The organism is Nonomuraea sp. NPDC049709, assembly GCF_040674815.1.
GTDB lineage: Bacteria > Actinomycetota > Actinomycetes > Streptosporangiales > Streptosporangiaceae > Nonomuraea.
In genome coordinates, this window is the sequence record NZ_JBFANM010000037.1 from 57,210 (window position 1) to 112,931 (window position 55,722).

55 protein-coding genes (2 of these 55 running past the window's edge) are annotated in these 55,722 nt (G+C 72.2%); 26 read left to right on the forward strand and 29 right to left on the reverse strand.

What is annotated here, in order from left to right; translation table 11 throughout:
* Together hrpA and AB0J69_RS32975 are read right to left on the reverse strand one after the other, a co-directional pair.
* Window positions 1-1,561 carry the 5' end (the start) of an ATP-dependent RNA helicase HrpA gene (gene hrpA / locus AB0J69_RS32970; RefSeq protein WP_364125272.1) on the reverse strand. The gene continues 2,312 nt to the left of window position 1, outside the view, so 1,561 of the gene's 3,873 nt are visible here — the first part of the coding sequence; its start codon is at window positions 1,559-1,561; its stop codon lies off the left edge, out of view.
* 113 nt (window positions 1,562-1,674) lie between these two features.
* Window positions 1,675-1,845: a hypothetical protein gene (locus AB0J69_RS32975; protein ID WP_364125274.1), complete on the reverse strand. Its 171-nt coding sequence runs from the start codon at window positions 1,843-1,845 to the stop codon at window positions 1,675-1,677.
* A gap of 59 nt (window positions 1,846-1,904) precedes the next feature.
* Between AB0J69_RS32975 and AB0J69_RS32980 the strand changes: the two genes are divergently transcribed.
* Window positions 1,905-2,348, forward strand: a complete 444-nt coding sequence (locus tag AB0J69_RS32980) for a MarR family transcriptional regulator (RefSeq protein WP_364125277.1) — start codon at window positions 1,905-1,907, stop codon at window positions 2,346-2,348.
* Window positions 2,349-2,377: 29 nt separating this feature from the next.
* Here the strand turns inward: AB0J69_RS32980 and ppgK are convergent, their stop codons facing one another.
* Entirely contained in the window at window positions 2,378-3,100 is a 723-nt protein-coding gene (gene ppgK / locus AB0J69_RS32985) for a polyphosphate--glucose phosphotransferase (protein ID WP_364125280.1), read from the reverse strand.
* A 228-nt stretch (window positions 3,101-3,328) separates the two neighbouring features.
* Here ppgK and AB0J69_RS32990 point away from each other — a divergent pair, with 228 nt between their 5' ends.
* A complete protein-coding gene (locus AB0J69_RS32990; protein WP_364125282.1) occupies window positions 3,329-4,369 on the forward strand; it encodes a TIGR03118 family protein in 1,041 nt (346 codons plus the stop codon).
* Window positions 4,370-4,510: 141 nt separating this feature from the next.
* On the opposite strand, the gene AB0J69_RS32995 is transcribed toward AB0J69_RS32990, so the two are convergent.
* The gene (locus tag AB0J69_RS32995; RefSeq protein WP_364125285.1) at window positions 4,511-5,089 is read right to left on the reverse strand and encodes an HAD-IA family hydrolase; all 579 of its coding nucleotides are present in this window, start codon (window positions 5,087-5,089) and stop codon (window positions 4,511-4,513) included.
* A gap of 109 nt (window positions 5,090-5,198) precedes the next feature.
* On the opposite strand from AB0J69_RS32995, the gene AB0J69_RS33000 reads away from it, so the two are divergent.
* Entirely contained in the window at window positions 5,199-6,017 is an 819-nt protein-coding gene (locus AB0J69_RS33000; protein WP_364125288.1) for a DUF4253 domain-containing protein, read from the forward strand.
* Window positions 6,018-6,093: 76 nt separating this feature from the next.
* Here AB0J69_RS33000 and AB0J69_RS33005 read toward each other — a convergent pair whose 3' ends face one another.
* Together AB0J69_RS33005 and AB0J69_RS33010 are read right to left on the reverse strand one after the other, a co-directional pair.
* A complete protein-coding gene (locus AB0J69_RS33005; protein ID WP_364125290.1) occupies window positions 6,094-6,888 on the reverse strand; it encodes an SAM-dependent methyltransferase in 795 nt (264 codons plus the stop codon).
* A 225-nt stretch (window positions 6,889-7,113) separates the two neighbouring features.
* Complete coding sequence (locus tag AB0J69_RS33010) at window positions 7,114-8,370, reverse strand: Scr1 family TA system antitoxin-like transcriptional regulator (protein WP_364125293.1); 1,257 nt, start codon at window positions 8,368-8,370, stop codon at window positions 7,114-7,116.
* Window positions 8,371-8,593: 223 nt separating this feature from the next.
* Between AB0J69_RS33010 and AB0J69_RS33015 the strand changes: the two genes are divergently transcribed.
* From AB0J69_RS33015 to AB0J69_RS33045, 7 genes are read left to right on the forward strand one after another with little or no spacing between them, the layout of a single operon-like run.
* Window positions 8,594-9,316, forward strand: coding sequence for a hypothetical protein (locus tag AB0J69_RS33015; RefSeq protein ID WP_364125295.1), 723 nt, complete (start codon window positions 8,594-8,596; stop codon window positions 9,314-9,316).
* Complete coding sequence (locus AB0J69_RS33020; protein ID WP_364125298.1) at window positions 9,313-9,951, forward strand: hypothetical protein; 639 nt, start codon at window positions 9,313-9,315, stop codon at window positions 9,949-9,951. Before AB0J69_RS33015 ends, AB0J69_RS33020 begins: the two co-directional genes overlap by 4 nt.
* The gene (locus tag AB0J69_RS33025) at window positions 9,948-10,262 is read left to right on the forward strand and encodes a hypothetical protein (protein ID WP_364125301.1); all 315 of its coding nucleotides are present in this window, start codon (window positions 9,948-9,950) and stop codon (window positions 10,260-10,262) included. Before AB0J69_RS33020 ends, AB0J69_RS33025 begins: the two co-directional genes overlap by 4 nt.
* A gap of 12 nt (window positions 10,263-10,274) precedes the next feature.
* Window positions 10,275-10,505: a hypothetical protein gene (locus AB0J69_RS33030; protein WP_364125303.1), complete on the forward strand. Its 231-nt coding sequence runs from the start codon at window positions 10,275-10,277 to the stop codon at window positions 10,503-10,505.
* A 55-nt stretch (window positions 10,506-10,560) separates the two neighbouring features.
* Window positions 10,561-11,298, forward strand: coding sequence for a hypothetical protein (locus tag AB0J69_RS33035; RefSeq protein ID WP_364125306.1), 738 nt, complete (start codon window positions 10,561-10,563; stop codon window positions 11,296-11,298).
* Complete coding sequence (locus tag AB0J69_RS33040; protein WP_364125309.1) at window positions 11,295-12,485, forward strand: FAD-dependent oxidoreductase; 1,191 nt, start codon at window positions 11,295-11,297, stop codon at window positions 12,483-12,485. The genes AB0J69_RS33035 and AB0J69_RS33040 overlap by 4 nt, the downstream gene beginning before the upstream one ends.
* Before the next feature lie 45 nt (window positions 12,486-12,530).
* Window positions 12,531-14,285 carry a hypothetical protein gene (locus AB0J69_RS33045; RefSeq protein ID WP_364125311.1) on the forward strand — a complete coding sequence of 585 codons (1,755 nt, stop codon included), beginning with the start codon at window positions 12,531-12,533 and terminating at the stop codon, window positions 14,283-14,285.
* A 28-nt stretch (window positions 14,286-14,313) separates the two neighbouring features.
* Here AB0J69_RS33045 and AB0J69_RS33050 read toward each other — a convergent pair whose 3' ends face one another.
* The gene (locus tag AB0J69_RS33050) at window positions 14,314-16,236 is read right to left on the reverse strand and encodes a Xaa-Pro dipeptidyl-peptidase (RefSeq protein ID WP_364125314.1); all 1,923 of its coding nucleotides are present in this window, start codon (window positions 16,234-16,236) and stop codon (window positions 14,314-14,316) included.
* Window positions 16,237-16,310: 74 nt separating this feature from the next.
* On the opposite strand from AB0J69_RS33050, the gene AB0J69_RS33055 reads away from it, so the two are divergent.
* The 5 genes from AB0J69_RS33055 to AB0J69_RS33075 all read left to right on the forward strand — a co-directional run bounded on the left by AB0J69_RS33055 (window position 16,311) and on the right by AB0J69_RS33075 (window position 25,213).
* Window positions 16,311-17,519, forward strand: a complete 1,209-nt coding sequence (locus AB0J69_RS33055; protein ID WP_364125316.1) for an ADP-ribosylglycohydrolase family protein — start codon at window positions 16,311-16,313, stop codon at window positions 17,517-17,519.
* Between the two features lie 84 nt (window positions 17,520-17,603).
* Window positions 17,604-18,263, forward strand: coding sequence for a FadR/GntR family transcriptional regulator (locus AB0J69_RS33060; protein WP_364125319.1), 660 nt, complete (start codon window positions 17,604-17,606; stop codon window positions 18,261-18,263).
* A gap of 255 nt (window positions 18,264-18,518) precedes the next feature.
* Window positions 18,519-23,357 (forward strand): hypothetical protein, encoded by a 4,839-nt coding sequence (locus AB0J69_RS33065; protein WP_364125322.1) that lies wholly within the window; start codon window positions 18,519-18,521, stop codon window positions 23,355-23,357.
* A 129-nt stretch (window positions 23,358-23,486) separates the two neighbouring features.
* Window positions 23,487-24,395 (forward strand): DNA-processing protein DprA, encoded by a 909-nt coding sequence (locus tag AB0J69_RS33070; RefSeq protein ID WP_364125325.1) that lies wholly within the window; start codon window positions 23,487-23,489, stop codon window positions 24,393-24,395.
* A 173-nt stretch (window positions 24,396-24,568) separates the two neighbouring features.
* Entirely contained in the window at window positions 24,569-25,213 is a 645-nt protein-coding gene (locus AB0J69_RS33075) for a hypothetical protein (RefSeq protein WP_364125327.1), read from the forward strand.
* Window positions 25,214-25,217: 4 nt separating this feature from the next.
* Here AB0J69_RS33075 and AB0J69_RS33080 read toward each other — a convergent pair whose 3' ends face one another.
* From AB0J69_RS33080 to AB0J69_RS33120, 9 genes are all read right to left on the reverse strand, one after another.
* Window positions 25,218-26,534 carry an NADH-quinone oxidoreductase subunit N gene (locus tag AB0J69_RS33080; RefSeq protein ID WP_364125330.1) on the reverse strand — a complete coding sequence of 439 codons (1,317 nt, stop codon included), beginning with the start codon at window positions 26,532-26,534 and terminating at the stop codon, window positions 25,218-25,220.
* The gene (locus tag AB0J69_RS33085; protein WP_364125333.1) at window positions 26,531-27,997 is read right to left on the reverse strand and encodes an NADH-quinone oxidoreductase subunit M; all 1,467 of its coding nucleotides are present in this window, start codon (window positions 27,995-27,997) and stop codon (window positions 26,531-26,533) included. Before AB0J69_RS33085 ends, AB0J69_RS33080 begins: the two co-directional genes overlap by 4 nt.
* The gene (locus tag AB0J69_RS33090) at window positions 27,994-29,877 is read right to left on the reverse strand and encodes a proton-conducting transporter membrane subunit (RefSeq protein WP_364125336.1); all 1,884 of its coding nucleotides are present in this window, start codon (window positions 29,875-29,877) and stop codon (window positions 27,994-27,996) included. The genes AB0J69_RS33085 and AB0J69_RS33090 overlap by 4 nt, the downstream gene beginning before the upstream one ends.
* Window positions 29,874-30,179, reverse strand: a complete 306-nt coding sequence (gene nuoK / locus AB0J69_RS33095) for an NADH-quinone oxidoreductase subunit NuoK (protein WP_364125339.1) — start codon at window positions 30,177-30,179, stop codon at window positions 29,874-29,876. Before nuoK ends, AB0J69_RS33090 begins: the two co-directional genes overlap by 4 nt.
* Entirely contained in the window at window positions 30,176-30,673 is a 498-nt protein-coding gene (locus tag AB0J69_RS33100; protein WP_364125342.1) for an NADH-quinone oxidoreductase subunit J, read from the reverse strand. The genes nuoK and AB0J69_RS33100 overlap by 4 nt, the downstream gene beginning before the upstream one ends.
* A complete protein-coding gene (locus AB0J69_RS33105; protein WP_364125345.1) occupies window positions 30,670-31,638 on the reverse strand; it encodes an NADH-quinone oxidoreductase subunit H in 969 nt (322 codons plus the stop codon). The genes AB0J69_RS33100 and AB0J69_RS33105 overlap by 4 nt, the downstream gene beginning before the upstream one ends.
* 44 nt (window positions 31,639-31,682) lie before the next feature.
* Complete coding sequence (locus AB0J69_RS33110; RefSeq protein WP_364125348.1) at window positions 31,683-32,900, reverse strand: hypothetical protein; 1,218 nt, start codon at window positions 32,898-32,900, stop codon at window positions 31,683-31,685.
* On the reverse strand, window positions 32,897-33,235 hold the full coding sequence (locus AB0J69_RS33115) for an NADH-quinone oxidoreductase subunit A (protein ID WP_364125351.1): 339 nt from the start codon (window positions 33,233-33,235) through the stop codon (window positions 32,897-32,899). Before AB0J69_RS33115 ends, AB0J69_RS33110 begins: the two co-directional genes overlap by 4 nt.
* Window positions 33,236-33,333: 98 nt before the next feature.
* Entirely contained in the window at window positions 33,334-34,080 is a 747-nt protein-coding gene (locus tag AB0J69_RS33120) for a hypothetical protein (protein WP_364125354.1), read from the reverse strand.
* A gap of 152 nt (window positions 34,081-34,232) precedes the next feature.
* Here AB0J69_RS33120 and AB0J69_RS33125 point away from each other — a divergent pair, with 152 nt between their 5' ends.
* Window positions 34,233-34,478, forward strand: a complete 246-nt coding sequence (locus AB0J69_RS33125) for a hypothetical protein (protein WP_364125357.1) — start codon at window positions 34,233-34,235, stop codon at window positions 34,476-34,478.
* Between the two features lie 204 nt (window positions 34,479-34,682).
* Here the strand turns inward: AB0J69_RS33125 and AB0J69_RS33130 are convergent, their stop codons facing one another.
* From AB0J69_RS33130 to AB0J69_RS33155, 6 genes are all read right to left on the reverse strand, one after another.
* Window positions 34,683-35,252, reverse strand: coding sequence for a nuclear transport factor 2 family protein (locus AB0J69_RS33130; RefSeq protein WP_364125359.1), 570 nt, complete (start codon window positions 35,250-35,252; stop codon window positions 34,683-34,685).
* A 435-nt stretch (window positions 35,253-35,687) separates the two neighbouring features.
* Complete coding sequence (gene nirD, locus AB0J69_RS33135) at window positions 35,688-36,035, reverse strand: nitrite reductase small subunit NirD (protein WP_364125362.1); 348 nt, start codon at window positions 36,033-36,035, stop codon at window positions 35,688-35,690.
* Complete coding sequence (gene nirB / locus AB0J69_RS33140; protein WP_364125365.1) at window positions 36,032-38,461, reverse strand: nitrite reductase large subunit NirB; 2,430 nt, start codon at window positions 38,459-38,461, stop codon at window positions 36,032-36,034. The genes nirD and nirB overlap by 4 nt, the downstream gene beginning before the upstream one ends.
* Complete coding sequence (locus AB0J69_RS33145) at window positions 38,458-39,852, reverse strand: FAD-dependent oxidoreductase (RefSeq protein ID WP_364125367.1); 1,395 nt, start codon at window positions 39,850-39,852, stop codon at window positions 38,458-38,460. The genes nirB and AB0J69_RS33145 overlap by 4 nt, the downstream gene beginning before the upstream one ends.
* Window positions 39,849-41,915 carry a molybdopterin-dependent oxidoreductase gene (locus AB0J69_RS33150; RefSeq protein ID WP_364125369.1) on the reverse strand — a complete coding sequence of 689 codons (2,067 nt, stop codon included), beginning with the start codon at window positions 41,913-41,915 and terminating at the stop codon, window positions 39,849-39,851. Before AB0J69_RS33150 ends, AB0J69_RS33145 begins: the two co-directional genes overlap by 4 nt.
* Entirely contained in the window at window positions 41,902-43,212 is a 1,311-nt protein-coding gene (locus tag AB0J69_RS33155) for an MFS transporter (RefSeq protein ID WP_364125372.1), read from the reverse strand. Before AB0J69_RS33155 ends, AB0J69_RS33150 begins: the two co-directional genes overlap by 14 nt.
* A 203-nt stretch (window positions 43,213-43,415) precedes the next feature.
* On the opposite strand from AB0J69_RS33155, the gene AB0J69_RS33160 reads away from it, so the two are divergent.
* Window positions 43,416-43,706: a hypothetical protein gene (locus AB0J69_RS33160; RefSeq protein WP_364125375.1), complete on the forward strand. Its 291-nt coding sequence runs from the start codon at window positions 43,416-43,418 to the stop codon at window positions 43,704-43,706.
* Between the two features lie 57 nt (window positions 43,707-43,763).
* Here AB0J69_RS33160 and AB0J69_RS33165 read toward each other — a convergent pair whose 3' ends face one another.
* Window positions 43,764-44,240: a GNAT family N-acetyltransferase gene (locus AB0J69_RS33165; RefSeq protein ID WP_364125378.1), complete on the reverse strand. Its 477-nt coding sequence runs from the start codon at window positions 44,238-44,240 to the stop codon at window positions 43,764-43,766.
* 118 nt (window positions 44,241-44,358) lie between these two features.
* Between AB0J69_RS33165 and AB0J69_RS33170 the strand changes: the two genes are divergently transcribed.
* The 3 genes from AB0J69_RS33170 (at window position 44,359) to AB0J69_RS33180 (ending at window position 47,780) form a co-directional block, all read left to right on the forward strand.
* On the forward strand, window positions 44,359-46,281 hold the full coding sequence (locus AB0J69_RS33170) for a hypothetical protein (protein ID WP_364125381.1): 1,923 nt from the start codon (window positions 44,359-44,361) through the stop codon (window positions 46,279-46,281).
* 96 nt (window positions 46,282-46,377) lie between these two features.
* Window positions 46,378-46,761 (forward strand): winged helix-turn-helix domain-containing protein, encoded by a 384-nt coding sequence (locus AB0J69_RS33175; RefSeq protein ID WP_364125384.1) that lies wholly within the window; start codon window positions 46,378-46,380, stop codon window positions 46,759-46,761.
* Window positions 46,725-47,780, forward strand: a complete 1,056-nt coding sequence (locus AB0J69_RS33180; RefSeq protein WP_364125386.1) for a hypothetical protein — start codon at window positions 46,725-46,727, stop codon at window positions 47,778-47,780. Before AB0J69_RS33175 ends, AB0J69_RS33180 begins: the two co-directional genes overlap by 37 nt.
* 180 nt (window positions 47,781-47,960) lie before the next feature.
* Here AB0J69_RS33180 and AB0J69_RS33185 read toward each other — a convergent pair whose 3' ends face one another.
* Complete coding sequence (locus tag AB0J69_RS33185) at window positions 47,961-48,272, reverse strand: hypothetical protein (protein ID WP_364125389.1); 312 nt, start codon at window positions 48,270-48,272, stop codon at window positions 47,961-47,963.
* A 215-nt stretch (window positions 48,273-48,487) separates the two neighbouring features.
* Between AB0J69_RS33185 and AB0J69_RS33190 the strand changes: the two genes are divergently transcribed.
* Both AB0J69_RS33190 and AB0J69_RS33195 read left to right on the forward strand, forming a co-directional pair.
* On the forward strand, window positions 48,488-49,465 hold the full coding sequence (locus AB0J69_RS33190; RefSeq protein WP_364125392.1) for an aldo/keto reductase: 978 nt from the start codon (window positions 48,488-48,490) through the stop codon (window positions 49,463-49,465).
* A 78-nt stretch (window positions 49,466-49,543) separates the two neighbouring features.
* Window positions 49,544-49,855, forward strand: a complete 312-nt coding sequence (locus AB0J69_RS33195; protein WP_364125394.1) for a hypothetical protein — start codon at window positions 49,544-49,546, stop codon at window positions 49,853-49,855.
* A gap of 52 nt (window positions 49,856-49,907) precedes the next feature.
* Here AB0J69_RS33195 and AB0J69_RS33200 read toward each other — a convergent pair whose 3' ends face one another.
* Window positions 49,908-50,072, reverse strand: coding sequence for a hypothetical protein (locus AB0J69_RS33200; protein WP_364125397.1), 165 nt, complete (start codon window positions 50,070-50,072; stop codon window positions 49,908-49,910).
* A 225-nt stretch (window positions 50,073-50,297) separates the two neighbouring features.
* Here AB0J69_RS33200 and AB0J69_RS33205 point away from each other — a divergent pair, with 225 nt between their 5' ends.
* Window positions 50,298-50,498 carry a hypothetical protein gene (locus AB0J69_RS33205; protein ID WP_364125400.1) on the forward strand — a complete coding sequence of 67 codons (201 nt, stop codon included), beginning with the start codon at window positions 50,298-50,300 and terminating at the stop codon, window positions 50,496-50,498.
* Here the strand turns inward: AB0J69_RS33205 and AB0J69_RS33210 are convergent.
* Window positions 50,488-50,826 carry a hypothetical protein gene (locus AB0J69_RS33210; RefSeq protein WP_364125403.1) on the reverse strand — a complete coding sequence of 113 codons (339 nt, stop codon included), beginning with the start codon at window positions 50,824-50,826 and terminating at the stop codon, window positions 50,488-50,490. The genes AB0J69_RS33205 and AB0J69_RS33210 overlap by 11 nt on opposite strands.
* A 287-nt stretch (window positions 50,827-51,113) precedes the next feature.
* Here AB0J69_RS33210 and AB0J69_RS33215 point away from each other — a divergent pair, with 287 nt between their 5' ends.
* The gene (locus AB0J69_RS33215; protein ID WP_364125406.1) at window positions 51,114-52,274 is read left to right on the forward strand and encodes a hypothetical protein; all 1,161 of its coding nucleotides are present in this window, start codon (window positions 51,114-51,116) and stop codon (window positions 52,272-52,274) included.
* 358 nt (window positions 52,275-52,632) lie between these two features.
* Here the strand turns inward: AB0J69_RS33215 and AB0J69_RS33220 are convergent, their stop codons facing one another.
* Window positions 52,633-53,004: a DUF5997 family protein gene (locus tag AB0J69_RS33220; protein WP_364125409.1), complete on the reverse strand. Its 372-nt coding sequence runs from the start codon at window positions 53,002-53,004 to the stop codon at window positions 52,633-52,635.
* A gap of 54 nt (window positions 53,005-53,058) precedes the next feature.
* Between AB0J69_RS33220 and AB0J69_RS33225 the strand changes: the two genes are divergently transcribed.
* Both AB0J69_RS33225 and AB0J69_RS33230 read left to right on the forward strand, forming a co-directional pair.
* Window positions 53,059-53,814 (forward strand): LysR family substrate-binding domain-containing protein, encoded by a 756-nt coding sequence (locus AB0J69_RS33225; protein WP_364125412.1) that lies wholly within the window; start codon window positions 53,059-53,061, stop codon window positions 53,812-53,814.
* Between the two features lie 78 nt (window positions 53,815-53,892).
* Window positions 53,893-54,561, forward strand: a complete 669-nt coding sequence (locus tag AB0J69_RS33230; RefSeq protein WP_364125415.1) for a 1,4-alpha-glucan branching protein — start codon at window positions 53,893-53,895, stop codon at window positions 54,559-54,561.
* Between the two features lie 5 nt (window positions 54,562-54,566).
* Here the strand turns inward: AB0J69_RS33230 and AB0J69_RS33235 are convergent, their stop codons facing one another.
* Both AB0J69_RS33235 and AB0J69_RS33240 read right to left on the reverse strand, forming a co-directional pair.
* Window positions 54,567-54,797, reverse strand: a complete 231-nt coding sequence (locus AB0J69_RS33235) for a hypothetical protein (RefSeq protein ID WP_364125418.1) — start codon at window positions 54,795-54,797, stop codon at window positions 54,567-54,569.
* Window positions 54,794-55,722, reverse strand: the 3' portion of a protein-coding gene (locus AB0J69_RS33240; protein ID WP_364125421.1) for a TetR/AcrR family transcriptional regulator C-terminal domain-containing protein. It continues 40 nt past the right edge of the window; only the last 929 of its 969 coding nucleotides appear in the window; the start codon falls outside the window, past its right edge — the gene reads right to left on this strand; its stop codon occupies window positions 54,794-54,796. Before AB0J69_RS33240 ends, AB0J69_RS33235 begins: the two co-directional genes overlap by 4 nt.

Genomic DNA, 55,722 nt, shown 5'->3' on the forward strand with positions numbered 1-55,722 from the left:
GGTCCTGGATGGACAGGGCGGCGGCGATGACCATGACCTCGCGCAGGCAGCCGTTCTTCTCGGCCTCGAGCACCATGCGGCCCAGGCGGGGGTCCACGGGCAGCTGCGCCAGCTTGCGGCCGACGCCGGTGAGCTTGCCCTGGGCGTCGAACGCGCCCAGCTCGTGCAGCAGGTTGACGCCGTCCTTGACCTGGCGGCGGTCCGGCGGCTCGACGAACGGGAATGCCTCGATGTCGCCCAGCCCGATCGAGGTCATCTGGAGGATGACGGAGGCCAGGTTGGTGCGCAGGATCTCGGGGTCGGTGAACTCCGGCCGGTTGAGGAAGTCCTCTTCCTCGTAGAGCCGGATGCAGATGCCGTCGGACGTGCGCCCGGAGCGGCCCTTGCGCTGGTTGGCGCTGGCCTGCGAGATGGCCTCGATCGGCAGGCGCTGCACCTTGGTGCGGTGGCTGTAGCGGGAGATGCGGGCGAACCCGGGGTCGACGACGTATTTGATGCCGGGGACCGTGAGCGAGGTCTCCGCGACGTTGGTGGCCAGCACGATGCGGCGGCCGGTGTGGCGCTGGAAGACGCGGTGCTGCTCGGCGGCGCTCAGGCGGGCGTAGAGCGGGAGGATCTCGGTGTTGCGGAACTCGGCCTTGGCCAGGGCGTCGGCGGCGTCGCGGATCTCCCGCTCGCCCGACAGGAACACCAGGATGTCGCCGGGGCCCTCCCCCGTCAGCTCGCGGCAGGCGTCCACGATGCCCTGCGTCTGGTCGTCGTCATCGTCCAGCGGCCGGTAGCGCACCTCGACCGGGTAGGTGCGGCCCGACACCTCGACGATCGGCGCGTCGTCGAAGTGGCGGGAGAACCGCTCGGGGTCGATCGTGGCGCTGGTGATGATCACCTTGAGGTCGGGGCGCTTGGGGAGGAGCTGTTTCAGGTAGCCGAGGATGAAGTCGATGTTGAGGCTGCGCTCGTGGGCCTCGTCGATGATCAGCGTGTCGTACTGGTCGAGCATGCGGTCGTTCTGCAGCTCGGCCAGCAGGATGCCGTCGGTCATCAGCTTGACCAGGGTGCGCTCGCTCGCCTGGTCGGTGAAGCGGACCTTGTAGCCGACCACCTCGCCGAGGCCGGTGCCGAGCTCCTCGGCGATGCGCTCGGCGACCGTGCGGGCGGCGATGCGGCGGGGCTGGGTGTGGCCGATCAGCCCGCGTACGCCCCGGCCCAGCTCCAGGCAGATCTTGGGGATCTGGGTGGTCTTGCCGGAGCCCGTCTCGCCCGCGATGATCACGACCTGGTGGTCGCGGATGGCTTCGAGGATGTCGTCTTTACGCTGGGAGACGGGCAGGTTTTCCGGATATTTCACCACTGGTACGGCTTCGCGGCGCCGTGCCAGTCGCTGCTCGGCCCGCTCCAGGTCGGCGAGGATCTCAGTGACGATCTTGTCCCGCGCGTCGCGGGAGCGCACCCGGCGCATGCCGTCGAGCCTGCGCCGCAGCCGCCGCTGGTCGCGCGGCATGAGGTCGGGCAGGCGAGACTGGAGCTCGGCGAGTGGAGAGGACAACGAAGGCGTTCCCATACTGCTTTCAGGATATTTGAGCCCCGCATCCCCGGAGCCAACCGCCCATGGTGCCCGACAACGCCCACTCCTCGCATCCCAATATCGGCGTGTCCAGCGATCGTGAATAGTGATCACGTCCCGCCTCCCGCAGCTCGTCGTGCAGCCGCCGCGCGTCGCCGGCCCGGAGCCAGAGCGCCACGCCCGTGCCGGGCGGCTGACCCGAGGCGCGTCTCGTAGAACTCGGCGGCCCCGGCGAGGTCGCGAACCCGCAGGGCGACGAAGTCGATTCCGGTGACGGTCATGGCTGCTCCTAGTCGCATGTCAGGACTCTGATATGAGGGATATATGTCAGAATCCTGACATGAAGCGAGAAGACCTCGGCCGTACCGTCGGCTACCAGCTCAAGCGGGTGCAGGCCGCCCTGCGCGCGGCCATGGACGGCGCGTTGCGCGCGCACGGGATCACGACACCGCAGTTCGCGTGCCTGGACCTGCTCGGCCGGCGACCCGGGCTGTCGAACGCGGAGCTGGCGCGCGGGGCCTTCGTGACGCGGCAGTCGATGAACGTGCTGCTGCGGAACCTGGAGGACGCCGGGCTGGTGGAGCGGCCCGCGACGGCTCCGTCGGGGCGCGCGCTGCCGACCCGGCTGACGCCCGCCGGGGAACGGCTCCTGGAGGCGGCCACGGCCGACGTGCTGGCGATCGAGCGCCGCATGACGGCCGCGCTGGACCCGGCCCAGGCCAAGGTGCTCCTGGACCAGCTGGAGAGCATGGCCGGCGCGCTGTCGGCCGACGGCCGGGGCTGACCCGGCCGCACACCCACGGCCCAGGCCGGCTACGCGCGGGCGGCGGCCGCGTGGGCGGCGCCGATGATGCCCGCCTCGTTCTGCAGAGCGGCGGGCTCCACGGGCGTGTCGAGGTGGACGTACGGCAGGAACTTCTCTGCCTTCTTGCTCGCACCCCCGCCGATCAGGATCAGCGACGGCGAGAACAGCATCTCGACGTGCCGCAGGTACTCCTCCACCCGCTCGGCCCACTTCTCCCAGCTCAGCCCGTGCTCGTCCCTGACCCGCGCCGAGGCGCGATGCTCGGCGTCCTTGCCATGCAGCTGCAGGTGCCCCAGCTCGGTGTTGGGTACCAGCACCCCGTCGGTGAACAGCGCGCTGCCGATGCCCGTGCCGAACGTCAGCAGCAGCACGGACCCCTTCAGCCCGCGCCCCCGTCCGAACCGCACCTCGGCCAGGCCCGCCGCGTCGGCGTCGTTCAGCACCGTCGCACCGCCGAACAGCCGGGAGGCGTCCACGCCGACCCACGAGCGGTCCACGTTGGCGGCCGACCTGACCACGCCGTTCACCACGACACCGGGGAACGTGACCCCGACCGGACCGTTCCAGCCGAAATGCTTGACGATCGAGGCCACCACCCCGGCCACCTCGTCAGGCCCCGACGGGTGCGGCGTGGGGACGCGCAGCCGCTCTTCCAGCAGCTCACCGGCCTTCGTGTCGACCGGCGCACCCTTGATGCCGGAGCCGCCGATGTCGATGCCCAAGACGTTCATGGTTCTCCCTCTCCCCCGCCAGACGCGGAAAACTCCCGACCCGATATTTGCGGGCCCGACTGAACCCGCCTCCCACCCTCCACGTATCTCGCGTCACAAGCGCTAACTAGGAGGCAACGGATGCGGCCACGCATCATCACACTCTGCGCTGTTGCGGTCGTTCTGGGAGCGACTCTCACCACTCCCGCACACGCCACCACCAGGACTCGATTCGACGTCATCAACCTTGTGTCGGATGTCAAGGGCAAAGCCCCGGTCACCGACCCCAAGGTCGTCAACCCGTGGGGCCTGGCCATGGGAAAGACTCTGTGGGTCTCGAACACCGGCACCGGCAGTGCCACCGTCTACTCCGGCACGGGCAAGAAGGAGCAGACCGAGGTGGCCATCCCGGGCGGAGCCCCGACGGGCCAGGTGTTCAACCCCGGCGACGGCTTCACCGTGAAGGGCAAGCCCGCCACGTTCATCTTCTCCAGCCCGAGCGGCGCCATCACCGGCTGGAACGCGGAGGTCGACCCGGCCAACGCGATCATCGCGGCCTTCACCCGCGGCGCCGACTACAAGGGGCTGGAGCTCGTTGAGACCGAGGACGGCGCCTTCCTGCTGGCCGCCGACTTCGCCGGCGGGCGCGTCCACGCCTTCGACGAGGACTTCCGGCGGATCCCCCTGCGCCGCTGGCAGTTCAGGGACCCGGCCGTCCCCTCGACCTACAAGGCCTACAACGTCGCGGTCGCCAACGGCAACATCTGGGTCGCCTACGCCCTGCGCGACCAGTCCACCGGCAAGCCCGTCTTCGGCGCCGGCAAGGGCTTCGTGAGCCGTTTCGACGCCGACGGGCGCCTCACCGGCCGCATCTCCAGGGTCGGGCTCAACGCCCCCTGGGGCCTGACCGCCGCGCCCAAGGGCTGGGGCCAGTACGCCGGCGCGCTGTTGGTCGGCAACTTCGGCGACGGCACCGTACACGCTTACAAGCGCGGCCGTCACCTCGGCTCGCTGCGCAACTCCGACGGCAGGCCGATCGTGCTGCCCGGCCTCTGGGACCTCGAGCCCGGCACCGCGGCCACCGGCGGCGAGAGCTCCCTGTGGTTCTCCGCCGGCATCGACGGGACCAAGCACGGCCTCATCGGCGTCATCGCCCCGCAGGGCACGAAGGTGAGCTCGAACGGTGCCGCCGGCACGCCGTCCAGCAGCCCGTCGAACCATCCGTCGGGCCACCAGACGAGCGCCCCCAATACCCAGCCCCCCTCCCAGAATCCCTACGGCGGGTACTGACAGGCGCTCGGTCGCCGCCGCCCCCTGACCTGGCGAGAAGCGCAGCTCGCCCACAACGGCGGGGGGCGGCGGTCACTCAGCGTTTCCGGCGCGGCCGGCGCGAGCCGCGCCGGAAACAACATCTCAGGGCGGGCCGGCCGGTCAGCCCAGGACGGCCGTCAGGTCGGCGAGCGTGCGGTAGTGCACGCCGGTCATGCCGAGCACCCTGGCGGCCTCCACGTTCGGCAGCCGGTCGTCGACGAACAGGCAGCGCTCGGGCGCGGCCCCGGCGCGCTCCGCGGCGATCCGGTAGATGCGCGGATCGGGCTTGGCCACGCCGACCCTGGCGCTGCTGACCACGTCGTCGGCGAAGTACGTGAGCCCCAGCAGGTCGAGGTGCTCCTCCAGCGTGTCCATGGCGTTGGTCACGATGATCACCGGTACGTGCTCCTGCACCCGGGCCAGCAGCGCCCTGACGTCCTCGTCCACCCAGAACCGGATCCGGATGAACTCGTCCACCGCCTGGCGGGCGCGCTCGTCCCCGCCGAGCGCCACGGCGATCGACTCGGCCCACTGCGCCTCGCTGGCCTGGCCGAGCGTGGGAGGCGTGATCAGCTCGGGGTCGAAGGCCGTCTTCATCAGGGGCAGGCCGTACCGGGCCTCGATGTCGGCCTGCGCGGCGTGGTCGAAGTGGCGCAGCACGCCGTCGAGGTCCGTCAGAACAGCGTCAAAGGGGATCACAGCCCACCATTCTGCCTCGCGCGCGAGAGCGGTCCATAGCCCACAGGTGCTGAGGGGACCGTCGGCACTACCATCTCCGAGACAGGATTCGGTATCGGAACGGTAGGGCATGAGCGATCTCCGTCTGCCACGCGAGCTGTGCCGGCTGTTCGCCGACGGCGGCAGGGGGCGCAGGCTGCCCGTGGAGCTCCCCCCTGGTGAGGTGGTCTGGCCGGATCCCGGCTACACCAGGCAGGGTGAGGCGTCGCGGCCGGCGTTCTGGATGAGTGACGAGCCGGTCTCCGGCGCGGACTGGAAACTGATGCGCGAGTGGCACCCGCACAGCGGCCTGTGGCCGCTCCTGCTGGACGAGTCGGCCCAGCCCTGGGGCATCGGGCAGATCGTGCCGGACGACCCGCGCCAGATCGACCACTTCACCGCCGAGGGGTTCATGACCGAGGTGTGGCAGGAGTGGGTGGCGCAGATGCCGCAGGACGCCCTGGACGAGCTGGAGCCGTACGGCGCGATCTGCCCCGGACTGGCCGCCCCGGGCGTGCCGCGGGCCGACGCGGGGGCGGTCGCCGACTGGCTGGCGGGCGAGCTGGCCGCCAGGGGCATGCCGCTCGCCCTGGTCGCCGCCGACCGGAGCGCGGACGCGCTGGCGGTCATGGGCTGGCAGGGGGCGCTGCACCACAACGAGTGGATGGTGCCGATGGCGGCGGTGGTGCGCAGCTGGGAGGACCGGTTCGGGGCGCGGGTGGTGAGCGTCGGGTTCAACACGCTGGAGCTGAGCGTGGCGGCGCCGCCGGCCGATCCCGAGCACGCGTTACACGTGGCGGCCGAACACTGGACGTTCTGCCCGGACAACGTCGTGCAGGGGCCGGGCGACCTTCAGGCGTACGCCGAGCAGCTCATCGGCGGCCACGCCTGGTCCTTCTGGTGGGACTGAGATCCCAGCCGAGATCCCCGCTGTAATCCCTGCGGAGGGTCCCGGTGGACCCCCCGCGGCAACCGTCGACGCGCCGTCAGGGAATCCGGGCCACAGCACCGTAATTGCCCGACGCGCCGGGCTCTTCCGCACAGGCGATGTCGTGGCCGTCGGGCCGCCATTCCGGGACCCACACCAGCCCCGGCTCTACCAGCACCAGACCTTCGAGCAACGCCTTGACCTCCTCCCGGGTGCGAATCGCCTGACCGGGCAGCGTCATCGCCAAAAGGTCGTGAATGGCGGGCAGCAGCTCCGGCGGAATGGCGTCGAACGTGGTCTGCAGTAACGACAGGTAACTCCTTTCCGGGACCACCTGCCGAATGCGCTTGATCACGTAATGGAAGTACTCGTCGTCGTTCAGGCTGTGGGCCGACAGCAGCAAAACGGCCATGGGCCGGTCCCAGTCGAGGAACGTCTGCAGGACCCGGTCGTCGAGGAGGTCGTCGATCTCGCGCACGTCGCCCTCTACAACGCGTACGAGGTCGGTGACGGGCTCGATGGTCGCCCTCGCGCCGGCCAGCACCATAGGGTCGTTCTCCACGTAGACCACGCGCGGCACCGAGGCGCCCAGGGCGTCACGGGCCACGTCGTGCAACTGCCTGCCCGGTGGCAGGCCGCTCGGGACGCCACTCCCGACGATCACGAACTGGTCCACGCCCTCGGTCGCCAGGTGACGGACCACACGGCACAAATATCGGAGCACGGCCCGTGCGGCTGTCGTCGTGATGGGGGCGGCCTGGTCGTAGCGGCGCATGACGTCTCGGTCCGCCACGAAGTTGTTCTTCCCACCCGCGGCGGCGTCGAGAATCCGGGTGACTCTTGCTTGGGTCATCTCCAGCTTCGCCAGGTTTCGGATGGCACGCTGACGCATTGAGTGTTGCCCCTTTCCCCTCGCCCACTATCTCGGGAAAAGCTGATCCTTTCGGACCCCACACTCGATGACCCAGAACATATGATCCTCGCCCCACGGCGAAAGACAACCGGAAAAGCTATTGGATTTGGGTATATGTGCGTAACCATTCGCCCGCATAAATGATCTCTCAGGCGGGAACGCCGATCATTTACCCAGCGAGCGCGAAAGCCTTTCGCGATGGAGATTCAACATCTCGAAGGTCTCTTCGCGCGTCGTCGTCGTCACCGACAGCTTGGTGAAGGCCTGGTGGTACGCCTCCACCGCGGCCGTCTCGGTGATCAGCGCGTCTGACTCGATGCCGTGGGCGCACGCGATGTCGGGCTCGAACGCCTCGGCGAAGCGCCACAGCGTGAACGGGCCGGTGCGCGGCACGTACGCCGGGTCCTCCATCGGCACCACGTGCAGCGAGACGTTGGGCCGCTTGGCGTGCTCGATGAGCACGTCGAGCTGGCGGAGCTGGACGTGCAGGCCGACGATCGAGCGCGTCAGGACGCTCTCGTCGATCACCGCCCACAGCACGACGCCGCTGTCGCGGGCCACGGCCTCCTGGCGGGCCAGCACGAGGGCGAGCGCCTCCTCCACCGTCTGCTGCCCGAGCGTCGCGGGGCCGGCCACGGTGATGGCGGCCCTGGCGTATTCCTCGGTCTGCAGCAGCGGCGGGACGAACTGGGTGTGGAAGGTGCGGATCACCGTGGCCCGCTGCTCCAGCGCGTAGGCGGTGGCCAGCCAGACGGGCACCGACTGCGCGTCGTACCAGGCGGCCTCGCGCTCTCCCCGGGCCAGCGCCAGCACGTATTCGCGGATGGGCGGGGCCGAGACGCCGTAGACGGTCAGCAGGCGCTCGACGGTGATGGGCGCGGGGGCGATGCGGCCCTCCTCGATGGCGGGGATCGCGGCGGCTCCCTTGCCGATCGCGGTCTCCACCTGCTCGACGGAGAGCTGGGCGGACAGGCGCAGGCCGTACAGCCGCTTGCCGAGCGCCCGGCGCTGCGGCCCGCTCAGCGGCGCGACCGCCTCCGGGATGTCGGAGGTGGGCTCGGGCTCCTCGGGCAGCCCCTCGGCCTTGCGGGCCAGCTCCATCACGCCGCGCAGCACGGCCAGCGAGCCCTCCGACAGGCCGGAGGCGGACAGGCCGATCGTGGCCGCCCGCAGCTGCAGGTCCTCGACGGAGCCGGATTCGAGATAGTCGTCGCCGACCAGCCAGCCGACGCTCACCTGGAGGCAGGACGCCAGCGCCCTGAGCACCTGGAGGGTCGGGTTGGTCTGCTTGCCGGTGCGCAACTGGCTGACGTAGGCACGGGTGATGGGGATGCCCGCCTCCGTCAGGGCGGAGGCGACCTGCGCGCCGGTGAAGCCGCGCTTGGTCAGCGCGAGATCGAGCCGCTCGGCGAAGTTCGCCACGGCACACCTCCTACCGCCCGTGAACTTTTCCAGCGTAAGGGACGCGGGCTCCAGTGTCCCCTGCCATGCGGGCAAGCTCTGCCACGCGGTCAGGTATCAACTTATGCGCAAACTGTCAGTTGACATAGCCCCGCTCGTAAGCGGACTATCGGAGCGCGTGGTAACTGAGGCTTAACAGCCTAAGGATTCTGGAGAGATTCCCCGGACAAGGAGGTGGCCGGACATGACCATGGATCCCGGATATGGTTCCTGGTTCGCGGAAGATCCGGCCCCCATGGGCCAGGAGCGGGTGGTACAACGCATCTGCGCCCGCGTGGCCGGGCCGGTGGCGGGCGCGGGCGTGCACGTCGCCGGGCTGCCGCTGGGCGGACTCCAGGTCTGGCTGGACAGCCCCCGTCACCGTTGGCGCTTCTATCACCGGATGGCCCGAGAGTTGCGGCTGGCCGGTTGGCACACGGAGACGGGCCCTGATCGGCTGCTGTTGCTCGGGTGGAGTGCGGTCTGCCTGAGCCACCGCGCCAGGATGCTGGCCGCCGCCCTGACGGGTCGGCTGGCCGACTTCGACAAGACGGCGTTCATGGCCGTCATGGTCGCCACCCGGCTGCGTCATGAGGCGTTCCCGGCCGAGGACCTGCCCGACGAGGTGGAGGCTCGCTGCGCCGACGCGCTGCGCTGGCCCGCCCGGCTGGCCGATCTCGACGGCCTCGAACGCTGGTCGTCGCTGGAGCCGATGCGGCTCAGGCTGGCGCAGGTGGCCGGGCTGGAGGCCAAGGTGAGCCGTCGCTGCGGCGAGCATCTCGCCCTCGCCTCGAAAGTCGCGCGTACGGTGGCCGGTGGTGCGGGACCGGCCCGGCCGCGCGCGGCGGGCCCCCGAGCGGGGCTGACGGAGCGAATGGTCTGCGTCAGCGTGCCCAACGAGGCCGAGAGCGCGGTGACGGCGCGATGACGCTGACACCCCTACGCGAGCACCGGGCCGTACCGGTCCCGGCGACCGCGATCTCGGGGCGGCCGACCGACCTCCTCGGCCGGCGGAGCGTGCTCTCGCTCGGCCTGGCCCTGTTCTGCCTGGGCGCGACGGCGGTCATCACGGCCGCGTCCTGGCAGGTGCTGCCGGGAGGGCGGCCGGCTCAGGGCATCGGTACCGCGTTGATGTCCCCCGCCGTGCTCGCGCTGCTCCTCGGCGCGCTGCCGGCAGGCCGAAGGGCCCGGGGCATCGCGCCGGCGTGCGCCGGCGCAGGAATGCTGGCGCTGCTATCCGGCGGAGGGCGGTTGCCGGCCGAGTACGGCCGGCTCGGCCCGTTCGCTGCCTGTGCGGGACTGGTGGCAGCGCTCTTGGCGCCGGCCCCGGCGCTTCCCCACCCCCCCAGCACCGAGCGGCACGTGCCCGACTTAGTCGGTTCGGTGCTGTTGGCCAGCGCGGTAGCGGCTGGCGTGCTGGCCATCTCAAGGGGTAGCGCCTGGGGTCGGTTTTCTTCCCGCCTGCGGGTCTGCGCGGCCTCGTTCGCCGTACGCGGCCACGGCGGGGGTTCGGCTCTGGGCACCATCGGCACGGGAGCGGTGCTCGGGGGGCGATCGGCGTGACGGGCGCCACGGTGCTGATCGGCCGGCCCTTCCTTGACGGGCCGGTGCCCGGGCACGCCTCCGTGCTGGTGGCCGTTCTGCCGGCCGCCGTTCTGCTCGCCGCCACGGCGCTGGTGCGGGTCGCCGGGGCGTCGGGACGTGAGACCGGACCTCGATCTCAACGCGCGGCGGAAGAGGGGCCGGCGATGCCGCGCCGGCTCCTCGCCGAGCTGCGCATCGGCTTCGACCAGGTACGCAGCGACGCCGAGAAGGAGCCGGCCCGCTTCGACATTCGTGATCCATCCCCCATCCGATCCGGCAACCCGCGATAAACAGGAGCGATCATGCTCACCGACGAGCTGCGCAGGTCCCAACCACACGAAGTCCACGCGCGGGGCGTACGGCCCGGCGCGCCGCAGCCGCCCCAGGACGAGGACCGGGACGGCACCCCGCCGGCGGCGGGATCGGCGCGCACGGTGCACCGGCTGCGCCGCATCCGCCAGGTGTCCGTCGAGGCCATCACCGAGATCGACCAGGCCCTGACCCATCGGACGCCGCGGCACCGCGCCCTCTGACCTTTTCCGCCTTCCCGCACAGGAGGAAACCCATGCGCACCGTCCGGGGCACCCAGTGAGCCGCGGCAGGGTCGGCGTGATCGTGGCACCCGCGAACCCGTCGGCGGAACCCGAGCTGACCCGCCTGCTCGGCTCGCGGGCCGACATGCACGTCGCCCGCCTCCCCGTGATGCCGGGGGCGTCCCTGGCCGACCGGCTGGAGAGCTACAACGAGGCCCTGCCCGCCATGGCGGGCGCGTTCGACGGCCTGCGGCTGGACGCGATGGTCCTGGCCTGCAGCGAGCCCCGCTACCTGCTCGGTCCCGACGAGGACCGCGAGCAGTGCGCCGAGCTCACGGCGGCGACCGGGGTGCCCTTCGCCACGGCGACGCTGGCCACGCGCGAGGCGATGGAGCACGTCAGGGTGAGCGACATCGTGCTGGTGTCGCCGTACCAGCCCTGGGTCACGGAGCTGGCCGAGCGGTTCTGGAAGACGGCCGGGCTGAACGTCACCCAGGTGGTCCAGGTACGCGCCCAGGACGGCTACTCCTCCTACGCGGTCACCCCGCCCGAGCTGATCAGCCAGGTCGAGCTGGCGGAGCTGCCCGGGGACGCCGTGCTGCTGTTCACCGGCACCGGGCTGCCGACCCTGCCCGTGCTCGGGCCGCTGGCCAGCGGCAACGACCGGATGTTGCTCACCTCGAACCTCTGCACGGCCTGGTGGGCCCTGTCCAGAGCCGTCGGCCGGCACGTGACGCTCAGCCGCGTGCCCTACCGCCGTCACATGGCGGCTCACGGGAGGCGCACGGCATGAACGGCGTCATCGTGGTGGGAGCCGGGCCGGCCGGCCTGACCGCCGCGCTCTCGCTGGCCAGGGCCGGGATCCCGGTCACCGTGCTGGAGCGGGAGAGCGAGCTGCCCCGGCAACCGCGGGCGTGCACTTTCCACCCGGCCACGCTGGACCTGCTGGACGACCTCGGCGTGGCCTCCCGGCTGGTGGCCGGGGGCCGCGTGGTGGACCGGGTGCAGTGGCGCGACCGGTCCGGGATCGTGCTGGCCGAGATGGGCATGAACCGGCTGGACGGCCTGACCAAGCACCCGTTCCGGATCCACGCCGACCAGGCTTCGCTGACCCGGCTGCTGCTCGCCGCCCTGGACGTCTACCCGGACGTGGACGTGCGGTTCGGCACCCACGTGGACGGCGTGGTGGAGGGTGGCACGGGAATCCGGGTCCGCGTCGGCCACACCTGGACGCGGGCCCGGTACATGATCGCCGCCGACGGCGCGCACAGCACCGTACGCGGCTCGCTGGGGCTGCCGTTCCCCCGGTCCGGCTATCCGACCCAGGCGCTGCGGGTGTTCACCGACTCGCCGCTCGACCGGCTGCTGCCGAGCCTGGCGCCGCTGACGTACGTACGGGACGTGCAGCAGTCGTGCACCCTGCTCGGCCTGCCCGACCACTGGCGGATCATCTTCAAGATCCCCTGTGACGCGCACGAGCCGCTGTCCCCGTCGAACCTGTCCCTGCTGGTCCGCCGGGCCCTGCCGGGCGCGGGCGGGCCGATCCACGTGACGGGCGCCGACCGGTTCGGGCTGTCGCGGGGGGTGCTGACCTCGTACCGGTGCGGGCGGGTGCTGTTCGTGGGCGACGCGGCGCACCTGACGTCCACAGTCGGCGGGCTCAACATGAACGCCGGCATCCACGACGCGGCCGAGGCCGGCCAGGTGATCGCGGCCGTGATCGGCGGCTTCGCACCGCCCACCGCGCTGGAGGCGTGGGCCTGGCGGCGGCGCTCGGTGGTGCTGCAGCGGGTCATCCCGCGCCGCGAGACGCGGCTGGCCGGCGTGCGCGAGCGCGACAGCGCCCGGCTCGCGGCGGCCATGGCGGGCCTGCGGGCCATCGCCGGCGACCCCGACGCCACCCGTGCCTACCTCGCGCAGGCGTCCCTGCTCGACACCCTGCCCAAGTCCGCCGTGTCCGACTCCGCGGGGAGGGCCTGACCGACATAGACGCGTCCGCGTACCGAATGGAGGAGGTGACACCGGATGTGGCGAACCCTGTCCGACGACGCGCGCCAGGCCATTCGTGACCTGTGCGACAAGCACGGAGCCCGCCTCTACGACTACTGCCGCACCGAGCTCGCCGCCGGCGACGCCGAGCAGGCGGTGGCCGGCGCCGCGATGACGGCGCACCTGTACGCGGACCGCGTGGTGGATCCCGCCCTGCGGCGGCCCTGGTTGTACGCGGTGGCCCGGGCCCACCGGGCGGTCGTGGCCAAGCCCGCCAGCATCGGCTCGTGGTCGCGCCCCGGCCGCATGTCGGAGCTGCTGCCCGAGGCGCTGCTGTCCCTGGAGCGCCCGCAGCGGGAGCTGCTCGACCTGTCCGTCCGGCACGGCCTGGCGGATCCCGAGCTCAGCGTGCTCTTCGAGCTGCCCGAGGACGAGGTCCGGGCCATCGTCTCCCGGGCCGCCGCCGGCCTGGAGGAGTGGTTCGCCGCGATCATCGCCGCCCGCTCCCCCGACGGCTGCACCGACCTGACCGCGCGGATGGCGGAATGGGTCGCGGCCCCCGGCCGACGGGCCAGGGCCAGGATCGGCCGCCACATCCAGTCCTGCGCGAGCTGCCGGGCCGCGCCCAGGACCATGACGGCGGGGGCGCTGCTGCGCCGCCTGCCGATCGCGGCACTGCCCGGCACACTGCCCAACCGGCTGGCGTCAGCGCAGCCGTTGCCCGGCGAGGGGCCACTCTGGCGGGCTGACGGCTTTCCTGTGCAGGCACGCACACTGGTGGAGAGCGGCTCCTCGTCGCCGCCTCCGCCGGTCGCTGACGCCACGCCGCCCGCCCCGGTCGCCGGCCCCACGACGGCGACCTCGGGAAAGCCCTGGTCGGCGGCGGGCGCGGCTGCCGCCGACCAGGAGCACCCGGCCGCACCCGCCGTGCGCGGGCGGCACCCGTTCACGCCGCCGAGCCGGACGCGGCCCTTCCGCGGCGGCGCGTACGGGGACAAGCTGGTCTTCACCGCCGCCACCACGGGCGAGAGCAACGGCGTGCACAGCAACGGCGCCGTCATCCGCTACGGCGGTATCACCCTGTCGAACCTGCAGCAGCCGGCCGGCGGGGACGGCGCGCAGTGGCAGGAGTACTGGCGGAACCAGCCCGACGACGACGATCCCGAGCCCGGCACGCCGATCAGGGCCGTGGCCAGGCTCGGGCTGATCGTCGGCGTGGGCCTGCTGGCGGCCGGCCTGATCTGGGCCGTCATGAACGCCCGAGAGCACCCGGTCACGCTCACCAAGGCCGCCGCGCAGACGAGCGCGCTGCTGGAGGAGCCGTCGCGCTGGGTGGCCGAGGTCACCACCGAGAGCCCCACCGGCGGCACCACCGGCACCACCGGCGGCACCGCCGGGTCCGCGCTCAAGGCCATGCCCAGGAAGACCGCGCTGCCCAGGCCCGCGCCACCGGTGGCCCGGCTGTCGCCGTCGTCGTTGTGGCTGGGCGCGGAGCGTACGGGGTCGTTCGCGCTGTCGTGCACCGGCCGGTGCGAGATCACCTCTGCCACCGGCACCGAGGGCGTCGCCGTGTCCGGGACCCGCTTCCGGATCAGAGAGCGCGACGCCTGCGATCCCCGGCCGGGCGTGGAGCGGGGGAAGATCACCGTCCGGTGGACCGGCCGGACCACCGGCGACGGGCGGCGCACCGGTGGCACCGCCGCCGCCGGCGGCACCCTGACGCTGAACGTGGCCTGGACCACGCCCCCGCGGGACGACGGCGACGGCGGCCACTGGAGCGGGTGCCGGTAGGGGCCCGGGGCCCCTACCGGCCGGGGGATCAGAAGAACTGGAACTCGGGCTCGGGCGCCGGCAGCTCGATCCGGTCGGGACCGCGGAACTTGGCCTTGTCCTGCGGCACGTCGGCCAGCGGCGTACCCAGCACGAACGGCACGGTCACGCTGCTCTTGGCCAGGTCGATGGTGACGTTCGCGCCGGTGCCGGCCTCGTCCGTGTAGGTCGAGTCGGTGCCGGCGACGACGAGACCGATCCGGTGGCCCTTCTTGAACGTGTAGTCCTGCGGCAGCGTCAGCCACTTGACCTTGCCGTACGTGCCCACGGGCAGCGGCGCGGACTGGCTGAGCGAGTCGCGGTTCTGCACGTCGATCCAGCCGCGGGCGACGATCTCCAGCGGGCGGGTGGCCACGTTCGTGACGACCTTGCGGTAGCAGGCGTCGTCGTCCGCCGTGCTCTCGCCGTGGCAGTCCTCCTCGGTGAGCGTGGTGATGCCCTGGTTGCGGCGCCAGTCGACGCGGGTGTCCTCGCCGAAGTCCACCAGGAGCGCGGTGAGGTTGGAGGTGGGCTTGTCCAGCTTGACCCGCAGGTCGGCGGTGGGCGTGCCGGACAGGCGCAGGTTCAGCGGGAGGGCGCCGGTGGTGAACGCCACCCGGCCCGGGTTCGCCGTGCCCACGTCGGCCACCATGTCGTTCTCGCTCATGGCGACGTCGGTGAAGGAGGCGGTGCTGTTCCTGGCGGCGGGACGCAGGCCGAGCGAGCCGTCGGCCGACGGTCGCAGCGACGCCTTGAGCGCGAACGGGGCCGGCCAGTCTCGCTGGGTGATCCACTGCGCCGGGGCGATCTCGACGTCGGCGCGGGGCTCGTTCACGATCCCGTTGCGCACGCCGTGCAGCCAGTAGTCGAACCAGCGGTGCAGCGTGTCCACCCACAGGCCCCTGCGGCCCTCGAAGTCGAACGGGTCCACGTGCTGGGTCTGGCCGACCCAGATCTTGCGCGGCACGTTCCGGTCGGCCAGGGCCTTCCACCAGGCGGAGAAGTTGTCGGGCTTGACGTTGAGGTCGTTGACCGTGTGGATGACGAAGACGCTGGCCTTGACCCTGGAGGCGTCGCCGAGCAGGCCCTTGATGTAGTCACGCTCGGCCCAGAACGGGTTGTAGTTGCCCGTGTCGTCGCCGTCCTGGGCGTCCATCTGGTCGCGTACCTGCTGGCACTTGGCCTCGGGGTCGGTGTCGACGTAGTTGGCCAGCCAGGAGGCGTAGTCGTAGTTGTAGACGACGCCGTTCGAGCGCTGGTACTTGTACCAGGAGCTGATCGCCGAGATGGGGACGATGGTCTTGAGGCCCTCGACCCCGGTGGCGGCCACGGCGTTGGCCAGGGTGCCGTCGTACGACTTGCCGATCATGGCGGCCTTGCCGGTCGTCCAGTCGGCCACGGCCGGGGTGCCGTCCGCGCGTACCGCCTTGGCGCGGCCGTTCAGCCAGTCGATGACGGCCTTGCCGCCCAGCACGTCGGCCTTGCCGCCGATGTCCGGGCAGCCGTCCGACCTGGTGGTGCCGAGCATGTCGACGTTGAGGACGGCGTAGCCGCGGGGGACGAAGTAGTTGTCGTAGAAGAGCGGAAATTTCGTGACATTTCCGGCGGCGTCGTAGACCTTGCGCTCGGCCTCGTTGCCGCGACCCGAGTTGTCGTAGTACGGGCTCTCGTCGATGATCACCGGGACCTTGAGCCCCGGTCCGGACTCCTTGGGCCGGATGATGTCCACCCTGACCTTGTCGAGGTTGCCGTCGAGGTCGCTGTCGACGGTCGACTCGACGTACACGTGCTCACGGACGGCGTCCGCGTAGGAGAAGACCGGCTGTGTGCGGCCGTTCTCGACGGTGATGGCAGGACCGGCAGCGGCCTGGGCCGGGGTCGCGATCGCGAGGGTGAAGGCGACTGCGAAGAGGGCTGGGCGTAATTGTGACACGCATGTCCTCCGGGACAATTGACCAAATAAAGCGCAATCTCTCAGACAGCCCGGGAGGTGGCAAGATCCCAGGTATGGATGTTCGGGATCGGGTCCGGGGCTGCCTCCTGGGCGGAGCGATCGGTGACGCGCTCGGGGCGCCGATCGAGTTCCAGTCGTTGCGTGAGATCCGCAGGGATCATGGTGCTGACGGCATCTCGGGATATGTCACGACCTGGCGCGGTAAGACCGGCCTGATCACGGACGACACCCAGATGACGCTCTTCACGGTCGAGGGCCTCCTGGCCGCCCGCGCCGCCACCGCCCAAGCTAGCGGAGCGGGTGGCGAAGGTCTCGGCGCCGCGCGGGAACCGGCGGAGGTGGTCGGTGCGGTGCGGGAACCGGCGGAGGTCATCGGTGCGGTGCGGCAGGCGTACCTGCGCTGGCTCGACACCCAGCGGAATCCCGATCCCCCGCCGGCGGCCCTCCCCCACCAGACGGGCCGGCTGCGGGAGGAGGCCTGGCTCTACTCCCGGCGCGCACCGGGCAGCGCCTGCCTGTCGGGCCTGCACCGGCCGTTCCCTGGCCCGGCGGCCTGGGGCGAGCCGGGGCCGGTGAACCCCGACTCGAAGGGCTGCGGCACGGTGATGCGCTCGGCCCCGTTCGGCCTGGACCGGGCCGCAGGGCCGTCCCGTCCGGAGCGGGGCAGCGCCGGAGGGCCGTCCGACCCGGGCCGGGCCACCACCGGGGAGCCGTCCGATCCGGGGCGGGGCACCACCGGGGAGCCGTCCGGTCCAGGCCGGATCGACGCCCGAGAGGCGTTCGAGCTGGCCGCGGCCTGTGCCCAGATCACCCACGGCCACCCGACCGGCTACCTGGCCGCCGGCGCCTTCGCCGCGATCATCGCGCGCCTGATGGCGGGAGAGTCCCTGGAGCCCGCCGTCCGCCAGGCCATGGACCTCCTGTCCACCTATCCGGGCCACGACGAGACCATCACCGCGCTCCGCGCCGCCCTGCTGCTGGCGGCGACCGGGGAGCACTCGCCCGAGGCGGTCGAATCGCTCGGCGGCGCCTGGGTGGCCGAGGAGGCCCTGGCGATCGGCGTCTACTGCGCCCTCGTCGAGCCCGCCGTGGACAAGGCGCTGCTGCTGTCGGTCAACCACTCGGGCGACAGCGACTCGACCGGCTCAGTGTGCGGCAACCTCCTGGGCGCCCTCCACGGCGCCGCCGCCCTGCCCGCCGCGTGGCTGGAGCCGCTGGAGGGCCGCGACACGCTCGAACGCCTCGCCGCGGAGCTCGCCTGACCGCGCCGTGGCCGTCCCACCATCCGGACCCATCGCCCGGCAGGATCTAGGGTGGAGATTCTTCAGCCGATGAGGAGAGAGTTCATGCGTAACGTCGCCCGGACCTCGCTCGTGGACGCCGCCATCGCCGAGCTCCGCCGGGAGATCGCCGAAGGGGTGTGGCCGGTCGGCACCAAGATCCCGTCCGAGAGCCGGCTCGCGGAGAGCCTGGGCATGAGCAGGCTGTCCGTACGGGAGGCGGTGCGGGTCCTGGCCCACGCGGGCCTGCTGCACACCCGGCAGGGTGACGGCACGTACGTGACCGCGACCGACGAGTCCAAGGTCGCCCTGCGCCGGCGGCTCGACACGGCCGCCGCCATGGACATCATCGACGTACGCCGCGGCCTCGACCTCGTCGCCGCCCGGCTGGCGGCGGGCCGGCGCACGGAGGAGGACGTGGCCGCGATGCGCGAGACCCTGGCCCGCCGCAACGCGGCCGGCCGGGCCGGCGACCTCGACGGTTTCGCGGACGCGGACGTGGACTTCCACCTCCAGGTGGCCGACGCGGCGCACAACCCGCTGCTCGCGGACCTCTACCGCAGCATGAGCGACGCCCTGCGCGACAGCGTCCGGGATCAGGAGCAGGCGGCGCTGGATCCGGACACGTCGCACGAGGAGTTGCTGGGGGCGATCGAGGAGAGGGACGCGGCGAAGGCGATCGCGGTCTGCGTCGCCATCCTCGACCAGCAGGAACGCGACCTCTGACCCCACCCCGCCGCGCCGACCCGCCATTCTGCCCGGCCCACGCACCGCCGACCCGACCCTCACCCGGCCCACGCACCACGGGCCCGACCGGCACCACCCGGCCTGCGCACCGCCGGCCTGACCCGCACGACCCGGCCTGCGCTCCCGGCGTACGAAGGCGGGGTCACAACGTGGCTGCGGCTGTTTCGATTTCCAGACAAAGTGTGATTCATACGGCAAGGTCTTGGGCAACGCCGATCTTCGCGAGGTGCCCGCATGGACTGGCCGACCTGTCCCTCCTGTAGCACCGCCCTGCCCGGCCCGGTGGACACCTGCCCCGAATGCCGGCTGCACCTCCGAGGCCGCGCCGCCTCCGACTATCTGGCCGCCGCGGCCGCGCTCGCCAAGCTCGAGCGGCGCCGTACCGAGTTGCTGAAGCGCCGCGAGCAGGCGCTCGCAGGCATGCGCGCGAGCACCTCCACCGCCGCTTCCACCGGCCATTCCACCGCCGATTCCGCCGCCGATTCCGCCGCCGATTCCACCGCCGGGGCGGCACCCGCCGAGCCGGCCCAGGCGCCCGCGCACGCCGCCGAAGCCGGACCGGCGGCCGAGTCCGCGACGACCCGCGACCCCGCCCCGGCGGCCGAGGGGGTGCGGGGGCCGCGGCGGGATCTGTCGCATCGGGCGGTGCAGAACCTGCTGCTCCTGCTCGGCGGGGTGCTGCTGTCGATCGCCGCGGTGGTGTTCACGCTGGTGAGCTGGCAGGTGCCGGCGTTGCGGGCGCTCATCCTGAGCGTGTTCACGCTGGCGGTGCTGGCCGCCCCCTGGCTGCTGGTACGCCGCCGCCTGGTCGCGACCGCCGAGACGGTGGCGCTCATCGGGCTGGTGCTGATCCCGCTGGACGGCGTCGCCATCACGCAGATCTTCGACGACGGCCGTCCCTCCGGCGGGCCAGGGCTGGACCCCTTGTGGGGTTACTCTCTGGGCACCGCCGCACTGAGCGTGGTGTGGGCCCTGTACGCGTGGCGGGCTCCCCTGCGCCTGCCCACGCCGGTCGCGATCGCCCTGGCCCAGGCGCCGCTGCCGCTGGCCGCGCTGGCCGTCCAGCAGGGCCCGGCGCCCGCTCTGGCCTGGGTCGCCGGGGCCCTGGTGGCCACGGCCGCCTTCGACCTGGCCCTGTGGCGGGCGGCCCGGCGGGCACGGGCCGCCGCCGAGTACGTGACCACCGCCGTGGCGGGCTCGCTCGCCTGGATCGCAGGCACGGGGCTGGCCGCGTACGTGACGGTGACGAACGTTCACCTTCCCCGGCCCGGGATGGCGCTCGTGCTGGGGGTCGCCGCGGCGGTGGCACTCCTGTGGGCGTCGGCGACGCGGGCCGGGGAGGCGCGCGGGCTGATCGCCGCCTGCGCCGCCCTCGCCGCGGCGGGCGCCTGCTGCGCCGTGCCCGCCTCGATGGTGCCGCCTTCGTGGCGGCCCGCCGTCGTCGCGGGCGCGGGCCTGCTGGTCCTGGTCGCCGCCCTCAGGCTTCCGGTACGCCTGCGGGACGGCGTCCGTACGGGCGGCGCATTCGTGCTGGCGGTGACCGCCGCGTGGAAGGCGTACGCGGTGGGCGCGGTCGCGATCGGCCCGCTGGGCTGGCTCACGTCCATCTGGCGGGATGTCACCGGCCGCGCGTCCGACCTGCTGGGGCCGGGGCTCGTCTGGGACGAGGCCGAGGCCACGCCCGTCGTGTTGGCGGCCGTGGTGGCGGGGCTGGCGCTCGTGCCGTCTCGGGGCGGCGAGCTGTGGACGGCCGGGCTCCGGCGTACCCTCTTGCTGGTCTCGGCCTCGCTGGCCGTGCTCACGGCACCGGTGGCGGCGGGGATGCCATACGAGGCGGCGCTGGCCGTGGCCGTGGCGCTGGCGGGCGCGCTGCTCTGGACGGCCGCCCGCAGCACGCCGCCGAAGGAGCCGGGCCCGGACGCGACCTCCGGCAAGGGGCCGGATACGGACGCCACCCCCGGCAAGGGGCCGGGCACGGACGCCGCCTCCGGCCACAGGCACCTGGGCGGCGGGTATGTGGCGCCGCTGTGGCTGGGCGGGTACCTGGCCGTGCTGGTGGCGTGCTGGGCGCTGGCTGATCGGGAGGGTTCGGCCGCGGTGGCGGGCGGGCTGCTGGTCGTGTTCCTGGCCTGCGCCGTCGCCGGCCGGCCGCGTGCCGTGCAGGCCGTGGGCGGGGCTGGAGCGACGCTCGCCGCCGCGATGCTCGTCTGGGCGCTGTTCGGGAACGGGCCGGCCGCGGCGCTGGCGCTGCTCGGCGTGCGGGCCGCCACGCTCGTCGTGACCAGGCCGTCGCGCAGGCTGACCACAGCTGTCGTACGGGCTCGGCGGACGAGCCGCACCCTCGCCCTCGGCTCCCTGGACCGGCTGACCAGGCTGGTGCGCCCCGGCGGGCAGACGGCGGCGGAGGCGGCGGCCGTGGCGGTCGGGGTGTTCGCGCTGGCCGGGCACTCGCTCCCGGTGGAGTCGCTGGCGCTCCTGACGGCGATCGCGGCGGTGCTGGCGGCGGCCTCGGCGTGGCGGCGGCCCAGGGGCCCCTGGCGTACGGTGGCGGCGGTCGAGGCGTGCGTGCTGGCCGCGCTCGCGCCGCTGCCGCTGAGCAGTGCCGTCGTGCCCGCGCTCGTCGGCCCGTACGGCTGGCTGACCCACGCCTGGGCGGGTGCGGCGGAAGGCGCGCGGGAGGCGCTCAGCCCCTCGGGTCCGTGGCACGAGCAGCCGATGTTGCTGCCCGTCCTGGTGCTGGCCGGTGCCGCCGGTACGTTCGCCGCCTGGGCCCGCTGGGGCAGGCCGGCCGCGATGGGGGTGGCGAGGGTCGCGTTCCCGCTGGCGGCCACGACGTTGCCGGTGGTCGCCGACCTGCCGTACTGGGCGGCGCTGGCCTTCCTCGTCGCCCTCACGGCGGGGCTGGCGCTCTGGTCGGCGATGAGCCGGTCGGCCGTCGGCGGCGCGAGCCTGTGGACGGCGACGCTGGCGGTGTCCTGGTCGCTGGCCGACCGGACGGCGACGCTCGCGGTGCTGGCGGCGATCGTGGTGACGGGGCTGGTGTGCGCGTTCCGGGGCAAGGGCTCGCCGGTGACGAGCGTGGCCTCGACGGTGGCCGGGCTGGCGGTGGGGGCGGAGAGCGTGGCGGCGGCGCTGGGCGGCGGGCTCGGCGAGTCGAACGCGGCGCTGGTCCTGCTGCTGGTGACGGTGCTGCTGTCGCGGGCCGCCGCGCTGCCGAACCTGCCGGGGGCGGTCGCGGGGCCGCTTGGCGCGGCGGCGCTGGCGTTGTGGCCGGTGGCCATGGTCCTGTCGCAGGACGTGGCACGGCTGACGCTGGTGCTGGCGGTGGGCGCGCTCGCGCTGGCCGGGGCGGCGGGGCGGTTGCGGGCGGGGACCCGGGTGAGCGCGTACGTGCTGGCGGGCCTGGTGGCGGGGGTGGCTCTGCTGCCGCATCTGGCTGTGTGGGGGATGGCGCTGGGGCTGCCGTATGCGGGGATCGGCCGGCCCTGGAGCGAACGCTTCGGGGGGTGGCCGATCCTTGCCCGGTCGTTCGAGGCCCGGGGGGAGGCGTTCGTGGTGGATCCCGGGTTCGAGCTGTCGGCGGTGGTGACCGCGCTGGGGGTGGGCGCCTTCGTGGCGGTGACCGGCGTGCTCGTGGCGCGCGGGCTGCGTGGCGCGCTCGCCGGTCGGGCCGTGGCCACCGTCGTCGTACCGGGGTGCCTGGTGCTGGTGCCGGTCGCGGGGGATCTGGCGTACCCGTGGGTGCTGACCTTCTACGGGGCGGTGCTGGTGGCGCTGACCGTGCAGGCGGTCTCGGGAATCCGGCCGGGGGTGGCGGGGGTGCTGGCGCCGGTGTTCGGCGGGCATCTGGTGGTGTGGTCGCTGGACGTGGAGGCGTACACGCTCGCGGTGCTGGGCGGGGTGGCGGTGCTGGGGGCGGTGGCCGGGGTGGCGGCACGCAGCGAGACCGCGCGTACGGGTGCGGCTGCGACGTCCGCGATCGCGGCGGGCGGGCTGGCGGCGGCCGCGGCGCTGTCGGCGGGGCTGCGGGTGGAGCAGGCGGCGTTCGCCGTACTCGCCACCGCCGCCCTGACCGCCCTCGCCGCCACCCGCCTGTCCACCCTCCCTGCCATCGCCCTCCCCGTCACCGCCCTCCCCGTGGGCCCCGCCGCCGGACGCCGAGGAACCCGGATGGCGCCGGCAACCGAGACCCCGGTCCGGCCCCCCAACCCGGCGGCGCAAGCCGAAGTCGGCGAGCAGCAGCCCACCCTCGGGACAGTGCAAACCGAAACCACCGCACCACGACCCGTCCCCCTGCCTGCAGAGACTGAGGCGACCGCGCACCAGCCGACCCCAGGAAGGTCGCGGACCGAGACGGACGAGCGGCGGCCGGTTCGAGCGGTGATGGACGCCGAGGCGGACGAACGCCGACCGGTTCGGGTGGCGATGGGGGTCGAGGTGGCCGGGTGGGGGCTGGCCGGGGCCGCGATCGCCATGGCGGTGCGGGACCCGAGCCTGCTGAGCCTGGCGCTCGCCTGCACCGGCGGGCTCGCCCTGGCCGTCGCCGCCCTGCGCCGGGACCGGCGTCGCGCCGCCTGGATCGGGCTGGGGCTGCTGCAGCTCGCCCTCTGGCTGCGGCTGGCCGATGTCGGCGTCACCGCCCCCGAGGCGTACACCGTGTCCCTCTCGATGGCCGGGCTGGTCGCGGCGTGGACGGCCAGGCGCCGCGACCCGGGGATCTCCTCCTGGAGCGGGTACGGCCCGGCGCTGGCGCTGACGTTCCTGCCCAGCGCCTACGCCGCCTGGAACGACCCGGCCCTGGCCAGACCGCTGCTGCTGGGCGTGGCCGCGTTCGCCGCGACCCTGGCCGGCGCGTGGACCCGACTGCAGGCACCGCTGATCCTCGGCGGAGGGGTGCTGGTGGTGACGGCGGCGCACGAGTTCGCGCCGACCCTCGCCGAGCTGATGGGCGAGGGCCCGCGCTGGCTGCCGATCGCCCTGGCGGGCGCGTTCCTGCTGTTCACCGGTGCCACGTACGAGCACAGGCTGCGTGACCTGCGCAAGATCCGCCGGTTGATCGTCAGGATGCGCTGAGCGGCTGCTGCCCTCACCTAGTCCCAGCGCTCGTGGACGTGCCGCAGTTGAATGACCCAACCGGACAATGGGCACATGTGTTCGATGTCCAGGATGACGTGAGACCGGTCGAGAGACTAGGCTGGTGATGTGGGCCGGTGGGACGACAGGGAGCGCGCCGCGTTGGTGGCGCTACTTCGGCGCACCTCCACGGAGAAGGGCGAGCGCGAGCTCGTCCAGCGACTCGCCGATGATGATGCATCGCCGGTGATGGTGCTGCGCGAGCACCTGGCGCCCGTCGACCTGTTCTCGGACCCCCTTGAAGAGGCTATCGCCAGGGCCACGGAGGAGATCACGTCCTGCGAACGGGGTGGCATCCAGGTGATCACTCTGGGTGATGATCATTACCCACACCGCCTCCGCGACGTGTTCGACCGGCCCCCGCTACTCTTCGCCCGTGGGGCGGTCCGCGCTGAGGACGACGGGGTGGCGGTGGTCGGTTCCAGAGCGGTCTCATCAGAAGGCCGGGCCATCACGGCCGAGTTGGCCACGCGACTCGTGGAGCGTGGCCTTACCGTGGTCTCGGGCCTGGCCGCGGGCGTCGACACGGCCGCACATCAGGCCGCACTCCGCGCGGGCGGCCGAACGGTGGCCGTCATAGGCACGGGGATCCGCAAGCATTTCCCCCCCGAGAATCGCGATCTTCATCGGGAGGTCGCCGAGCAAGGGGCGGTGTTCTCTCAGTTCTGGCCGGACAGAGCGCCGGACAAGACAACGTTCCCGCTGCGCAACGGCACGATGTCGGGCTACAGTTTGGCGACGATCATCGTCGAGGCCGGTGAGCGGAGCGGGACCCGCATCCAGGCGCGCAAGGCGGTGGAACACGGTCGGCCCGTGATTTTGATGCGCTCCGTGCTCGACCACACCGAGTGGGGACGGGTCACCGCAGGCAAGCCCGACGTCCACGTGGCTCAGGACACCCACGAGGCGATGGCCATCGTCGATGAGCTGCTGGACCGTCCCAAGCAGCTTGAGAGTTTCCTTTCCGGGATTGGCTGACTCCATTGTCGGAGACATCACCGGCACTCCGGCAGATGATTCGTGAGCGGCTTGGCGCGGTCATGTCGAACCCTCTCCGCATACCGGATGTCACGTGCGACATCTGCACAGGTCCCGTCTCCCCGCAATACAGGCGGTGCTACCGGTGCAATGTGGATGCCCGCCGAGGACAAGTGCCCGTCGCGGGCCGGGTCGTACCGTTGAGCTATGCCATTGTGGGCACCCAGGCGGACCGGGACATGTACCGGTACAAAGATCCGATGCCCGAAGCCCAGCGGCTCCGAAATCCCTCTTACCAGCGGCTACTTCTTCTCCTTCTGGGATTCTCCCGTACCCACGCGCCGTGTCTCGACAACGTGGCCGCCACGCCCGTCACAGGTGTGACGACGGTTCCCTCGCTTCGGGGGCGTACCGGCATCCACCCCCTCGCCACGCTGGCAGCCGTCCTTCCGGATCGCTGGGCCCGGCTGAAGCTCGAAGCCGCTCCCGACATTCCTGAGGCGCAGCGACGAGAGGCTCGGCCCGAGCACTTCATCGTGCCTGATCCTGCGGCAGTGGCAGGCAGGCACATCGTCGTACTGGAGGACACCTGGGTCCAGGGCGGGCACGCGCAGTCCGCAGCCGCCGCGCTCCTGCTCGGGCGAGCCGCGGATGTGACCATCGTGGTCATCGCACGCCGAATCCGCACCGACTTCCAGCGATCGCTCGTGGAAGTCTCCCTGCAGCGGATTCTCACCGACCGCGAATATTCCGTGGACGTCTGCCCCGTCACGGGTGACGGCTGCCACTCGCCGTTAGCTCCTCGGCCCACGCCGTAGGCCGTCATGCGATGAGCAGGACGACACCCGCCGCGATCCCCAGCACGAGAGAACCTGCCGCGGCCATGAGTGCGACGGCGCCCGTCCGGCTCTCCCCGGCTCCGCCCTCCTGGGCGAACACCGGCCGGATCCAGCGCAGGTAGTAGAAGACGCTGGCCACCGTGTTGGCGGCGGCCAGGACCGCCAGCCAGGCGTACCCCCCGTCCCAGGCCGCCGCGAACATCAGCAGCTTGCCGGCGAAGACGGCCGTCGGCGGGGTTCCGACGAGCCCCAGTAGGCACACGACCAGGGCGAAGGCCGTCCACGGCGACCGTCTGGCCAGCCCGGCGTAGTCGGCCAGGGTGTCCGTGCCCGCCGTGGCCACGACGGCGAAGGCGCCCAGGTTCGTGATCGCGTACGCGGCCAGGTAGAACAGCAGCGCCGGCTCCGCCAGGTCCGTACGCCCGGCCACGGCCACCGGGACCAGCAGGTAGCCGGCCTGACTGACCGTCGAGTACGCCAGCAGGCGGCGCACGTTGTCCTGGTGGAAGGCGGCCAGGTTGCCCAGCGTCATCGTGGCCGCCGCGACGACTGCGAGCAGCGCGGGCTCGTCGAACACCCCGGACGCCAGCCGGTACAACGCCGCCAGCGCCCCGATCTTGGGCACTGTCGTCACGAACGCCGCCACCGGCCGCGACGCCCCCTCCGCCACGTCGGGCACCCAGAAGTGGGCGGGCACCCCGCCGGCCTTGAACAGCAGCCCGGCCAGCAGCAGGACCGCCGCCACGGCGGGGGCGCGGGTCTCGGGGTAGGCGGTGGCGCCGGAGGAGCCGTACGCGATCGTGACGCCGGCCAGCATGAGCACGCCGAGGAAGGCGCCCATCAGGTAGTACTTGAGCGCCGCCTCGGTGCCCGGCGCGTCCTTGGCGAACCCGGCCAGCGCGTACGCGGGAATGCTCGCCAGTAGGTACGCCGCCACGAGCACGAGCAGGTCCCCCGCCCCCGCCATGGTGATCGTGCCGAGGGCGGCCAGCGCGACCAGCGTGTAGAGCTCGCTCTCCCGCGTGTCCCCCCTGGCCCGGCCGGCGGCCAGGCAGATGACGAGGATGGTGGCGAGGGCGACGGTGAGGCGGGTGACGTTCGTGACGCGGTCCACGACGTACCCGTCGAAGGCCATCGTCTCGGGGTTCATCGTGGTTGCGGCGGCCGCGCCGGCCAGTGCCACCCCGTTGGTCCAGGCCACCACGCGCTGGCGATCACGCGCCACGAACAGGCCCGTGACCAGCCCGGCCACCGCGCCCGCCAGGATCAGCAGCTCGGGAAGCAGCGCCAGGGGGCTCATCGGCCGGCCAGCGTCACGACGGCCTGGGCGGCGGGCTCGATCAGGTCGAGCAGCCAGCGCGGCGCGATGCCGATGACCAGCGACAGGGCCAGCAGCGGGGCGATCGCGGCCGACTCGTGCGGGCGCAGGTCGCCGACCCGGCCGGTCAGCTCGCCCGGCTCGCCGAGGAAGGCCCGGTGCAGCATCCGCAGCAGCAGGGCCGCCGTGATGAGGATGCCGGTGAGGGAGACCGCGCCCGCGACCGCGGCGCCCGCCCCGATGACGCCGGTGAAGATCTGAAATTCCGCGATAAATCCGGAAAAGCCGGGAAGGCCCAGCGAGGCGAATGCCGCCATCGCCGTCAGCCCGCTCAGGACGGGCGCCTTGCCGGCGATCCCGCCATATTTACCGATCTGGTAGCTCCCGGCCCGGTCCCACAGGACGCCGGAGATCAGGAACAGCGCGCCGGTGATGAGACCGTGGCTGACCATCTGGGTGACGGCCCCGCTCACCGCCAGCTCCCGCGCCGCCCGGCCGCCGCTCAGCCCGGCCGCGCCGAGGGCCAGGACGATGTAGCCCATGTGGTTCACGGAGGTGTAGGCGATCAAGCGTTTCAGGTTCTCCTGGGCGAGGGCGACCAGGGCGCCGTACAGGACGCTGAGGACCCCGATCACGATGACCACCCAGGCGTACGCCCGCCACTGCCCCGGCAGCATGGGCACGGCGATGCGCGCCAGGCCGTACGTGCCCAGCTTGAGCAGCACCCCGGCCAGGATCGCCGAGCCGGCGGCGGGCGCGTCGGTGTGGGCGGGCGGCAGCCAGGTGTGCACGGGCACGACCGGCGTCTTCACCGCGAGCCCGACCCCCACGGCGAGCAGCACCGGCGCGCCGGCCGGCGGCGGGTTCGCGATCAGGTCGGCCATGTCGAACGTGTGCGGCTCGGCGGCGAGGTAGAGGCCGATGAAGCCGAGCAGCAGCGCCAGCGAGCCGAGGAAGGTGTACAGGAAGAACTTCAGCCCCGACCGCGCCCGGTCCCCGTGCCCCCAGCCGACGATCACGAAGTACATGCCGACGATCGCCAGGTCGAAGAAGACGAAGAACAGCAGCAGGTCGAGCGCCGCGAACACGCCGAGGCAGACGGTCTGCAGGAACAGGAACAGCGCCGCGTACGCCCGGGGCCGGTGGGTCTCGCGGAGCGAGTAGACGGCGCAGAGGAGGAACAGCAGCGAGGTCATCGCGATCAGCGGCAGCGACAGGCCGTCCACCCCGACGTGGTAGCCGGCGCCGACGGAGGGGATCCAGCGCAGCCTGGTCTCGTACGCGGTGCCGCCGCCGTACCCGGCCCACATGGCGACGACCAGGGCCAGGTCGGCGGCGGTGGCGGCGATCCAGATCCAGGTGGCCGCCCGCGCGCCGAGCCGGGGCAGGGCCAGCAGCGCGGCGGCCGCCAGGGGCAGGAAGATCACGATGGAGAGCACGCTCACCTCAGGATGGCGAATGCGACGGCCAGCACGATCAGCGCGACGGCCGCCTGGGCGAAGTAGAGGTGTACCTGGCCGGTCTGCGGGCGCCGGGCCAGCGCGCCGAGGCGGCCGGCCGTGGCGGCGACCGCCCGTACGGCGCCGTCCAGCCCGGCCTCGAACGGGGCCCTGACGATCCGGGCGGCGCCCAGGCCCGCGCGGGGCACCGCCGCCACGGCGGCGTCGACCGCCCGGTCGTCGAACGCCCCGGCCGCCCCGGCCACCGCCCTGCCCGCCCGGGCGGCACCGTGCACGCCCGCGTCCAGCACCCGGTCGTCGAACCGGGCGAGCGCCCGGGCCAGCGCCATGACCGGCCGCGCGACCAGTACGACGGCCGCCCGCTCCAGACCCAGCCACCCGCCGAGCACCCCGCCCGCCAGCCGCGCCGGGACGATGACCGCACCGGGCCGAATCAGGATCACGACGGCCATGACGGCGAGCGCCAGGCCGCCGGACAGCGCGAGGCCGCCGATCGTGGGCGCGGCGGCGCCGGGATCGCCGACCAGCCGCCCCCATGCCTCGAACACCGCGGGCACCCCCACCACCCCGAGCCCGGCGGCGGCCAGGGCGAGCACCGGCATCGGCGCCCGCTCCCACCCCGTCACCGGCCGGCCTGGCGGGCGACCGCCGGCGGGCCGCCCCCAGACCGCGACCAGCACCCTGGCCGAGTACGCGGCGGCCAGCAGCCCGGCCACGAGCAGCACCGCGTACAGCCCGGGCTCCCGCGCCGCCCCCAGGATCGTGTCCTTGGTCACCCACAGCGACAGCGGCGGCACCCCCGCCAGCGCCACCGCCCCCACCCCGAACGCCACCCCCACCACCGGATCCCGCCGTCCCGCCCCACCCAGCCCGCGCAACTCCTCCGTCCCGAGCGCCGACAGCCAGGCCCCGGCCCCGAGGAAGAGCAGGCTCTTGACGGCGGCGTGCGCGACGAGGTGCGCGACACCCCCGGCGACGGCCGGCAGCCCCGCCGCCACCACCATGAACCCGAGCTGCGCACACGTGGAGGCGGCCAGGAGCTGCTTGAGATCGCGCTGCGCGATCGCGACGGCCCCGAGCAGCAGCGCCGTCAGCGCCCCCGCCCAGGTCACCACGACCGCCGCCCACCCGGTGGCGGCGAGCAGCGGCTGCACCCGCAGCAGCAGGTACGCCCCCGCCGCCACCATCGTCGCCGAATGCAGCAGCGCGGACACCGGGCTGGGCCCGGCCATCGCCCGCGACAGCCAGAACGAGAACGGCAGCTGCGCCGACTTCCCCAGCGCCGCCAGCACGATCCCGCCCGCCACCAGATCCCGCCACGGAGCCTGCGGCAGCCCCGACAGCACCAGAGCACCGCCCCCTGCCATGGCCGCCCCGGCCGCGAAATAGAGGCCCAGATCCCCGGCCCGGGTGGTGAGGAAGGCGACGGTGCCGGACCGGACCCGTCCCGGGTCGTGCCACCAGTAGCCGATGAGCGCGTACGACATGGCGCCCATGACCTCCCACCCCATCAGCAGCAGCAGGAGGTCCGTGGCCGTGACCGTCACCAGCATCGCGCCCAGGAAGATCAGCATGAGCCCGTGGAACCTGGCCTCCCGCAGCTCCCCCGCCGCGAACACCAGCACGGCCAGCCCCGCCGCCGCCACCGTGATCACCATGACGGCCGACAGCCCGTCCACGGCCAGCCCCTCGTGGAAGAGCAGCCGGGTGGTGACGGCGGGCCTGGTCACGGCCGCGTGCGCGGCCAGCGCCAGCGTCAGCGCGGCCACGGGGATCGCCACGGCCCGGCCCGCCCGCCGTACGAGCAGGAGGGCTCCACCCGCGCCGATGGGCAGCAGGGGCAGGAGCCACAGGAGAGCGCTCACCCTTTGAGGTCTCCGGCGTCGTCGGTCATGTCCACGTCGCGCGCGCGGAAGATCGCGGTGGTGACCGCGAAGCCCATGGCCATCTCGAGCGCCATGACCGTGACGGCGACCAGCACGAGGACCTGGCCGTCGGCGGTCTGGGGCGCGACGAAGTACCAGAAGGCGCCGCCGGCCACGATCAGCCCGTTGATCATGAGTTCGAGGCCCATCATGAGCATGACGATGGACTGCTGGGACAGGGCGCCGTACAGGCCGACGGAGAACAGCGCGGCGGCCAGGAGGAGGAAGGCCTCGAGCGTCATCGGTCGTACCGCCCCCGGTGGGTCGCCAGCACTACGGTGGAGATCATCGTCGCCAGGATGGCCACACCGATGACCATCATCACGAGCATCTTCGGCCCCATGATCGACAGGCCGAGCGCGCGCGTGGGGTCGGCGGGCGGCCGCCCCTTCCGTTCGGGCCACGGGGCCAGGAACACCCCCGCGGCCAGCAGCACGAAGACGGCCCCCGCGATCAGCGCGGCGCCCCGGGGGTTGTGCACCATCTTCATGGGCGTCAACCCGCCCGGGTTCATCATGTACATGATCATGAAGACCGCCATGACCAGCATCTCCATGACCATCATCAGGATCACCAGCACGCCCACGTAGTGCAGATCGACCAGCAGCAGCGTCCCGCCCACGGCCAGCAGCGAGGCCAGCAGCGCGAACGTGGCCCGCGCCATCGAGTCGACCACGAAGACGGCCACGCCGCTCGCCACGGCGAGGACGGCGAGCACCCAGAAGGCCACGCTCACGGCAGCACCACGATTCCGACGACCAGCGTCTGCACGAGCGCGAGCGGGATCAGCACCACCCACGCGAACTCGGTGAACCGATCCATCCGTACGGCCGGGACCCGGTGCTTGACCAGCACCAACACGCACAACACGGCCACGGTCTTGATCGCCGCCCACGCCCAGCCGGCCAGCACCGGCCCCGCGCCGCCGCCCAGGAACAACGGCACCGCGGCGGCGGCCACGACGACCAGCAGCGCGTACCGGCCGATCGTGAACAGCAGCCGGTCGGCCCCCGCCAGCTCCGCGGGCACCCCGCCGGCCACGTCCCGGCCCAGCGGCTGCCCCAGGGGACCCCAGAACGCCATCGCCGCCGCCGAGATCAGGTAGACCACGAACGCGACGGGCATCCACACCACGAACCAGAGCTCCCGCTGAGCCGCCACCACATCCGCGATCCGCAACGACCCCGCCCCCAGCGCCACCGTGATCAGCGCGAACATGTGCGGCAGCTCGTAGCTCAGCCCCTGCACCAGGAACCGGTAGCCGCCGATCAGCGGGTACACCGAGTTGACCCCCCACCCGACCAGCCAGAGGGCACCCCAGACGCACACCTCCATGGCGTTGAACCAGACGATCCCGACGCTCGTGTCGAGCACGGGCGCCTCGCCGACGGGCAGCACGACGGCGGCCAGGAGGGCGGCGAGGAGCAGGGCGACGATGCCGGTACGGACGAGCAGGGCATCGGGTACGAGCGTGCGCCGCCGCCGCTGCGTCACCAACCGCGCCACCTCCCCCAACGGCACCCCCGCGGCACCCCGCACCACCTCCCACCACCCCGCCCCGCCGGCACCCCGCAGCGGCCCCCCGGCACCACGCCGCGCCCCGCCCAGCCCGGCATCGAGCGCGGCGGCCCCCCACCCGAGCACCACCAGCCCGAGCACCAGCCGCACCGCCTCACCCACGGCGCACACCTGCGCGCTCACTCACGGGCTCACTCACGCGCTCACCCACGGGCTCACCTACGCGCTCACTCACTGGCCACCGCCGGCCCGGCGGGCAACTGTTCGACGTCCGGATCGAGGCTCGCCACGACCAACCGCCCCACGGCCAGCTCGGCCCCGGCGAGCAGCCCCGGCAACAGCGAAAGCGCCGCCACGGGCGTGGACCCATCGAAGTGCCCGGCCGCCCCCGCGCGCGTGCGTCCGTCCAGGGCGTCGAGAGCGGCCCCCGCCGAGTCCAGCCACCGATACGCCCGATCGAGCACGTCCCCCCGCATCCATCCCGGCCCGCCGTCGACCACCCCCGCCCCCCGAAGCATCCACCGCAGCACCCGGGAGCGCCGCACCCGCCGGGAGAACCGCTCGTAGTCGCGTCTCACCGAGGCGGCGGAGGAGCCCGCGAGCAGCCGGTCCCGGAGCGACCGGGCGTCCCTGGCCGCCGCGGGCCACCCGGCGACGCCGAGCAGCCGCCCGAGGCTGTCCAGGCGAGCCGCCGCCGCCCGCCGCCCCGCCTCCTCCCGGCGCACCCCGCCCGCCCGCCGCCGGGGCTCGTCCCAGAACCCCACGCCACCGGGGCGGCCCGGCGGTACGACCCGTACGACGGCCTCCTGGATCACATCCCCCTGCATCACGGTCTCGACCACGAGCCCGGCGGGCCAGTCGGCCAGCACGGGCCCCAGCGGCACGTGCAGCCGATCCAGCTGCAGCCCGTCCCGATCCGGCCCCCGCGCCGCCATGCCCACCCCACCGGCCGCCCCCATGTGCCCGTCGCCGCCGTGCGTCCGCTCACCTGGCGGCCCCGCAGATCGGTCGCCGCCCGCCACACCCGACATCCCCGCAGGTCGGTCGGCGCCCCGCGCACCCGACATCCCCGCAGGTCGGTCGGCGCCCCGCGCACCCGACATCCCCGCAGGTCGGTCGGCGTCCTGGGCCCGTTCGTCGCCCAGCACCTCGACGGCCCTGTCCAAGGCGGCGGCGACCTCGCTCTCCGGCACGTCCGGCGCCAGCTCGGCCAGCGCCCGGGGCCCCGGCATGTCGTCCCAGACGTGGTCCACGGCCGCCGCCATCTCGTCCCCGGGAGTCCCGCACACCACCAGCACCCCCGCCTCGGCCGGGGCCCGGGCGGCCGCCCACCCCCGCCGCCCGGCCTCGGCCTCGGCGAGCAACCGGACCCGGGTCCCGTACGGGCATCCCACGACCAGGACCCGCGGCCGGACGGCGGCCCGCCGCAGCAACCACCCGCTCACACCCACCGGAACGCCCCCTCCCGCCAGGCGTAGAGCACCCCCACCAGCAACAACGCCAGGAACGCGAACATCTCCACGACCGCCATGGCCCCCACCTCGGCCACCACGAACGCCCACGGGTACATGAAGATCATCTCCATGTCGAAGGCGAGAAAGATCAGCGTCACCGCGTACCACCGCACGTGGAACCGGGACAGCGCGTGCTCCCTGGGCCGCGACCCCGACAGGAAGGGCCCCGCCCGCACCACCCCCCGGGGCGCGAGAAAGGCGGACACGGCATAGACCCCGGCGACCCCCACGGCGAGCAGCGCCACGAGCCCCAGCACCGCACCCATCAACCCCACCCCCCGACGCGAGAACGAGAGCCGGGGTGCGCCCCGACGGGTGCCGCTCGGGAAAACGGCGTCGCGGGCGCACCCCGGCGGTCTGCCCCCTACCCAGAAATGACGATGGTGTCCTCCTTCTCGTCAACCGGCGGATCGGGCTCGTCGTCCCTCCGCCGGGTCAGGAGCCGGAGCGCCGCCACCGCCAGCGCAGCCCCGCCGATGGCGGCGAGCAGCAGCGTGTACGGGGGCACCCCACCGGCCTCCTCGACCCGCGCCGAAGAAGCCGGTGCCTCCGCCGGGGTCGACGCCAGGGTCGAAGCCGCTGCCGACGCCGGGGCCGACACCGGAGGAGCTGACGCCTGTGCCGGCGCGGCCGCCGCCGTGCCGGGCTCGAAGCCGGGCGGGCGCACGTCGCCCCAGTGGTTCTTGGCGCCGTCGACAGGCCCCGCCACCAGGTCAGGAGGCACGGGGTTGATCCGCAGCGAGCCGGGAACGGTGAGCGTCCCCACCTCGTACGGCCGGAACCACCCCTGTAGGCCCTCCACCTTCCACACGCCCTCGGGCACCACCACGGACGTCGCGTAGTGGGCGGCCTCGGGCAGGGCCGTCCCCTCGAACGTCACGCTCTCGCCGTCCGCCCGCGTGAGCCGCAGCGCGACGGGGTCCAGCTTGCCCACGAACGGGTGGGTGCCGTGCTGCAGCACCCAGAACCCCAGCGCGTACGACTGACCGGCCTCGAACCGGGACGGCGGCGGATCCAGGTACGTCACCGCCCACCCGCCGGCGGCCGCGGCCGGGACGGCTCCGGCGGCCAGCGCCACCGCCGCGGCCAGCGCGACAAGGATCTTCCTCATGAGACCACCTCCGGTCTACATACACCGGTGGCCGGGCCCAGGTTCTCGGGCGCCGCGCGAAAGGTGCGACATTTCCCGATACGGCGCGCACAATAGCGGCAGCACAATGAAGACAGAAGCGAGAATTCGGGAGGAGCGAGGAGGCTTGCGCCGTGTCCGCCGCCAGCCGCGAATATCTGACCGCGATGCTCGACGTGCTCGTTTACGAGAACGTATTGGTTGCCTGGCGACGAACGCCGCTGGGCGGCTACATGATCGTCTCACACGAGGGCGAGGAGATCCGGTTGACCGCGCAACAAGCCGCGATGTGGACGCAGGGCGCCTTCGCCGTGTACCTCGCCCTGGTGGATCAGCGCCGCATCAGACCGCGCATTCCCGGCGACAACCCGCAAAATTAACCCAAGCCCCCAAAAGCCCATATTTCCGGATATGACGAGCCTTAACCGCGCGGTATACGGCTAGTTACCTCCAGGCGTTTCGACCCCGGAATGGCCGCCGGTGGCGACGGATCGGCCGGGAAGAGGGAAGACCCCCAACCCGGGAAACGCCGCCACCCCGCCCCGGGAGCACCCCGATCGGGAGCTCTCAACCGAGCAGGCGCCTCAGGATGCCTGGTTGTTCATGAACTGCGCGATCTTCCACTCCCCGCCGTCCCGCGTGAGCACGAACAGCTCCCGGTAGTTGTCGCCCCCCTGCTTGCTCGTCGAGCGGACGATCGCGTCGTCGCTGCCGGCCGTACGCGCCTCGTCGATGGTGTGCGTGGCCTTCCCCATGTCGTTCGCGCCCTGCAGCTGCTTCTGGAACAGGGTGCGGATCGCCTGGCTGCCCTCCGCCGTGGCCTCCCCGTCCACGGCGGCGATCCCGTCGTCGGCGAACGAGCTGACGACCTGGTCCACGTTCCCCGACTTGAGGGCGTTGAAGTAGCCCTGGACGGCCGACTGCGCCTGGCCGCCGGCCCCGGTCTCGGTCGGCGTGGCCTCGCCGGTGTCCGTGGCTTCGGGAGAGGAGGTGTCGGTCTCCTCCGGTGGCATGGAGTCCATGTCGGTGGGCGTGCCGGGGCTCGCCGCCCCCTTCATCGCCTGCGTGTTGCTCCCGGCGGAGCAGCCCGCGACGAGGAGGGCGGGGACGATCGCGGCCAGCAGGAGTGCCCTGCGCTGAGAAATCTTGCTCATGACCGCTTTGATGCCCGCGACCGTCGGCGGCGAATGCGGGGTTTAGGCACTCCGCACGACCCCTTTGCCTGGTCCGGGTATTACCCACCGTAACGGTTCACTGGAATTGGCGAGACAGGTCAGTGCCGTGATCGTTGTCGTCCCGAGACCGGAGCGAACGGGAGCGCCGATACCGTCCATCCAGTGCCGCGAACCCAGGCGAACCCCGAACCTCTCCCCCAGCGCGAGGAAGCCGAACGTTGTGAAAGCGTCGAGTCCGGACGTCGATGCGTGCTTCCGGCGGCCCACCGCAGCCCGCATGTCTATCCCCCGGTGGAAGCGGGCGCCGCGGAGACCGAGAGCCTAGCCTGACGTTCGCCCGCATCGCAGCCGATACGCAAGAAAGACCGGACCCCAGGCCGTACGACCTGGGGCCGGTCCTCGCCGGGAAGTTCGCTAGACGCCTACCTCCACCCGCTGCTCCAGGCTGACCTCCACGTGCCCGCCAGTGCCCACCCGCACGGAGTAGACCGGCACCGACACGCCATCGTCGTCCAGGCAGCGCCCCGTCACCAGCGAGAACACCTGCTTGTGCAGCGGGGAGGCGACCGTCGGCTCGCCCTTCCTGGTGCCGACGATGCCGCGGGAGAGCACGTAGGCCCCGCTGAAGGGGTCGAGGTTGTCCAGCGCGTGCAGGTCGCCGTCGTAGGTGCGGAAGACGGCCACCTGGACGCCCTCCACCAGGGCGCAGACGCCGCGTTCCGGCGGCAGTACGTCGTAGGCGCAGATCGTCGTCCAGTTCATCGGGCCATCACCGGCTTGATCTGGCCGCGCTCGTTGCCGAACACGATCGACGGGTCGGGCATCCCGGGGGCGTTGACGAAGCTGACGAACCTGCTCAGCTTCTCCGGGTCGTCCAGCGTGGCCTGCCACTCGTCGGCGTACGTGGCGATGTGGTGCTCCATCTGCGCGTCCAGGTCGGCGCAGATGCCGAGCGAGTCTTCCATGATCACCTCGCGGAGGTAGTCGAGCCCGCCGTCCAGCGACTCGAGCCAGGCGGCGGTGCGTTGCAGCCGGTCTGCGGTGCGGATGTAGAACATCAGGAACCTGTCGATGGTCCTGATCAGCTCGTCGGTGGACAGGTCGTTGGCCAGCAGGTCGGCGTGGCGGGGCTTGAAGCCGCCGTTGCCGCCGACGTACAGGTTCCAGCCCTGCTCGGTGGCGATGATGCCGAAGTCCTTCGACCGGGCCTCGGCGCACTCGCGGGCGCAGCCGGAGACGGCCGACTTCAGCTTGTGCGGCGAGCGCAGGCCGCGGTAGCGCAGCTCCAGCGCGATCGCCATGCCCACCGAGTCCTGCACGCCGTAGCGGCACCAGGTCGAGCCCACGCACGACTTCACCGTGCGCAGCGCCTTGCCGTACGCGTGCCCCGACTCGAACCCGGCGTCCACCAGCCGCCGCCAGATCTCCGGCAACTGCTCGACCCGGGCCCCGAACAGGTCGATGCGCTGCCCGCCGGTGATCTTCGTGTAGAGGCCGAAGTCGCGGGCCACCTCGCCGATCACGATCAGCTTGTCCGGCGTGATCTCGCCGCCCGGGATGCGCGGGACCACCGAGTACGTGCCGTTCTTCTGGATGTTGGCCAGGAACGCGTCGTTGGTGTCCTGCAGCGCGGCGCGCTCGCCCTCCAGCACGTGCCCGTTGTGCAGCGAGGCCAGGATCGAGGCCACGGCCGGCTTGCAGATGTCGCACCCGCGGCCCTGCCCGTGCTCGGCGATGAGCTGGGAGAACGTCGCGATCTTGCGGACCCGTACGATGTCGAACAGCTCGGCCCGCGAGTACGTGAAGTGCTCGCACAGCGCCTTGCTGACCTCGACGCCCGACTTCTCCAGCAGCTGCTTGAGCATCGGCACGCAGCTGCCGCAGGTCGTGCCGGCCCGCGTGCACGCCTTGATCCCGGGCACGTCGGTGACGCCCTTGTCAGCGATGGCCGTGCGGATGTCGCCCGCGCACACGTTGTTGCACGAGCACACCTGCGCCTCGTCCGGCAGGTCGAGACTCGCGCCGGCCCCGCTGAACAGCAGGTCCGACGGCGAGGCCGGCAGCGCCTTGCCCACGAACGGCCGCAGCGAGGTGTACGGCGAGGCGTCGCCCACGCAGATGCCGCCGAGCAGCGTCTGCGCGTCGTCGCTGATGAACAGCCTCTTGTACACGCCGCCCACCGGGTCCATGTAGGTGACGTCGAGCGCCCCCTCCATCGCCCCGAACTGCGCCACCTCGACGCCCAGCAGCTTGAGCTTCGTGGACATGTCGGCGCCCTCGAACGTCGAGGAGCCGCCCATGATCCCGTCGGCCGCCACCTCGGCCATCGTGTTGCACGGCCCCACGAGCCCGTACACCATGCCGCCGACCAGCGCGCACTCGCCGACCGCGTAGATCGACGGGTCGGAGGTGCGCATCCTGGGGTCGACCACGATGCCGCCCCGCTCGCCCACGTCCAGGCCCGACGACCTGGCCAGCTCGTCGCGCGGCCTGATGCCCGCGGAGAACACCACGACCTGGGCGTCCACCAGCGTCCCGTCGGGCTTGCGCAGCCCGGTCACCTGGCCCGCGCCGTCGGTGACGATCTCCTTGACGCCCGCGCCGGCGTGCACGCTCAGCCCGAGCCCCTCGATGTGCGACTTGAGCACCGAGCCGCCGCCCTCGTCCACCTGGCGCGGCATCAGCCAGGGGCTCATCTCGACGATGTGCGCCTTCAGGCCGAGCGCCCGCAGCGCGTCGGCCGCCTCCAGGCCGAGCAGGCCGCCACCGATCACGACGCCCTCCACGGCGTCCTTGGCGGCCACCCTGATCGCGTCCAGGTCCTCGATGGTGCGGTAGACGAAGGCGTGCTCGGCGCCCGGCACCGGCGGCACGAACGGGGCGGAGCCGGTGGCCAGCACGAGCACGTCGTAGGGCTCGGTGCCGCCGTCCGCCAGCGTGACCAGCCGGGCGTCCCGGTCGATGCCGGTGACCCGGGTGTTCAGCCTGGTCACGATGCCGGCGGGCACCTCGTAGGTGAGGTCCTCGGCACTGGTGCCCGACAGGTAGGAGGTCAGCGCCACCCGGTCGTACGCGGGGCGCGGCTCCTCGCCGATCACGGTCACGGTGCCGTCGAAGCCCTTGCTCGCGAGGGTCTCGACGAGCCGGTGAGCCGTCGGTCCGTACCCTACGACGACGATCCTGTTCATACGGAGACTCCTTCTTGCTCGCACAGCCAGCCGACGATGCCCTCCACGGCGTCGCGGCAGGTCCCGCATCCGGTCGTGGCCCTGGTCGCGGACGCCACCGCGGCCACGTCCCGCGCGCCGGCCTCCCAGCACGCCCTGATCTGGCCCTTGGTCACGTTGTTGCACTGGCAGACCTTGGCCGCGTCCGGCATCAACGTCGGACTGTCGGCCACGGGCGCCGACGACAGCCCGGGGAACAGCAGCCCGGCCCGGTCACCCGGCAGCGGCCCGCCGCGGTCGAACAGCTGGGTGAGCGTGCCGACGGCGTCGCTCTCGCCCAGCAGGATCGCGCCGACCAGCCGGCCGTCGCGGATGACGAGCTTGCGGTAGGTGCCGCGGGCGCGATGGCTGAAGCGCACCACCTCGGCGTGCTCCTCGCCGAGCTGCGTCTCGCCCATCGCGGCCAGCTCGACGCTCTTGGCCTTGAGCCGGGTGACGAGCCGGGAGCCGCGGTAGAGCGCCTTGCCCCCGGTGATGACGTCGGCGGCCACGGACGCCTGCTCCCAGGCGGGCGCGACCAGGCCGTACACGGTGCCGTCGTGCTCGGCGCACTCGCCGATGGCGAAGATCGACGGGTCGTCGGTGCGCAGCTCGTCGTCCACGACGACGCCGCGGCGCACCTCCAGGCCCGCGTCGGCGGCCAGGCCGGTGACCGGGCGGACGCCGCAGGCGAGGACGACGAGGTCGGCCTCGATCAGCTCGCCGTCGTCGAGCCGGACGCCGTCCTCGTCCACGCCGGAGGCGCTGACGCCGGTGCGGATCTCGACGCCGAGCCCGGCCAGCGTCTCGCCGAGCACCTCGCCGGCCTCGACGTCGAGCTGGCGCTCCATGAGGTGCCCGGCCAGGTGCAGCAGCGTGACGGGCAGGCCGCGCCCGGCCAGGCCGCGGGCGGCCTCGATGCCGAGCAGGCCGCCGCCGACGACCACGGCCCTGCGGGCCCGCTCGGCCGACTGCATGATGCGCTCGCAGTCGTCGAGCGTGCGGAACGGGATGGCCCGCTCCACGCCGGGGATCGGCGGCACGATGGCGTCGCTGCCGGTGGCCAGGACCAGCAGGTCGTACGGCTCGCGCCGCCCGTCCTCGGTCACGACGTGCCGGGTCTCCCTGTCGATGTGGGCGACCGCGCTGCCGAAGGCGGCCTCCACGTTGTGCGCCTCGTACCAGGAGGCGTCGACGAGCCGCACCTGGTCGGGCCGGGAGCTGCCGGCCAGCACGTTCGACAGCAGAATCCGGTTGTAGGGCCGGCACGTCTCCGCGCCGAACACGGTGATCTTCATGTGCGGGTCACGGGTGCGCACCTCGCTGACCAGGCGTGACCCGGCCATCCCGTTGCCCACGACGACGAGCCTCATGAGTCCCTCTCCACCCTGACCGCGCAGACCTTGAACTCCGGCATCCTCGACGTCGGGTCGAGGGCCGGATTGGTGAGCCGGTTGGCGCCCTCCCAGTGGAAGGGCATGAACACGGTGTCGCGCCTGATGGCGTCGCTGATGCGGGCGACGGCCTTGGCCTCGCCCCTCCTGCTGCTGACCCGCACGATGTCCCCGGCGGCGATGTCGAGCTGCTCGGCAAGGTCCGGGTGCAGCTCGACGAACGGCTCGGGAGCCGCCTGGACGAGTGGCGCGATCCTGCGGGTCTGGGCGCCGCTCTGGTAGTGGGCGAGCACCCGGCCGGTGCTCAGGTAGACGGGGTAGTCCTCGTCGACCTCCTCGGCCGGGGGCCGGTGCTGGACGGGCACGAACCTGGCCCGGCCGTCCGGGGTGGCGAAGGAGTCGAGGAACGGCCGCGGCGTTCCCGGGTGCCGGGAGGAAGGGCCCTCGTCGGGGCAGGGCCAGAACACGCCGGTCTCGTTCGCGATGCGGTCGTAGGTGATGCCGGAGTAGTCGGCCAGGCCGCCCTGGCTGGCGCGGCGCAGCTCGTCGAACACCTCGGCCGGCTCGGTCTCGAAGTGGTGGCCGAGGCGCTCGGCCAGCCCGGCGATGACGTCCAGGTCGCTCCTGACGCCCTCGGGCGGGGTGACGGCCCGGCGGCGCAGCAGGACGCGGCCCTCCAGGTTCGTCATGGTGCCGGTCTCCTCGGCCCACTGGGTCACGGGGAAGACCACGTCGGCCAGCGCGGCGGTCTCTGACATGACGAAGTCGCAGGCCACGAGCAGGTCGAGCGCGCCGATGCGCTCGGCCACGTGCTCGGCGGCCGGGGCGGAGATGACCGGGTTGGAGCCGAACAGCAGCATCGCCCGCGGCCCGCCGGGAGTGCCGAGGGCGTCGAGCAGCTCGTACGCCGACCGCCCGGGCCCGGGGATCTCCTCGGCCGGGATCCCCCAGATCCGGGCCATGTGCTCCCTGGCCGCCGGGTCGTCGATCTTGCGGTAGCCGGGGAGCTGGTCGGCCTTCTGCCCGTGCTCGCGGCCGCCCTGCCCGTTGCCCTGCCCGGTCACGCACCCGTAGCCGGAGCCGTGGGTGCCGGGCAGGCCCAGCGCGAGGGCCAGGTTGATGAACGCGGTGACGGTGTCGGTGCCCTTGGCGTGCTGCTCGGCGCCGCGCCCGGTCAGGATGTACGCCTTGTCCACCGCGGCCATCGCCCTGACGGCCTGCCGCATCTGGTGGACGGGCACCCCCGTGATCCGCTCGACGCGCTCGGGCCACCAGGAGGCCAGCGAGGTGCGTACCTCGTCGAACCCGGTGGTCCTGGCGGCGACGTACTCCTCGTCCACCAGCTCGTCGGCGATGGCCAGGTGCAGCATCCCGAGGGCCAGCGCCAGGTCGGTGCCGGGCGTGGGCTGCAGGTGCAGCCAGGCCAGCTTGGCCGTCTGGGTGCGGCGCGGGTCGATGACGATCACGCGCGGCCCGGACAGGTGGCGGACGAAGGGCGGCATGGTCTCGGCCACGTTCCCGCCGGCCAGCATGACGACGTCGGCGTCGTCCAGGTCGGTGATCGGGAACGGCATGCCCCGGTCCATGCCGAACGCCCTGGTGGAGGCGGCGGCGGCCGAGGACATGCAGAAGCGGCCGTTGTAGTCGATCTGGCTGGTGCCGAGGGCGACCCTGGCGAACTTGCCCAGCGTGTACGCCTTCTCGTTGGTCAGCCCACCCCCGCCGAACACGGCCACGGCGTCGGGGCCGTGCTCGGCGCGGATGGCGGACAACCGGTACGCCACGTAATCAAGTGCGACGTCCCATTCCACGGGCTCGCCGTGCAGGAGGGGGGTGGTCAGGCGCTCGCCGTTGGTGAGCAGCTCGCCCGCCGTCCATCCCTTCTGGCACAGCGCGCCCGAGGCGTTGGCCGGGATGTCGGTCCGCGGGCTGATGGTCAGCTCGCGGCCGGTCTCCGTGACCTTCCCCGCGGTTATCTCCATGCCGCACTGCAGGGCGCAGTACGGGCAGTGCGTCTTCGTCGTCACATCAGACCCGGGCATGGGCGAGGCTCGCCACCACGTTGACGCCGACCTTGCGGGTGTAGCACCACCAGGTCAGGGCGAAGCAGGACACGTAGAAGAGGCCGAAGGTGAGGAAGGCGGGGGTTGGGGTGCCGGCCGCGGCGAACGACATACCGAACGCGCGGTTGATGAGGAACCCGCCGAGCGCTCCGACCGCCGAGATGATGCCGATGGCGGCCGAGGCCTGGCGCTTGCCGTACAGCAGGGCCTCCTCGCTCTCGCCGCGCTCGGCCACCGCCTTGGCCTGGAAGATGGCCGGGATCATGCGGTAGGTGGAGCCGTTCCCGATGCCGGCGGTGAGGAAGAGCAGCTGGAAGGCCAGGAAGAACATCCAGAAGCTGCCGGAGGTGCTCGCCGCCCAGACCAGCAGCACGCCGCCGCCCATCGCGGCGAAGTTCCACAGCGTGACCGGGGCGCCGCCGAGCCTGTCGGCCAGCAGGCCGCCCAGCGGCCTGATCAGCGACCCCACCAGCGGGCCGACGAAGGCCACCACCGCGAAGGGCGCGTCGGGGAAGAGGCTCTTGCTCAGCAGCGGGAAGGCGGTGGAGTAGCCGATGAACGAGCCGAAGGTGCCGATGTAGAGGAACGACATGATCCAGGTCTGGGCCTTGCCGGCGACCGCGAGCTGCTCGCGGGGGTTGGCCCTGGCGCTGGTCAGATTGTCCATGAAGAACCAGGCGCAGGCGGCGGCGACCACGATGAGCGGGATCCAGAACCAGCCGGCCGCGGCCAGGCCGAGCGAGCCGATCACCAGGGGCATGACGAGCTGGACCGAGCTGACGCCGACGTTGCCGCCGGCGGCGTTCAGGCCGAGCGCGACCCCCTGCTTGTTGCGGGGGTAGAAGTAGGTGATGTTGGCCATGCTTGAGGCGAAGTTCCCGCCGCCGAAGCCGGCCAGCGCCGCGATCACCAGGAAGAGCCAGTAGGGCGTGTCCGGGTTGTTCACCGTCACCCCGAGGAGCACCGCCGGGATGAGCAGCAACGTCGCGCTGACCACGGTGAAGTTGCGCCCGCCGAACTTCGCGGGCCCGAACGTGTAGGGGACCCGCAGGACCGAGCCGATCAGGTTCGGCAGGGCGACCAGCCAGAAGAGCTGGTCGGTGGTGAACTCGTACGACCCCATCTTGGTCGCCACGATGCTCCACAAGGTCCATACGGTGAAGCCGAGGTGTTCGGCAATGATCGAGAAGATCAGGTTGCGCCGTGCGACGCGCTTGCCTGTCTTCTCCCAGAAGGCTGGGTCATCGGGGTGCCACTCGGCGATCCAGCGCGCCATCGACCTCTCCTACGCTCGGCGTCCGGGGATCTCCAAGGTAGGAAGCGCTCGTTACGCACTTTGACCGTGCGTGGCTGTGCGTTCGTTACGTGTGATTCACCTCGGTAACAAGCCACGCACAAGCGTCACATCGGAAACACGCTCGTAATGATCGGTTACCCGGCCCTTCCTGGGGTAACAGCACTCACAGCAAGGGGGGAAACATGATCAAAAAGCTTCATGACATGGGTGTGCGCTCGAACCACATGTACACCGCGGGGGTGGTGTCCATCGCGCTGTCCTGCGCGAGCTGGTTCGTGTCGAGGAACGCCGAGTCGGCTGGGCTGGACCGGGCCGACAGGTGGGGGATCTTCATCGGGGAGTGGGCGCCCACGTTCTTCGCGCTCGGGATCGCGCTCCGCATGGAAGAGACCCACCGTGACCTCGAAGAGCCGGGGACGGGGATGTTCGACGAGGCGGAGCGCGTACGCTCGCGGTCGCACGCCGGCGTTTAACGGATATGTCACGCAGGTCACGTCACTGTGCGTGACCTGCGTGACGTGTGTGTGCGGTCAGTCGCGGCGCTCGGCCAGGCGCAGCAGCGGCTCGTCGGTCAGCCGATAGCGGAACCAGTCGTCCTGGTTGACCGCGCCGAGCTTCTCGTAGAAGCGGATCGACGGCTCGTTCCAGGTGAGGACCGCCCACTCCAGGCGCTGGTATCCCCGCTCGGCGCAGATCTCGGCCAGCTGCCGCATCAGGGCGACGCCGTGGCCGCCGCCGCGGTGCTGCGGGCGTACGTACAGGTCCTCCATGTAGACCCCGTGCACGCCGCGCCAGGTGGAGAAGGTCAGGAACCACAGCGTGAAGCCGACCACCTCGCCGTCCTGCTCGGCGATGTGGACGTAGGCGGCGGGGTTGTCACGGAAGAGCGTGTCGCGCAGCTGCTCCTCGGTCACGCGCACCTCGTGGGCGGCCTTCTCGTACGTGGCGAGCTCGCGGATCATGCTGACGATCTCGGGCACGTCAGCGGGCGTTGCAGGACGAATCATGGGAGCCAGGGTACGTGCCGCTGAACCCTGCCCAATGTGCAATACGTCCTATACCTAGAACGGTATTCCACGAACAGTTGAAGCGCTCAATCAAGACAACCGACAGGGGAGCGGAATCGTGAGCGTTGCACAGGGGCTGGGGGTGCACCCGCCCTCATGCGCGGATCTCAAGCTGGCCCTCACGCTGGGTGAGCGCGCGCTGTTCGTGAACGGCGACCTGCAGACCGCGCGGCGCTGGTTCGACACGGCCTACCGGTACGCGGAGGCGTGCGCCGACCCGCCGGCGCTGGCGCGGGCGGCGCTGGGGCTGGGCGGGATCTGGGTGCACGAGCACCGGACGTGCGCGGAGTCGGAGATGGTACGCGCCCGGCAGCGGCACGCGTTGTCGCTGATCGACCCGGCCTCCTCGCTCGCGCTGCGGCTGCGGCTGCGGCTCTGGGGCGAGGAGGACTACCGTACCGGCGGGCACGAGGAGATCATGCGCCTGCTGGCGCGGGCCAGGGGCTCGGGCGACGACCTGGCACGGGCCGAGGCGCTGAGCCTGGCGCACCACTGCCTGCTCGGCCCCGAGCACGGGGCGCTCCGGATGGAGCTGGCCGGCGAGCTGATCGGCCAGGCGGCGGTCACCGGGCGCAGGGGCGACCTGCTCATGGGCGTGCTGTGGCGCACGGTCGACCTCTACCTGGCCGCGGACCCGCACGCGGAGCGCTGCCTGGAGGAGTTGCGCCGCCTGCTCGACGGCCACGCCCACCTGGCGGTCGGCTACGTGGTCAGCGCCATCGAGGTCATGCTCGCCATCCGCGCGGGCCGCTTCGACGAGGCGGAGAAGCAGGCCGGCGAGTGCTTCGAACGCGGCGTGGCGGCCGGCGACATGGACGCGACCGGCTGGTACGGCGGCCAGCTCGGCGCCATCCGCTGGTACCAGGGCCGCGCCGCCGAGCTGCTGCCCGTCCTGTCCGACCTGGTCAGCTCCCCCACGCTCGGCCCCATCGACCACTCCTACGCGGCCGGCCTGGCGCTGGCGGCGGCCGTGGCCGGCGAGCGGCGCCTGGCGGCCGGGCACCTGGCCCGGTTACGCGGCCGGGACCTGGCCGGCCTGCCCAGCTCCAGCACCTGGCTGATCTCGATGTACTGCGTCGTGGAGACCGCGTACCTGCTGCGGGACGCCGACACCGCCGCCCGCGCGTACGCGCTGCTGAGCCCCCACGCCCACCTGCCGATGATGGCCAGCCTCGGCGTGGCCTGCTTCGGCTCGGTCCGGCACTCGCTGGGCATGGCCGCGCTCACCACCGGCGACCTGGACCTGGCGGTCGGGCACCTGCGCGCGGCCGTGCACGACAACCTGGCGCTGGGCCACTGGCCGGCCGCCGCGCTGTCCCGCTGCCGGCTCGGGCAGGCGCTGGCGCTGCGCGACGGGCCGCACGACGAGGTGGCCCGCGTCGAGCAGGCAGGCGCCGCGCGGGAGGCCAGGGAGCTGGGCATGGTGCTGCCGGCGGTGGTCGGGCGGGCGTCCGCGGCGGACGGCGCGTGCCGCTTCCGCCGCCACGGGCGGCACTGGCAGGTCGAGCTGGGCGGGCGGCTGGCACTGGTCGACCACAGCGTCGGCATGCAGCACCTGGCCACGCTGGTGGCCAACCCCGGCCGCGAGATCCTCGCCTCCGACCTGGCCGCGGGCACGTGGCGGCCGGAAGGGGAGGGCGAGTCGGCGCAGCCGCTCCTCGACGACCAGGCCAGGGAGACCTACCGGCGGCGGCTGGCACAGTTGCGGGCCGAGATCGACGAGCTGGAGTCGCTGAACGACCTCGAACGGGCGTCGGCGCTGCGGCTGGAGCACGAATGGCTGGTGGCCGAGCTGTCCGCCGCGACCGGGATCGGCGGCCGGACGCGGCCGTTCGCGGGCAGCGAGGAGCGGGCCAGGATCGCGGTCGGCAAGGCGATCAGGCGGGCGCTGGGCCGGATCGCGGCCGTGGACCACGTGATCGGTGCGGAGTTGCGGGGGTCGGTGCAGACGGGGGTGCGCTGCTCGTACCGTCCGCGGTGACCCGTGCGCGGAACGCGGCTGGAACGGGATGTCACGCCTCCAGTGGGGGGCCGCTTTCCCGTTCTTCCACCGCGTACCTTCACTGGGGGACATTCCATGCGCCATCCGCAAAGGCTCAACGTGCCGATCCAGCTCGCGCGCGATGTGCCGGAGCCGCTGCAGGACCAGCTCGCCGCCCAGCTCCGCTCGGCCATCGCCGGCGGGCAGCTCGCGCCCCGCACCCGGATGCCGTCCACCCGCACGCTGGCCCTGGTGCTGGGGATCTCGCGCGGGGTGGCGCTGGCGGCGTACGAGAGGCTGCTGGCCGAGGGGCACATCTCCAGCCGCTGGGGCTCCGGCACGTACGTGTCGGGCCCGATCACCACTCCGACGCACCCGTGCCGAACCAGGTTCGCCACCCCGACGCACCCGTGCCGGACCCGGTGCCCGGCTCTCGCCCGCACGTGCGCGATGCGTCTCACCGCCGGCCGGCGGGCCTGATCGCGGCGGGCGGCGGCGAGGCGGTCATCGACCTGCGGTCGGACCGGCCCAGTGCCCAGGGGTTCCCGCTGGCCGCGTGGCGGGCGGCCTGGCTGCGGGCCGCCCGCCAGGCACCGCCTCTCGACGCGCCGCCCGCCGGGCTGCCCGCGCTGCGCGCCGCGATCGGCGCGTACCTGCGCGACACGCGCGGCCTCGTGCTCGACGGGCACGAGGTGATCGTCACGGCCGACGTGGGCGGCGCGCTGGAGCTGGTCCTGCGCGCGCAGGGCGGCCCCGACCCGGTCATCGCGCTGGAGGACCCCGCCCCGCCGGCGTTACGGGCGGCGCTCGGCCGGCTCGGGACCGTGCTGCCCCTGCCCACGGACGGCGCGGGCGCGCGCCCCGACCGGATCCCCGGCTCCTGCGACATCGTGGCGGTCCTGCCGGAGCGGGGCGCCCCGCTGGGCACCCGGATGACGGTCGATCGGCGCCGCGCCCTGGCCGCGTGGGCGCGTGACAGCGGCGGCCTCGTGCTCGAACCCGCCTTCGACGGCCTGTTCAACGCCGCGCTCGGCCCGCGCCCCAGCGTCCTGGCCCTCGGGGACGCGTGGTCGACCGCCATGGTGGGCTCATTCCGCGACGTCCTGACGCCGACGCTGCGGCTGTCGTTCGCGGTGGTGCCGCGGCGGCTGGCCGGGGAGATCGAGGACGGCATGTCCGCCGGGCCGTCGTTCAGCTGCCAGCTCGCGGTGACCGACCTGCTCACGTCGGGCCGCGTGGCCGCACGGGCGGAGCACCTGACGACCCTGTACGCCGCCAGGCGGGCGATCGTCCGCCAGGCCCTGGGGGCGTACCCGGGCACCCGGCTGCTCGGCGCGCACACCGGCGCGGCGGCCACGCTCCTGCTCCCGGCGGGCCTGCCGGCCGCGTCCGTGATCAGGCTGCTGCGGGCCCGGCGGGTGCAGGTGACCGAGCTGGCCGCCTTCCACCACCCGGACGGCGCCCCCGGCAACGGGATCGTCTCAGCTACGGCCACCTGAACGAGGTCTCGCTGTGCCGGGCACTGCACGCCATGACGCGCACGCTCGACGACCACCGTCTGGCCCGCAGAACGGCCGCATAGATGGGCGCGGACGTCGCCGCCGAGATCCGCGCCGGGCGGCTGCCGCTCGGCTCGGGCCCGACCCACACGGGAGCCTGCCCCCGCCGAGCCGGGCCGGTCACCCCCCGGGCTCGCCCCGCACGAAGGCGTTGACGATCATCGGCAGCGACGCGTCGAGCCCGACCACGTTGAGCACCCGCTCGTCCTGCGGGTCGCCGATCGTGTAGCCGGCCGCCGTCATCGCCGCGATCACGACGTTGACCTGCGGGTTGAGTGCCCGTCGGTACGCCTCGAGCGCCTGCGCCGGGTGCGAGCGCCTGGCCCAGGTCTCGTTGTCGGTCAGCACGACGACGCCGTCCACCTCCATCCGCTCGCCCAGCGCCCACGTGAACGGCAGCGACAGGTCGGTGCCGCCGCCCGAATCGCCCACCGGCTTTCCTCGGTTGCTCTGCCATCTGAGCTACGTCCGGCGACGCCGGGGCCACCGTGGCGGCGGGACTCGAACCCGCGACCCACTGATCCCATGACCGACGGGCTTCGACCCGCGCCCCTGCCGACGGTACTGAAGGGATGACCCCGGCCACACCTGGTTTTCCCTGCACACGGCACACTGGTGCTGGTCACGTAAGAGAAAGGTTGACACCCATGGAAGAGCGCGTTTTGGGACGTACCGGGCGCCGAGTCGGCGTGGTCGGCCTCGGCGCCTGGCAACTCGGCGCCGACTGGGGCCAGGTGACGGAGGACGAGGCCGTCGCCACCCTCCAGGCGGCGGTGGACGGGGGCGTCACCTTCATCGACACCGCCGACGTGTACGGCGACGGGCGCAGCGAGCAGATCGTCGGCCGCTTCGCCAAGGACCGCCCGGAGCTCACCGTGGCCACCAAGATGGGCCGCCGGATGGAGCAGATCCCCGCCAACTACGTGATGTCCAACTTCCGGGCCTGGAACGAGCGCTCCCGGCGGAACCTCGGCGTGGACACCATCGACCTGGTCCAGCTCCACTGCCCCCCGACGCTGGTCTATTCGACGGACGCCGTGTTCGACGCCCTGGACACGCTGGTCGCGGAGAAGAAGATCGCCGCGTACGGCGTCAGCGTCGAGACCTGCGAGGAGGCCCTGACCGCCATCGCCCGTCCGGGCGTGGCGACCGTGCAGATCATCCTCAACGCCTTCCGGCTCAAGCCGCTGGAGCAGGTCCTGCCGGCCGCCCGCGCCGCCGGGGTGGGCATCATCGCCCGGGTCCCGCTGGCCAGCGGCCTGCTGTCCGGCAAGTACGACGAGCACACGACGTTCGCGGCCGACGACCACCGCAACTACAACCGGCAGGGCGAGGCGTTCGACGTCGGGGAGACGTTCTCGGGCGTGGGCTTCGCCACGGGCCTGGAGGCGGTCCGCCGCCTGGCTCCCCTGGTGCCGGCGGGTCTCACCATGGCCCAGTTCGCGCTGCGCTGGATCCTGGACCAGGAGGGCGTCTCGGTCGTGATCCCGGGGGCCCGCAACCCGGCCCAGGCCGCGGCCAACAGCAGCGCCGCCTCCGTGCCGCCGCTGGACGCCGCCACCCTGGACGCGGTGCGCGCCGTCTACGACGACCTGATCCGGCCCCAGGTCCACGACCGCTGGTGACCATTGACGCCGCCGCCTACATTTAGGAAACTTTCCTAAGCATTCTCGCCAGCTCCACCCTTCCCCCAAGGAGCCATCATGCACGCGAGAAAATGGGCGGCCGGCGCCACCTCGGCCCTCCTGACCTCTGCCCTGCTGGCCGTCGCCTCCCCCAGCGCCGCCGCCACGCCCACCGGCTGCACCGCACAACTCGACACCCAGACCCGCGGGGCGTGGAGCCTGTGCACCTCGGGCACCGGCGAGCACCGGATCCGCGTCCTGCAACGGCACTTCCTGCCGGAGGTCGGCCTGATCCCGATCGAGGGCCCGTGGCAGCCCGTCGGCACGGTCTCCTACACGGGCATCACCCCGCACACGACGGTCAACATCTGGGTCGAGACCCGAGGCTGACCACCGACAAGGCACCGCCCGCCCCCCACCAGGGGGACGGGCGGGACTCGGCCTACAGGCTCTGCTGCGGGTTGGCCGGCAGGTAGAAGTTCCAGCTACCGCCCCCGTCGTGCGACCCTCCGGCGGGGCAGACCCCGTTCGTCGGAGCCCCGTTCCACCAGAGACCGAAGCACTTGCGGCAGTGCCGCCAGTTGTCCTGCTTAGTCGTGTCCGCCATGACTCTCCCCCCAGGGTGACCAGCAATGTGGCGCCTGAGCGCCCGCACCTCCAGAGTCGCCTCCGGCGGGACGAGGGTCATGAGTACCCCCTACTCAATCCGGACCAGCCCGCAACCAGGACCTGGACGACGGTGTCGATCCCCGGCGCCGGCAGGTCCACGACCTCACGAGGCCGGGATCGTGGCCACGACCGCGTCCCAGGCTCTCGTGCTCGACGAACGTGCATGAAACGGATGAGCCCCTTCCAGGACGCACCGGGCGACGAGTACCACCTGCGGCGGGACGGCACGCTCCTCGCGACCATCCGCCCCACCGAGGGCCACATCGACACTGCTCCGCCTGCTCCGGCGACACACCCGCTGCCCCCCGAGCGGCCGCGGCCCATAGAGGCGCCGGGCCGCGAGGTGGCACGTTTCAGCAGGTGACGGTCTTGTCGTACGACCCCACCTTGAACGTCCATTCGCGCGAGCTGCCGTGGGCGAGCGTCGCGCAGGGGCCGTCGGGCCCCCAGCTGATGACGACCTTGACCCGCACGGTCCTGCCGCACTCGTTCCGCAACCACACGATCAGGCCGTGCGGCTGCTCGTCCACCACCCGCGCGACGCACCCGGGGGCCGTCCCGGCAGCGGCGGCGCGCCCGGCGACCGCCCCGGCCGCCGAGGCGGGCCCGCCCGCCCCCAGCAGCAACCCACCGGCCGTGACGACCCCCGCCAGTACGGCGAGCGACGATCTGACGATGCGCAAGCTCTCCATCGAGCGATCCACCCTTTCCCCGCGCCTCTTGAGCTTCTTCCCTCGCACCCCCGGACGCTACTACGCATCGCACATATGAAGTAACTCTAAGTTACACAACCATCTCCTGCCAGGTCAGGCCCCGCGAGGCGACCCGAAACCGAACCGGCAAGGCCATTCATCAGCGCTACGGAAACGCCCATCGACAACCGCGGAACTCCCGCCAGAATCCCCATCGTCATCGCTCTGCTGCAGGGCACCGCCTAAGCTCCTTTCGGGATTCCAAACGGGGCAACGGGGGCTCGACAATGCGACGGACTCGGCTGTTCGCGTTCCTTCTCGCCTGCATCCTGCTGGCCGCGGGAGCCTTCTATCTGGGCCACGACGACGAGCCGCCGAGCGCGGCACCGGAATGGAATCCGGGCCCATTCGACCCGCCCGTGCAGTACGCATTCATTCCGGAGAATACCGACTGCCACAGCGACCTCACCGCGTCACCGGAGGAAGACGCCGAGCCCGCCGTCGTCACGTGCAGCGAATGGCGGCTGCACGTCAACTACACGATGGGCGAGGGAAGACAGGACCTGGACATCACCTATGGTGCCGGCTGCAGCGGCGACGACGACGCCGAGCCAAACGAATGCTCGAGCGATGTCCAGCTCCCCGACGCCGTCAGCCAAGTCCAGGTGGACGCCGGTCGTCGCCGGCAAAGTGTGCGGCTCGCCGTGACCCCTGATGGCCACTTCGTCGCGTACTTCAGCAAATCGTGGATGCGCTACGTCGCCTGGGACCTGCGCACCGGACAACGCGCGGCCATCTCGCCCCGGCTGGACGCAAAAGCGCTCGCAGACGTGAGCGGCGTGGAAATCTCACCCGACGGCCGCTTCTTCGCGGTCGCGTTCACCGGCGCGCGACCCCGGCTCCTCCTCACCGAATTCGCCACCGCCCGCACTGCCACTTTCCCCGGCTTCTGCGGCGTACTCGGCCTGAGCCGGGCCGCCACCGCGATAGCCGCCCACCGCGTTTGTCTTGATGCCGGAGAGGACGACCCGGCCGGTCGTACCATGACCCTGCTGAACCGCCAGGGCGCCACCACCGGCGAATGGACCGGCGGGGAATTCACCGGCTCCCTTTCCCCGGACGGCCGCCGGACGGCCGAGGTGCTCGCCACCTACGGCGAGGACGGCCAGGAACACCTCGTCCTCCGTGACGCCGGGACCGGCAAGGTCACGCGCAAGCTCGGACTCCGGCTCCTCTCGGAGCCGAGCGACGCCGTCGCGTACGGCTGGCTCGACGACGACGAGTTCCTCGTCGAGGCCGATACGCCGGAGTCCGTCGGCTCGTTCGGCTATTACGCGGTCAACGTCCGGACAGGCAGGTCCGCGCGGCTCGGACACCTGCCGCTGGACCTGGGCGCACAAATGATGCCCGGCAAGCTGCGCGTCGAGAAGCAGCGGCCCGCCCGGTAGTTGATCAGGCCGCGAAAGCAAAGCCTTGGCAAGCGCTTTCCAATGCCGATAAAAACGTTCCGACCACTACCGGGTCGTGGCCGCGGGAGCGGGCTCAAGTGAACTTCACAGTGGTGTGGGCAGTCTCATCAGGCATCGGCTGCGCCGCGACAGGAATCTGGTTCTTGATCTCATCGACGGCCTCCCGCCAAACACCCTGACCATGCTTGACCGCAAGACCGTCGCGCGGAATCCGTCCTCGGAGTCTCTCGCCGAAAGCCAGCGGCTGTTTCCCTGTGGAGAGGACGAAGCCGGCGCGGAATCTCGTGCCGAGCACTCTCAGCCGCGGGTCGGAGGCGTGGTGCGGCGGCTCGGCTGGCTAGCGTTGCTTGAGGCGGAGCGCTTCCTTGCGGTTCTCCGCCTGGACGGCCCGCTCGCGCTCCAGCCACGCCGGGTTCTCCGCCTTCAGCGCGTCGATCTCAGCGGTGGTGAGCGGTTCGGTGATCCCGCCTCTGATCAGGCCGGAGATGGAGACCCCGAGCTTCGCGGCGATGACCTGCTTGGGGTGCGGGCCGTTACGGCGCAGGTCGGTGAGCCACGCGGGCGGCGTCGCCTGCAGCTCGTTCAGCTCGTCCCTGGAGACGACACCCGCCTGGAACTCGGCGGGAGTCGCCGAGAGAAGGACACCCAGCTTCTTGGCCGCGGTCTCGGGCTTCATCGTCTGGATGGTCTTCGACTTGGACGAGGTCATGGCGCCAAGCGTAGTCAGTCGGAACGGGTTCTCTGACATCGGTACGCTGAGGAAGTGACTGATGGGGAGACCGGCAGAGAGTTCCGGCTGGCGTACGTGCCCGGGGTGACACCCGCGAAATGGGTCAACGTCTGGGCCGAGAGGATGCCCGACGTGCCGATCACCCTGGTCACGGTTCCCGCCGCCGAGGTGGTGGCACTCCTGCGGGAGGGCGGCGCCAACGCCGCGTTCGTCAGGCTGCCGGTCGACCGCGACGGGCTCAGCGTGATCCCTCTCTACGTGGAGACCACGGTGGTCATGGTGCCCAAGGACCACGCGGTCACGGCCGCCGAAGAGGTGACCTTCGCCGACCTGACCGACGACGAGGTGTTCCATCCCCTGGACGACACCATCGAGTGGACGACCCGGCCCGGGCTGCCCGCGTTCACCCGCCCGCCCACCACAGCGGCCGCGGTCGAGCTGGTGGCGACCGGCACCGGGCTGGTCCTGGTTCCGCAGTCGCTGGCCCGCCTCCACCACCGCAGAGACCTCACCTACCGCCCGGTGTCTGACGCTCCGCAGTCGCAGGTCGCGCTGGCCTGGCCCACGGACGCGACCACTGACCTGGTGGAAGATTTCATCGGCATCGTCCGCGGCCGGACGGTGAACAGCTCGCGAGGCCGTACCCCCGCCTCGCCTGCGGAGAAGCCGGCGGAGAAGCCTGGAAAAAAGCCGGCGCAGCGGCAGGCGCGAAAGCCCGCACAGAACGGCTCCGGCCGCCGGGCCGCGCCGTCGTCCAGCCGCAGAAGGAAGGGCAACCGGCCCCGGTGACCTGCCGCCCCGACCCCGCTCTGCGGCGGATGGGAAGATCTGAGGACCGTACCCGCTCGACGGAAGAGAATCCTCGGCATGGCCGTCATCCACAACACCGCCCTGAAGCCGACCAAGCTGGAGCTGCTCACCTCCTGGCTGCCCTCCCGCCCGTGGTACTCCGGCGGCGCGAAGGGACCCGAACTGGCCAAGGCCGGCGGCTTCCGGCTGGACGACCCGCAGGGCGCGGTCGGGATCGAGTTCATGGTGGTCACCGACACCTCCGGCGCTGACCCGGCCGGCTACCTGGTGCCGCTCACCTATCGCGGTGCCCCGCTCGACGGGGCGGAGCACGCCCTGATCGGCACCATGGAGCACGGGGTGCTGGGGCGGCGCTGGGCCTACGACGGCTGCCACGACCCGGTGCTGGTCACCCAGTTGCAGGCCCTGATCGAGGGCCGGGTCCAGGCCCAGGACCAGAACACCAGCGACACCCCCGACCGGGAGGTCACCCGCTCCTACCTCGGCGACGGCCTCGCCGCCACCGACTTCACCACCGCCGCCACCGACGACCAGGAGGGTACCGAGCTGCCCGCACCGCGGGGTACGACCCTCCGCCTGCACCGGCTCCTGCGTCCCGGCGCCCCGGACGACACGCCTGCCCTCCCACCGGACGCGATCGGCCACGTCGCCGGCTCCTGGCACATGCCGGATGGCACCCGCACGCGAGGGCTGTTCGCCGTCTTGCGCACCGTCCCACGCGCCTAGGCATCCTACGGACGGCCAGGACCGCTCTCCCGATCATCCCGGAGCCGAGTCCCCGCCGGAGGCGTATGCATCTGATCATTTCGTTCCACCAGCGCCATGACCCCTGACGCCAGCATGAAGGCAACCCCGATGAGGGCGAAGGTGACGCCCGAAGTGCCTCCCGACGTGAACGCGGCGACAACGAGGGCGAGTAAGCCAAGCCCGACGAAGCAGAGCAGTATGTCGCGGTTCTTCATGGCGAGCGATCGTAGGGCTGCGCGGCGCCTGGCGCATAGACGGGCCCCGCCGCCGTCCGGTCCTGCAGCAGTACGGCGAAACCGTCGAGATGGCGCGCCAGGCTGTACTCGAACAGGCCGTCCAGATCTGACACCGTCTCCCCAGGAATCGTGGCCAGCAGGGGAAAACGTCCACTGTCGAGGAGTTCGTCGGATCGGTGCTGCTGTTCGAGCCACCACCGCGTGAGGGTCACACCGGTCTCCTGCTCCGCCTCGACCTCGTCGGCCCTGGACAGGGCGACGGTGACGACCAGGGCGTGCAGCGCGAGTGCCTCTCGAATCCGTGTCGTCATGGACAGCCCCAGCCCGTCGAGCGCGCGCAGGGTCCACTCGGTGTGGGCCATCATGTTGGGCACGAGCAGCGGGCGGGTGAACGAGATGGCCCTGGGCAGCCAGATGTGCCGCTGCCCCAACTGCCACTGCCGGCGGGAGACCAGTTCGAGCTTGGCCCGCCACCCCTCCGGCCCGGGGGCGGGCAGTTCCGATTCGCCGAAGACCTCGTCGACCATCTGCGTCACCAGTTCGTCCTTGTTCGCCACGTGCCGGTAGAGCGACATCGGGCCGACGCCGAGTTCGGCCGCGAGCCGCCTCATGGACACGGCACCGAGCCCCTCGGCGTCGGCGATCGCGATGGCGGTGCGGAGCACGTGCTCGCGGTTCAGCGCCTGCCTGGGAGGTGGTTCCGGCTGCTGGAGGTCCGCTCGGGCGGCGACCACCGTACCGGCGCCGACCCTCGCCACGACCAGCCCCTCGTCGCGCAGGGCCGCCATCACCTTGGTGGCGGTCGCGATCGCGACGCCCCAGCGCTGAGCGATCTGCCGGATGGACGGCATCCGCGCGCCTGACCGCAGGTCGCCGGAGAGGATCCGGGCACGCAGCTCTTCGG

Coding starts and splice junctions, on each gene's coding strand:
- AB0J69_RS33080 (WP_364125330.1), bottom strand. CDS start 26,534: ATGAGCCCCCTGGCGCTGCTTCCCGAGCTGCTGATCCTGGCGGGCGCG.
- AB0J69_RS33045 (WP_364125311.1), top strand. CDS start 12,531: ATGTGGCGAACCCTGTCCGACGACGCGCGCCAGGCCATTCGTGACCTG.
- nirB (WP_364125365.1), bottom strand. CDS start 38,461: ATGAACAGGATCGTCGTCGTAGGGTACGGACCGACGGCTCACCGGCTC.
- AB0J69_RS33000 (WP_364125288.1), top strand. CDS start 5,199: ATGAGCGATCTCCGTCTGCCACGCGAGCTGTGCCGGCTGTTCGCCGAC.
- AB0J69_RS33030 (WP_364125303.1), top strand. CDS start 10,275: ATGCTCACCGACGAGCTGCGCAGGTCCCAACCACACGAAGTCCACGCG.
- AB0J69_RS33145 (WP_364125367.1), bottom strand. CDS start 39,852: ATGAGGCTCGTCGTCGTGGGCAACGGGATGGCCGGGTCACGCCTGGTC.
- AB0J69_RS33230 (WP_364125415.1), top strand. CDS start 53,893: ATGGCCGTCATCCACAACACCGCCCTGAAGCCGACCAAGCTGGAGCTG.
- AB0J69_RS33210 (WP_364125403.1), bottom strand. CDS start 50,826: ATGGAGAGCTTGCGCATCGTCAGATCGTCGCTCGCCGTACTGGCGGGG.
- AB0J69_RS33205 (WP_364125400.1), top strand. CDS start 50,298: ATGAAACGGATGAGCCCCTTCCAGGACGCACCGGGCGACGAGTACCAC.
- AB0J69_RS33155 (WP_364125372.1), bottom strand. CDS start 43,212: ATGGCGCGCTGGATCGCCGAGTGGCACCCCGATGACCCAGCCTTCTGG.
- AB0J69_RS33115 (WP_364125351.1), bottom strand. CDS start 33,235: ATGGGTGCGGTGCTGGGGCTCGTGGCGCTGCTCGCCGTGGGGGTCGCC.
- AB0J69_RS33195 (WP_364125394.1), top strand. CDS start 49,544: ATGCACGCGAGAAAATGGGCGGCCGGCGCCACCTCGGCCCTCCTGACC.
- AB0J69_RS33020 (WP_364125298.1), top strand. CDS start 9,313: ATGACGCTGACACCCCTACGCGAGCACCGGGCCGTACCGGTCCCGGCG.
- AB0J69_RS33175 (WP_364125384.1), top strand. CDS start 46,378: ATGCGCCATCCGCAAAGGCTCAACGTGCCGATCCAGCTCGCGCGCGAT.
- ppgK (WP_364125280.1), bottom strand. CDS start 3,100: ATGAACGTCTTGGGCATCGACATCGGCGGCTCCGGCATCAAGGGTGCG.
- AB0J69_RS33190 (WP_364125392.1), top strand. CDS start 48,488: ATGGAAGAGCGCGTTTTGGGACGTACCGGGCGCCGAGTCGGCGTGGTC.
- AB0J69_RS33160 (WP_364125375.1), top strand. CDS start 43,416: ATGATCAAAAAGCTTCATGACATGGGTGTGCGCTCGAACCACATGTAC.
- nuoK (WP_364125339.1), bottom strand. CDS start 30,179: ATGACGCTCGAGGCCTTCCTCCTCCTGGCCGCCGCGCTGTTCTCCGTC.
- AB0J69_RS32975 (WP_364125274.1), bottom strand. CDS start 1,845: ATGACCGTCACCGGAATCGACTTCGTCGCCCTGCGGGTTCGCGACCTC.
- AB0J69_RS33235 (WP_364125418.1), bottom strand. CDS start 54,797: ATGAAGAACCGCGACATACTGCTCTGCTTCGTCGGGCTTGGCTTACTC.
- AB0J69_RS33200 (WP_364125397.1), bottom strand. CDS start 50,072: ATGGCGGACACGACTAAGCAGGACAACTGGCGGCACTGCCGCAAGTGC.
- AB0J69_RS33060 (WP_364125319.1), top strand. CDS start 17,604: ATGCGTAACGTCGCCCGGACCTCGCTCGTGGACGCCGCCATCGCCGAG.
- AB0J69_RS33005 (WP_364125290.1), bottom strand. CDS start 6,888: ATGACCCAAGCAAGAGTCACCCGGATTCTCGACGCCGCCGCGGGTGGG.
- AB0J69_RS33150 (WP_364125369.1), bottom strand. CDS start 41,915: ATGCCCGGGTCTGATGTGACGACGAAGACGCACTGCCCGTACTGCGCC.
- AB0J69_RS33130 (WP_364125359.1), bottom strand. CDS start 35,252: ATGAGCAAGATTTCTCAGCGCAGGGCACTCCTGCTGGCCGCGATCGTC.
- AB0J69_RS33120 (WP_364125354.1), bottom strand. CDS start 34,080: ATGAGGAAGATCCTTGTCGCGCTGGCCGCGGCGGTGGCGCTGGCCGCC.
- AB0J69_RS33165 (WP_364125378.1), bottom strand. CDS start 44,240: ATGATTCGTCCTGCAACGCCCGCTGACGTGCCCGAGATCGTCAGCATG.
- AB0J69_RS33055 (WP_364125316.1), top strand. CDS start 16,311: ATGGATGTTCGGGATCGGGTCCGGGGCTGCCTCCTGGGCGGAGCGATC.
- nirD (WP_364125362.1), bottom strand. CDS start 36,035: ATGAACTGGACGACGATCTGCGCCTACGACGTACTGCCGCCGGAACGC.
- AB0J69_RS33015 (WP_364125295.1), top strand. CDS start 8,594: ATGACCATGGATCCCGGATATGGTTCCTGGTTCGCGGAAGATCCGGCC.
- AB0J69_RS32980 (WP_364125277.1), top strand. CDS start 1,905: ATGAAGCGAGAAGACCTCGGCCGTACCGTCGGCTACCAGCTCAAGCGG.
- AB0J69_RS33065 (WP_364125322.1), top strand. CDS start 18,519: ATGGACTGGCCGACCTGTCCCTCCTGTAGCACCGCCCTGCCCGGCCCG.
- AB0J69_RS33040 (WP_364125309.1), top strand. CDS start 11,295: ATGAACGGCGTCATCGTGGTGGGAGCCGGGCCGGCCGGCCTGACCGCC.
- AB0J69_RS33215 (WP_364125406.1), top strand. CDS start 51,114: ATGCGACGGACTCGGCTGTTCGCGTTCCTTCTCGCCTGCATCCTGCTG.
- AB0J69_RS33220 (WP_364125409.1), bottom strand. CDS start 53,004: ATGACCTCGTCCAAGTCGAAGACCATCCAGACGATGAAGCCCGAGACC.